General features: G+C 67.1%; 53 protein-coding genes and 1 tRNA gene (2 of these 54 cut by a window edge). 25 read left to right on the top strand and 29 right to left on the bottom strand.

Annotation, left to right across the window (positions count from 1 at the left end; translation table 11 throughout):
* A protein-coding gene (locus DKT77_RS09665; RefSeq protein WP_109811493.1) for a TldD/PmbA family protein crosses the window boundary here: on the bottom strand, positions 1-156 show its beginning. It extends 1,191 nt beyond the left edge of the window; the window shows 156 of its 1,347 coding nt (coding positions 1-156); its start codon is at positions 154-156; the stop codon falls past the left edge of the window.
* A gap of 143 nt (positions 157-299) precedes the next feature.
* On the opposite strand from DKT77_RS09665, the gene DKT77_RS09660 reads away from it, so the two are divergent.
* Positions 300-752, top strand: a complete 453-nt coding sequence (locus DKT77_RS09660; protein WP_238547777.1) for a phosphate-starvation-inducible protein PsiE — start codon at positions 300-302, stop codon at positions 750-752.
* An 85-nt stretch (positions 753-837) separates the two neighbouring features.
* Complete coding sequence (locus tag DKT77_RS09655; RefSeq protein WP_146204989.1) at positions 838-1,797, top strand: transferrin-binding protein-like solute binding protein; 960 nt, start codon at positions 838-840, stop codon at positions 1,795-1,797.
* Positions 1,798-1,829: 32 nt separating this feature from the next.
* Here DKT77_RS09655 and DKT77_RS09650 read toward each other — a convergent pair whose 3' ends face one another.
* Positions 1,830-3,272 (bottom strand): hypothetical protein, encoded by a 1,443-nt coding sequence (locus tag DKT77_RS09650; protein ID WP_238547776.1) that lies wholly within the window; start codon positions 3,270-3,272, stop codon positions 1,830-1,832.
* Between the two features lie 104 nt (positions 3,273-3,376).
* On the opposite strand from DKT77_RS09650, the gene DKT77_RS09645 reads away from it, so the two are divergent.
* A complete protein-coding gene (locus DKT77_RS09645; RefSeq protein WP_238547775.1) occupies positions 3,377-4,135 on the top strand; it encodes an SDR family oxidoreductase in 759 nt (252 codons plus the stop codon).
* Positions 4,132-4,749 (top strand): enoyl-CoA hydratase/isomerase family protein, encoded by a 618-nt coding sequence (locus tag DKT77_RS09640; RefSeq protein ID WP_109811490.1) that lies wholly within the window; start codon positions 4,132-4,134, stop codon positions 4,747-4,749. Before DKT77_RS09645 ends, DKT77_RS09640 begins: the two co-directional genes overlap by 4 nt.
* A gap of 16 nt (positions 4,750-4,765) precedes the next feature.
* Here DKT77_RS09640 and DKT77_RS09635 read toward each other — a convergent pair whose 3' ends face one another.
* A complete protein-coding gene (locus tag DKT77_RS09635) occupies positions 4,766-5,998 on the bottom strand; it encodes a TIGR03862 family flavoprotein (protein WP_109811489.1) in 1,233 nt (410 codons plus the stop codon).
* 20 nt (positions 5,999-6,018) lie between these two features.
* Here DKT77_RS09635 and DKT77_RS09630 point away from each other — a divergent pair, with 20 nt between their 5' ends.
* Positions 6,019-6,333, top strand: coding sequence for an HNH endonuclease family protein (locus DKT77_RS09630; protein ID WP_109811488.1), 315 nt, complete (start codon positions 6,019-6,021; stop codon positions 6,331-6,333).
* Here the strand turns inward: DKT77_RS09630 and DKT77_RS09625 are convergent.
* On the bottom strand, positions 6,330-7,307 hold the full coding sequence (locus DKT77_RS09625) for a phosphotransferase enzyme family protein (protein ID WP_109811487.1): 978 nt from the start codon (positions 7,305-7,307) through the stop codon (positions 6,330-6,332). The two genes, DKT77_RS09630 and DKT77_RS09625, sit on opposite strands and share 4 nt — an antisense overlap.
* A complete protein-coding gene (gene arfB, locus DKT77_RS09620) occupies positions 7,300-7,722 on the bottom strand; it encodes an alternative ribosome rescue aminoacyl-tRNA hydrolase ArfB (protein ID WP_109811486.1) in 423 nt (140 codons plus the stop codon). The genes DKT77_RS09625 and arfB overlap by 8 nt, the downstream gene beginning before the upstream one ends.
* A gap of 141 nt (positions 7,723-7,863) precedes the next feature.
* Between arfB and DKT77_RS09615 the strand changes: the two genes are divergently transcribed.
* The gene (locus DKT77_RS09615; protein WP_109811485.1) at positions 7,864-9,084 is read left to right on the top strand and encodes an extracellular catalytic domain type 2 short-chain-length polyhydroxyalkanoate depolymerase; all 1,221 of its coding nucleotides are present in this window, start codon (positions 7,864-7,866) and stop codon (positions 9,082-9,084) included.
* A 221-nt stretch (positions 9,085-9,305) separates the two neighbouring features.
* Here the strand turns inward: DKT77_RS09615 and DKT77_RS09610 are convergent, their stop codons facing one another.
* From DKT77_RS09610 to DKT77_RS09580, 7 genes are all read right to left on the bottom strand, one after another.
* Positions 9,306-9,683 (bottom strand): hypothetical protein, encoded by a 378-nt coding sequence (locus DKT77_RS09610; protein ID WP_109811484.1) that lies wholly within the window; start codon positions 9,681-9,683, stop codon positions 9,306-9,308.
* Positions 9,684-9,722: 39 nt separating this feature from the next.
* Positions 9,723-10,448 (bottom strand): hypothetical protein, encoded by a 726-nt coding sequence (locus DKT77_RS20690; protein WP_146204988.1) that lies wholly within the window; start codon positions 10,446-10,448, stop codon positions 9,723-9,725.
* 366 nt (positions 10,449-10,814) lie between these two features.
* Positions 10,815-11,423: a queuosine precursor transporter gene (locus tag DKT77_RS09600; RefSeq protein WP_109811482.1), complete on the bottom strand. Its 609-nt coding sequence runs from the start codon at positions 11,421-11,423 to the stop codon at positions 10,815-10,817.
* A gap of 59 nt (positions 11,424-11,482) precedes the next feature.
* The gene (locus DKT77_RS09595; RefSeq protein WP_109811481.1) at positions 11,483-12,427 is read right to left on the bottom strand and encodes an esterase-like activity of phytase family protein; all 945 of its coding nucleotides are present in this window, start codon (positions 12,425-12,427) and stop codon (positions 11,483-11,485) included.
* Complete coding sequence (mepA, locus tag DKT77_RS09590) at positions 12,400-13,299, bottom strand: penicillin-insensitive murein endopeptidase (RefSeq protein ID WP_109811480.1); 900 nt, start codon at positions 13,297-13,299, stop codon at positions 12,400-12,402. Before mepA ends, DKT77_RS09595 begins: the two co-directional genes overlap by 28 nt.
* A complete protein-coding gene (locus tag DKT77_RS09585) occupies positions 13,296-14,645 on the bottom strand; it encodes an MFS transporter (RefSeq protein ID WP_109811479.1) in 1,350 nt (449 codons plus the stop codon). The genes mepA and DKT77_RS09585 overlap by 4 nt, the downstream gene beginning before the upstream one ends.
* 42 nt (positions 14,646-14,687) lie before the next feature.
* Positions 14,688-15,251 carry an acyl-CoA thioesterase gene (locus DKT77_RS09580; RefSeq protein ID WP_109811478.1) on the bottom strand — a complete coding sequence of 188 codons (564 nt, stop codon included), beginning with the start codon at positions 15,249-15,251 and terminating at the stop codon, positions 14,688-14,690.
* 141 nt (positions 15,252-15,392) lie between these two features.
* Between DKT77_RS09580 and DKT77_RS09575 the strand changes: the two genes are divergently transcribed.
* From DKT77_RS09575 to yaaA, 3 genes are all read left to right on the top strand, one after another.
* Positions 15,393-15,680: a YggT family protein gene (locus tag DKT77_RS09575; RefSeq protein ID WP_109811477.1), complete on the top strand. Its 288-nt coding sequence runs from the start codon at positions 15,393-15,395 to the stop codon at positions 15,678-15,680.
* A gap of 91 nt (positions 15,681-15,771) precedes the next feature.
* Positions 15,772-17,832: a DNA helicase RecQ gene (gene recQ, locus DKT77_RS09570; RefSeq protein WP_109811476.1), complete on the top strand. Its 2,061-nt coding sequence runs from the start codon at positions 15,772-15,774 to the stop codon at positions 17,830-17,832.
* A gap of 76 nt (positions 17,833-17,908) precedes the next feature.
* Entirely contained in the window at positions 17,909-18,706 is a 798-nt protein-coding gene (gene yaaA / locus DKT77_RS09565; protein ID WP_109811475.1) for a peroxide stress protein YaaA, read from the top strand.
* A gap of 39 nt (positions 18,707-18,745) precedes the next feature.
* On the opposite strand, the gene DKT77_RS09560 is transcribed toward yaaA, so the two are convergent.
* The 5 genes from DKT77_RS09560 to DKT77_RS09540 all read right to left on the bottom strand — a co-directional run bounded on the left by DKT77_RS09560 (position 18,746) and on the right by DKT77_RS09540 (position 26,156).
* The gene (locus DKT77_RS09560; protein WP_109811474.1) at positions 18,746-21,019 is read right to left on the bottom strand and encodes a response regulator; all 2,274 of its coding nucleotides are present in this window, start codon (positions 21,017-21,019) and stop codon (positions 18,746-18,748) included.
* Positions 21,020-21,095: 76 nt separating this feature from the next.
* Positions 21,096-22,271, bottom strand: coding sequence for a beta-ketothiolase BktB (bktB, locus tag DKT77_RS09555; protein WP_109811473.1), 1,176 nt, complete (start codon positions 22,269-22,271; stop codon positions 21,096-21,098).
* A gap of 95 nt (positions 22,272-22,366) precedes the next feature.
* Positions 22,367-23,962, bottom strand: coding sequence for a phosphoglycerate dehydrogenase (serA, locus tag DKT77_RS09550; protein ID WP_109811472.1), 1,596 nt, complete (start codon positions 23,960-23,962; stop codon positions 22,367-22,369).
* A gap of 144 nt (positions 23,963-24,106) precedes the next feature.
* Positions 24,107-25,261, bottom strand: coding sequence for a phosphoserine transaminase (locus DKT77_RS09545; RefSeq protein ID WP_109811471.1), 1,155 nt, complete (start codon positions 25,259-25,261; stop codon positions 24,107-24,109).
* 424 nt (positions 25,262-25,685) lie between these two features.
* On the bottom strand, positions 25,686-26,156 hold the full coding sequence (locus tag DKT77_RS09540; RefSeq protein WP_109811470.1) for a hypothetical protein: 471 nt from the start codon (positions 26,154-26,156) through the stop codon (positions 25,686-25,688).
* A gap of 180 nt (positions 26,157-26,336) precedes the next feature.
* Between DKT77_RS09540 and DKT77_RS09535 the strand changes: the two genes are divergently transcribed.
* Together DKT77_RS09535 and DKT77_RS09530 are read left to right on the top strand one after the other, a co-directional pair.
* Positions 26,337-26,651, top strand: a complete 315-nt coding sequence (locus DKT77_RS09535; protein WP_109811469.1) for a muconolactone Delta-isomerase family protein — start codon at positions 26,337-26,339, stop codon at positions 26,649-26,651.
* An 84-nt stretch (positions 26,652-26,735) separates the two neighbouring features.
* Positions 26,736-27,332, top strand: coding sequence for a thymidine kinase (locus DKT77_RS09530; protein WP_109811468.1), 597 nt, complete (start codon positions 26,736-26,738; stop codon positions 27,330-27,332).
* Positions 27,333-27,336: 4 nt separating this feature from the next.
* Here the strand turns inward: DKT77_RS09530 and DKT77_RS09525 are convergent, their stop codons facing one another.
* The 8 genes from DKT77_RS09525 to DKT77_RS09490 form a co-directional block, all read right to left on the bottom strand.
* Positions 27,337-27,696 carry a tRNA-binding protein gene (locus DKT77_RS09525; protein ID WP_109811467.1) on the bottom strand — a complete coding sequence of 120 codons (360 nt, stop codon included), beginning with the start codon at positions 27,694-27,696 and terminating at the stop codon, positions 27,337-27,339.
* Complete coding sequence (proC, locus tag DKT77_RS09520) at positions 27,693-28,505, bottom strand: pyrroline-5-carboxylate reductase (RefSeq protein ID WP_109811466.1); 813 nt, start codon at positions 28,503-28,505, stop codon at positions 27,693-27,695. Before proC ends, DKT77_RS09525 begins: the two co-directional genes overlap by 4 nt.
* A gap of 49 nt (positions 28,506-28,554) precedes the next feature.
* A complete protein-coding gene (locus tag DKT77_RS09515) occupies positions 28,555-29,046 on the bottom strand; it encodes a type III secretion system chaperone family protein (RefSeq protein ID WP_109811465.1) in 492 nt (163 codons plus the stop codon).
* A 185-nt stretch (positions 29,047-29,231) separates the two neighbouring features.
* Positions 29,232-30,419 carry a THUMP domain-containing class I SAM-dependent RNA methyltransferase gene (locus DKT77_RS09510; RefSeq protein ID WP_109811464.1) on the bottom strand — a complete coding sequence of 396 codons (1,188 nt, stop codon included), beginning with the start codon at positions 30,417-30,419 and terminating at the stop codon, positions 29,232-29,234.
* An 83-nt stretch (positions 30,420-30,502) separates the two neighbouring features.
* A tRNA-Thr gene (locus tag DKT77_RS09505) sits at positions 30,503-30,578 on the bottom strand.
* Between the two features lie 41 nt (positions 30,579-30,619).
* Positions 30,620-32,104 (bottom strand): heme biosynthesis protein HemY, encoded by a 1,485-nt coding sequence (locus tag DKT77_RS09500; RefSeq protein WP_109811463.1) that lies wholly within the window; start codon positions 32,102-32,104, stop codon positions 30,620-30,622.
* 10 nt (positions 32,105-32,114) lie between these two features.
* Entirely contained in the window at positions 32,115-33,767 is a 1,653-nt protein-coding gene (locus tag DKT77_RS09495) for a COG4223 family protein (protein WP_109811462.1), read from the bottom strand.
* 48 nt (positions 33,768-33,815) lie between these two features.
* On the bottom strand, positions 33,816-34,556 hold the full coding sequence (locus DKT77_RS09490; protein WP_109811461.1) for a uroporphyrinogen-III synthase: 741 nt from the start codon (positions 34,554-34,556) through the stop codon (positions 33,816-33,818).
* A 92-nt stretch (positions 34,557-34,648) separates the two neighbouring features.
* Between DKT77_RS09490 and tsaD the strand changes: the two genes are divergently transcribed.
* The 5 genes from tsaD (at position 34,649) to DKT77_RS09465 (ending at position 37,978) form a co-directional block, all read left to right on the top strand.
* Positions 34,649-35,737 (top strand): tRNA (adenosine(37)-N6)-threonylcarbamoyltransferase complex transferase subunit TsaD, encoded by a 1,089-nt coding sequence (gene tsaD / locus DKT77_RS09485; protein ID WP_109811590.1) that lies wholly within the window; start codon positions 34,649-34,651, stop codon positions 35,735-35,737.
* Positions 35,738-35,815: 78 nt separating this feature from the next.
* Positions 35,816-36,091, top strand: coding sequence for a YciI family protein (locus DKT77_RS09480; protein WP_109811460.1), 276 nt, complete (start codon positions 35,816-35,818; stop codon positions 36,089-36,091).
* Positions 36,088-36,513, top strand: a complete 426-nt coding sequence (locus tag DKT77_RS09475; RefSeq protein WP_109811459.1) for an EVE domain-containing protein — start codon at positions 36,088-36,090, stop codon at positions 36,511-36,513. The genes DKT77_RS09480 and DKT77_RS09475 overlap by 4 nt, the downstream gene beginning before the upstream one ends.
* Positions 36,514-36,915: 402 nt before the next feature.
* Positions 36,916-37,185 (top strand): GlsB/YeaQ/YmgE family stress response membrane protein, encoded by a 270-nt coding sequence (locus DKT77_RS09470; protein WP_109811458.1) that lies wholly within the window; start codon positions 36,916-36,918, stop codon positions 37,183-37,185.
* A 67-nt stretch (positions 37,186-37,252) separates the two neighbouring features.
* The gene (locus tag DKT77_RS09465; RefSeq protein WP_109811457.1) at positions 37,253-37,978 is read left to right on the top strand and encodes a class I SAM-dependent methyltransferase; all 726 of its coding nucleotides are present in this window, start codon (positions 37,253-37,255) and stop codon (positions 37,976-37,978) included.
* A 59-nt stretch (positions 37,979-38,037) separates the two neighbouring features.
* Here DKT77_RS09465 and carB read toward each other — a convergent pair whose 3' ends face one another.
* Positions 38,038-41,280 carry a carbamoyl-phosphate synthase large subunit gene (gene carB / locus DKT77_RS09460; protein WP_109811456.1) on the bottom strand — a complete coding sequence of 1,081 codons (3,243 nt, stop codon included), beginning with the start codon at positions 41,278-41,280 and terminating at the stop codon, positions 38,038-38,040.
* 231 nt (positions 41,281-41,511) lie between these two features.
* On the opposite strand from carB, the gene bchE reads away from it, so the two are divergent.
* The 8 genes from bchE to DKT77_RS09420 all read left to right on the top strand — a co-directional run bounded on the left by bchE (position 41,512) and on the right by DKT77_RS09420 (position 51,350).
* A complete protein-coding gene (bchE, locus tag DKT77_RS09455) occupies positions 41,512-43,191 on the top strand; it encodes a magnesium-protoporphyrin IX monomethyl ester anaerobic oxidative cyclase (RefSeq protein WP_109811455.1) in 1,680 nt (559 codons plus the stop codon).
* 20 nt (positions 43,192-43,211) lie between these two features.
* A complete protein-coding gene (bchJ, locus tag DKT77_RS09450) occupies positions 43,212-43,832 on the top strand; it encodes a bacteriochlorophyll 4-vinyl reductase (protein ID WP_420798312.1) in 621 nt (206 codons plus the stop codon).
* Between the two features lie 57 nt (positions 43,833-43,889).
* Complete coding sequence (aspS, locus tag DKT77_RS09445; RefSeq protein ID WP_109811453.1) at positions 43,890-45,668, top strand: aspartate--tRNA ligase; 1,779 nt, start codon at positions 43,890-43,892, stop codon at positions 45,666-45,668.
* A complete protein-coding gene (locus tag DKT77_RS09440; protein ID WP_238547774.1) occupies positions 45,665-46,360 on the top strand; it encodes a GNAT family N-acetyltransferase in 696 nt (231 codons plus the stop codon). The genes aspS and DKT77_RS09440 overlap by 4 nt, the downstream gene beginning before the upstream one ends.
* Positions 46,361-46,450: 90 nt before the next feature.
* Positions 46,451-47,761, top strand: coding sequence for a flagellar hook protein FlgE (locus DKT77_RS09435; protein WP_238547773.1), 1,311 nt, complete (start codon positions 46,451-46,453; stop codon positions 47,759-47,761).
* A gap of 21 nt (positions 47,762-47,782) precedes the next feature.
* On the top strand, positions 47,783-49,228 hold the full coding sequence (gene flgK / locus DKT77_RS09430) for a flagellar hook-associated protein FlgK (protein ID WP_109811450.1): 1,446 nt from the start codon (positions 47,783-47,785) through the stop codon (positions 49,226-49,228).
* Between the two features lie 2 nt (positions 49,229-49,230).
* Positions 49,231-50,241: a flagellin gene (locus DKT77_RS09425; RefSeq protein ID WP_109811449.1), complete on the top strand. Its 1,011-nt coding sequence runs from the start codon at positions 49,231-49,233 to the stop codon at positions 50,239-50,241.
* Positions 50,238-51,350, top strand: a complete 1,113-nt coding sequence (locus tag DKT77_RS09420; RefSeq protein ID WP_109811448.1) for a flagellar basal body P-ring protein FlgI — start codon at positions 50,238-50,240, stop codon at positions 51,348-51,350. The genes DKT77_RS09425 and DKT77_RS09420 overlap by 4 nt, the downstream gene beginning before the upstream one ends.
* A gap of 137 nt (positions 51,351-51,487) precedes the next feature.
* Here the strand turns inward: DKT77_RS09420 and DKT77_RS09415 are convergent, their stop codons facing one another.
* The 3 genes from DKT77_RS09415 to DKT77_RS09405 are packed head-to-tail and all read right to left on the bottom strand — an operon-like array spanning position 51,488 to position 54,686.
* On the bottom strand, positions 51,488-52,759 hold the full coding sequence (locus DKT77_RS09415; protein ID WP_109811447.1) for a bifunctional folylpolyglutamate synthase/dihydrofolate synthase: 1,272 nt from the start codon (positions 52,757-52,759) through the stop codon (positions 51,488-51,490).
* On the bottom strand, positions 52,756-53,697 hold the full coding sequence (gene accD / locus DKT77_RS09410; protein WP_109811446.1) for an acetyl-CoA carboxylase, carboxyltransferase subunit beta: 942 nt from the start codon (positions 53,695-53,697) through the stop codon (positions 52,756-52,758). The genes DKT77_RS09415 and accD overlap by 4 nt, the downstream gene beginning before the upstream one ends.
* 56 nt (positions 53,698-53,753) lie before the next feature.
* On the bottom strand, positions 53,754-54,686 hold the full coding sequence (locus tag DKT77_RS09405) for a CPBP family intramembrane glutamic endopeptidase (RefSeq protein WP_109811445.1): 933 nt from the start codon (positions 54,684-54,686) through the stop codon (positions 53,754-53,756).
* Positions 54,687-54,814: 128 nt separating this feature from the next.
* On the opposite strand from DKT77_RS09405, the gene ilvD reads away from it, so the two are divergent.
* Positions 54,815-55,804 carry the 5' portion of a dihydroxy-acid dehydratase gene (ilvD, locus tag DKT77_RS09400; RefSeq protein WP_109811589.1) on the top strand. Its footprint extends 744 nt past the window's final position, so the window shows 990 of its 1,734 coding nt (coding positions 1-990); its start codon is at positions 54,815-54,817; its stop codon lies off the right edge, out of view.

Here is a 55,804-nt window from a genome sequence, read left to right as displayed (position 1 = left end):
GATGCCTTCGGCCCGTTCCGCTTCTTCGAGGCGGCCGTCGCGCACGCCGATCCCGACAGACGTGCCGCGCACGACAAGCACATCTGCGGCGTCGGCACCGGCGGATTTCGCGGCGCGAAGGAGGGCCTGGGACAGGTCGGTGAGCGAAGGGGTCATGCAAGGCTCCGGCTTGGTTGCCAACAGGTAGACCGGCAGCGGGAGGCGTGCAAGCGCGCGGGCCGCGCCAGACGGGCGCGCGGCGTGGTTGCCAACGCGGCGGCGCGATCCATGTTGTCTGACAGATTGCGGGGAGGCGCATCATGGCGCTGGGATCGGACAACATGCCGAGCGGTGACGGCGACAGCGGTGCAGGCGCACCGCAGCGCCGCCAACCGCGCAGCACCGAGGAGGCGATGGTCGAGCGCGGCCTGAAGTACCTCGAACGGCTGCTGCTTCTGGTCGTGGTCGGCATGACGCTGGCGGCGACCTTCGTGGAGGTGATGGCCGTCTGGCGCGCCCGCAGCGTCGATCTGGGCGATATCCTTCTGATGTTCCTCTACACCGAAGTGATCGCGATGGTGTCGGTGTTCTACACCGGGCGCGGCCTGCCGATCGTGTTCCCGATCTTCATCGCCATCACCGCGCTGTCGCGGCTGATCGTGCTGCAGGGCAAGGAGATGGACCCGGCCAATATCCTGATCGAGGCTGGTGCGATCCTGCTGCTGGCGGTGTCGGCCGTGGTTCTGCTGCGCTTCGTGCGCAGGCTGAGCTAGGCAGAGCTGCCGCCTAGTAAAGAAAACACGTGCCTGCGGCCGGCACCCCTGCTAGTCGTGAAAGACTGGTTAACGGGAGCCGGGAATGCACGCAGGGTTTCGTATGGCGGGATGGAAGCCCGGCGGCATGGCGGGGCGCGGCGCCGCCGCGGTTCTGGCCGCTGGCCTGCTGGCCGCGTGCAGTGGCGGCGGCGGCAGTTTTGTTGCGGCCGGGGCAGCGCCGGTCGTGCCACCGACGTCCGAAACGCCGGTCGACCCGGTGGTGCCGCAGGCTCCCGTCACGCAAACCTTCACAGTCACGTTGGATTCGCTGTCGTCGGCCTTTGCGCTTGGGTCCAGCGCCGGAAACGGGTCGCTTGGCGCACCGGCGGGGACATCGGGCACGCTGGCCTATGACGTGCAGGACGGCATGATCGTCGCGGCGCGGGGTACCATCGCAGGGGTCGCGCTGGACATCGACACGCGGGACGGCGACACGATCACCGTAGCGAACGGCGTCGTCACGGCCGAGGACGCTGCAACCGGCGCTCTGGTCAGCTTCCAGCAGCCGGGCACCACGGGATTCATGCACCAGACCTTCGGTTTATGGGAACAGGATCCGAACGCCGGGCAGGTGGGAATCGCTATTGGCGGCACGCCGACGCCGTCGGCGGCGATGCCGTCGCCCGGCACGCTCACGGCGACCTACACCGGCAAGGCGCGCGGTTATTCCAGCTTTTCCGGCACGATTTCGACCACTACGGCGGACATGACCCTGACCACGGATTTCGCCACGGCAACCTTCGCCACGACCGGCACAATGCGCGAGGGCATAGACTTCACCACGCCGCAGCGCGCGCCGGAACACGACTTGAACGGCAGGCTGACCGTGACCGGGGCGGGCCTTGCGGGCAGGGTGAGGTCGGGCCAGGGGGAGGTGAGCACGGTCGGCCGGGTCAGCGTGACCGGCAGTTTCTTCGGCCCGAATGCCGAGGAGGTCGGCGGCACGTTCACAAACAACGGCGAGGCCGGCCAGTTCTTCGGCGCGTTCGGGGGTGGGCGGTAGCGGCGTGGCTCGCGCAGGCCGCTACCGAACGCTCAGCGCAACTGGTTGCCGTTGACGAACAGCGCGCCGCCCTCGCGGGCCTCGATCCGGCTGGTGAAGCTGTCGCCTTCGCCTTGCACGGCGAACATGCCCAGCATCATCTGCGCGCCCATCATCTGTTCGGCGGACATGATGCCGCCGGTCATCGCCTGTTGCATCAGGCCCGACAACCCGCTGGCGCGCAGCGATGCTTCGCCCACCGGCTGGGCCAGGTCGGGCACCCCGCCCGGCCCCTCGGGAAAGCGGAACGCGCCCTCGCCGGACAGCGACGCCCCGGCGAGGTCCAGCGAGAAGGTGTCGATCCGCAGCGCGCGCGGGGCGGCCGCGGGTTCCGCATCGGGGCCGGCAAGCGCCGGGTTCGGTGCGACCATGTCGATGTCGGCCTCGGCCACGAGACGCAGTTGCGCCGGGTCGCGCGGAAATGCGCCATTGGGATCGAACATCTGCCACACTGCCTCGTCGGCGGTGGCATCGGTCAGGTCCAGGGCGATGCGCGCGGTCTGCAGTTCCGCGGTGGGGGCGGTTGGCACCGACAGGGTGAGGTCGGCGGCCGCCATGGCCAGCGACACCGGACCCATCGGCATCATGGAACTGGTCACGGTGGTGGCGAAGCCTGTCAGGGCTGCGGAATAGTCGGCCCGCAGGTCGGTCAGCGTCAGCGCGATGCGGCTGGTGTCCTGGCGGCTGTCGGTTTCCAGCATGCCGTCCGGGCCCTGTTGCAGGCTGACTGAAGATCCGTCCCGGCTTTCGAGCCGCCCGACGAGGGACCAGCCGCCGCCCGCGCCGGACAGGTCCGCCCGAAGCGCCACGTCCTGCTGCGACGCGGTGTTGCGCACCTCGGATCCGGTGGCGGGGTCGCGCACCGACACTTCGGTCGCCAGCGCGTCGGCGGTCAGGTCGGCCACCAGCGGTGCGCTGCCGCCGCTCAGGCCGGACAGGGTGCCCGCGAGCCCGGTCAGGTCGGCGCGCATGTCTGCGTCCACCTCGGTGCCGTCCTGGACCAGAGAGACGAGCGTGGCGGACAGCGCCGGGGCGGACAGCGCGTAATCGGGCGCGGCGGCGTCGCCGGTTGCCATCGCGGTAAGCGCGCCGTCGCCCAGCCGGAAGGTCGCGACGTTTGTGCCCTCTGTCTCGGTGGTGGCGGTGAGCGTGACCTGCTGGCCGCCGGGCAGTGTGAGCCGCACGCCGGGCCCGTCCTGTGCGAGGTCCATCCTTTCGAATCGCGCGGTCAGAAGCCCGTCGCCCACCGGGCGGGACAGGGTCAGGCCACGCAGGGTCAGCGCCGCGCCCTGTTCCACCTCGGCGGTCAGGTCGCGGCCTGCATCCGCGGCACGGTCCTGCCAATCCTGCCAAAGCCCTTCCGGCGTGAGGTCGGCGGCGGCGGGCAGCGGCAGGGCGAGGGCTGTGGTCAGCAGCAGGGAACGGGCGATGATCATTTCGGCATCCTTTCGGGCGGGTGCGTTGCATGCGCGGCCATGCTGGGCCACAGTCGCGCCGTTGGCGTGAAACTGGCGTATGCGGCACCCGGAGGGAAGGGCACTTGGACGAGGCATCACGAAAAACTGTTCTGATCACCGGGGCGAGCCGGGGCATCGGCGCGGCGACTGCGCGGGCCTTCGCGGCGCAGGGCGCGCGGGTGGCGCTGGTGGCACGATCGCGCGAGGCGCTTTCCGAACTGGCGGGCGAACTGGGCGAGGCGGCGCTGGCGATCCCCTGCGACGTGTCGCGCTACTGGGAGGTGGCGGCGGCGGTCGATGCGACGGTAAAGACGTTCGGGCGGCTCGATGTGCTGGTGAACAATGCGGGCGTGATAGCCCCCATCGCGCCGTTCGGGCAGACCGACCCGGAGGCCTGGGCCAAGACCCAGGAGATCAACGTGACCGGCGTCTATCACGGGATGCGCGCGGCCTGGGAAGTGATGATCGGTCAGGCGGGGGGCGGCACGATCCTGACCGTGTCGTCGGGGGCTGCGTCGCGGCCGCTGGAGGGCTGGAGCGCCTATTGCGCGTCCAAGGCCGCGGCGGCGATGCTGACCCGGTCCGCCGATCTGGAGGGTCGGGCGCTTGGCATCCGGGCAATCGGGCTGAGCCCCGGCACGGTGGACACCGACATGCAGGGTGACATCCGCGACAGCGGCATCGGCGCGATCTCGCAGATGGCGCGGTCCGAGCATATCCCGCCGGACTGGCCGGCGCGCGCGCTGGTCTGGCTGGCGGGCCCCGGCGGCGACGAGCATCTGGGGCAGGAGGTATCGCTGCGCGACCCGGCGATCCGCGCGGCCGCGGGGCTGGGCGCATGATCCGCACGGAGCGCGAGGGCGCGCTGTGGCGGGCGGTGATCGACCGTCCCGACAAGGCCAATTCGCTGACCGGCGAGATGCTGGCCGAGCTGGCCGATTTTGCCGAGGCCGCACAGGGTCATGCCAACGTTCTGGTCTTGACCGGCACGGGCCGCGTGTTCAGCGCGGGCGCGGACCTCGAGGCGGCCAAGGCCGGGCTTGCGACCGACCCGGTCTGGGAGCGGCTTTCAGGCGCCATCGCGCGATTTGACGGGCTGTCGATCGCCGCCCTGAACGGCACGCTGGCGGGCGGCGCCTTCGGCATGGCACTGGCCTGCGACCTGCGCATTGCGGTGGAGGGCGCGAAGTTCTTTTATCCGGTGATGAAGCTGGGGTTCCTGCCCCAGCCGTCCGATCCGCCGCGGCTGGTGGCGCTGGTCGGTCCGGCGCGGGCGCGGCTGATCCTGATGGGCGCGGCGAAGCTGACGGCGGCCGAGGCGCTGGCCCACGGGCTGGTGGACCGGGTGGTCGCGGCGGACGGGCTCGCGCCCGCCACGGCGGAACTGGCCGAGGCCGCGCTGGGCGCCGCGCCCGCGCATGTGACCGCGATCAAGGCGCTGACCCGGCCCGGCTGAGCCGCGCGCGGGGCGTTCAGATCAGGCGCGGGCTGTCTGGCCCGTCGACGCTGGCGCCGGTCAACCATTCGGCCGCGGCCAGACCCGCCCAGCGGCCGGTGGCGAAGCATCCGGTCAGCAGGTAGCCGCCGGTGGGTGCGTCCCAATCCAGCATCTCGCCCGCGCAGAACACGCCGGGCCGGGCTTTCAGCATCAGCCCGTCGGTCAGCGTGGCGCGTGGCAGCCCGCCCACGGTGCTGATTGCCTCGTCCAGCGGGCGCGGCCCGTCATGGCGCAGCGGCACCGCCTTCAGCAACGCGGCCAGCGCGGCGGGATCGGTCGGCAGCGGGCCGGCCCATTCGCGGGCCAGCGCCAGCGACACCGGCGGCAGGCGCAGTGTGCGGCGCAGGTGGTTGGACAGGCTTTGCCCGCCGCGCGGGCGCGCCAGGCGCTGTATCACCGCTGCCGTGTCGAGGTCGGGCAGCAGGTCCAGCGTCAACGCGGCCCCGTCCCGCACCGCCGCCGACACCGCGTAGATGCCGCCGCCTTCCAGCCCGCGCGCCGAGACGATGAATTCGCCCCGGTGGCGCCGACCCAGCACAACCAGCGCGACGCCCTTCACGGGTGTGCCGAAATGGCGGGTCATGTGGTCCGACCACGCCACGCGCAGCCCGACATTGGACGCGGCGAAAGGCGTGCACGGGGCGCCCGCAGCGCGCAGAGCCGCGGTCCACGCCCCGTCGGAGCCGAGCCGCGCCCAGCTGGCGCCGCCCATCGCCAGCACTGTCGCGTCGGCCAGCACCTGTGCGGGACCGTCCGGCGCGCCGAAGCGGGCCGCCGGGCCGTCCCAGCCGTCGAAGCGCCAGCGCGGGCGGATCTCCACCCGGGCAGCCCGCAGCCGCGCCAGCCACGCGCGCAGCAGCGGCGAGGCCTTCATCGCGCGCGGGAACACCCGCCCGGTGCTGCCGGTGAACACGGGCTGACCCAGCCCTTCGGCCCATGCGGTCACCTGTTCGGGCCCGAAGGCGCGCAGCATTGGCCCCAGCCAGTCCGCCGACGGCCCGTAGACGCGTGCGAAGGTGGCGGGGTCCTCGGATTTCGTAAGGTTCAGCCCGGACCGACCGGCCATCAGGAACTTGCGCCCCACGGAGGGCTTTTGGTCCAGCACCAGCACGCGCCGCCCGGTCGCGGCCAGCACTTCGGCGGCCATCAGCCCGGCAGGGCCCGCGCCGATCACCAGCGCGTCTGTCTGCTCTTGTCGTTCGGTCACGGCGTGCCATCCTTGTGGGCATGCGCCATGCCGACCCTATCCCGGATCCGCCGTCCTGCCCGCTTTGTGACCGGCCGATCCCGCCTGGCACGAAACAGAGCCGCCATCACCTTGTGCCCAAGCTGCGCGGCGGCAAGGGCGGGCCGACCGTTCTGCTGCATCAGATCTGCCACAACGAGATCCACGCGACGCTGACCGAGGCGGAGCTGGCGCGCGACTACTCGACGGTGGCGGCGCTGCGCGCGCATCCGAGGCTTGCGAAGTTCATCGCCTGGGTTGCGCGGCGGCCACCGGATTTCCATTCGCGGACGCCGGGCGCGCGGCGCAAACGCTAGCCCAGCCATGCGCGCGCCAGCCTGACGGCCCTGTCCGCGTAGCGGGCCACGCGCGGATCCCCCGGCGGCAGTCGGCCCAGCACCCAGCCGGCCGAGGCGAGCGCCCGCAGCGCCATGAACATCGGCAGATCGTCGAAGGCCGCGCGCGGAAGCGGCCCGCCCGCCGCAGCGTATCCTTCGGTCAGCGCGGCGCGCAGGTCGGTCAGTGCGGGCGCGTCCGCGTGCTGGATCAGAGCGGTGGCAAGGTCATAGACGCGGTAGCCGGTCCCGCCATCGTCGAAATCGATCAGGTAGAACACCCCGTCCCCGGCCAGAACGTTTTCCTGCAGCACATCTGCATGGATCAGCCCTGTCTGTGCCGCCGGGATCGCGGCAAGCCGGTCGCGCGCGACGTCCCGCGCGGCACACAGAAGCGCGGCATCGGCGGGCGAAAGCGCCGGGTTGTCCCAGAACCGGCCCCAGATCGGTGCGTTCGGGCAGCAGAAGGCGGGCGCGCGCCAGTCCGGGCGCGCCAGGTCTTGTGGGGCCACGGCATCGCTTGTCAGGTGCAGGTCGGCCAGCAGCGCGCCGATCGCGTGCAGCACCTCGGTCGGCGGTCCGAGCCTTGGGTCGGGCAGCGCGTCACCGGCTCCCACGGGCGCGGCCGTCAGCCATTGTAGCGCCGAGGCGGTCACCCCGGCTGCCTCGTCCGTCAGCGCGCCCGACGCGGTGCGCTGCGGCCAGGGGCAGGCGAAGCCGGCGTCGGCCAGCGATTCCATCCAGCGCAGTTCCGATGTCACGCCTGTGCCGCCGTGATACCCGGCGCGGTGCAGTCGCAGCGCGATCCGCCGTCCATCGTCCAGCGTGACGTCGAAGACCGCGTTCTCGCGCCGCTGCACCAGCCGCGGGGCGCGGGTCGGCCGGCCCCAGGCCTGTGCCGCCCGCAGCGCCTGCGCGTCGAGCGCTGCCAGCGCCGCCCCGTCTCCTTCAGTCATCGGGGTCCACCTTGCCGCGCAGCGCCTTGACCTGCCCGCGCTGCGCCTTTCCGGCCAGCCGTCGCTTGATGCTGCCCTTGGTCGGCCGCGTCGCGCGTCGCCGCTTGGGCGCGACGGTGGCGGCGCGGATCATCTCGGCCAGCCGTTCGCGGGCGATCTCGCGGTTGCGGGCCTGGCTGCGGGTTTCCTCCACCCGCAGGATCAGCGCGCCGTCCTCGAGCCAGCGTCGCCCGGCGATGCGTTTCAGCCGGGTCTTGACCGGGCCGGGCAGGTTGGGGCTGCGCGCGGCCTCGAAGCGCAGTTCGACGGCGGTGGAAACCTTGTTCACGTTCTGCCCTCCCGGTCCGGAGGCACGGGTGAAGCTTTCGGTGAATTCCCAGTCCTGAAGGGTGATCTGGTCGGTGATCTTCAGCATGTCGGCCCCGTCTGCACCCGCCATGCATAAATGCCCGCGCCGCGCAGCGCAAAGGGCAAAGGGCGGCGGTTTATGCTGCGGTTGCAGCATGGCCGTGCTATGACGGGTTCAGGTTGTTTTTTGCAAGGGAAGGTGGTCGGCATGGTGCGCAAGGTATTCTCGGTTTCTGGTGTCGCGGGTGTTCTCGCGCTTGGCGCGGGTCTGTCGCTGGTGGGCGAGGTCGCTCCGGCGCAGGACTTGCCGCGGCTTACGCTGACGCCGGACGCTGTCGGCGTTTCCGGCCTGTCGAGCGGCGCGTTCATGGCAGTGCAGATGCATGTCGCTTTTTCCCAGGCGATCGTCGGCGCGGGCGTCGTCGCGGGCGGGCCGTATTACTGCGCGGAGGGCACGGTGCTGGGCGCGCTGTTCTCGTGCATGCAGACGGAGGAGGGCGGCCCGCCCGTGGCCCCGCTGCTGGAGGCGGCGCGCGGTTTTGCCGGGGCGGCGGTGATCGACCCGCTTTCGGGGCTGGTAGGGGACCGGGTCTACCTGTTCTCGGGCACGAAGGACGACACAGTGACCCCGCCCGCCGTGGCTGCGGCGGCGGGGTTCTATGCGCAGGCGGGGATCGCGGAGGCTGACCTGCGCCATGTCACCGATGTGCCAGCGGGCCATGCCTTTCTTGCTGCGGGCGGACCGGTGCCTTGCGGGCAGACCGAGCCGCCCTTCATCAGCGATTGCGGCGTGGACCAGGCGGGCGACATTCTGACCTGGGTGCATGGCACGTTGTCGCCGCCCACCACGCCGGACCGGGAAAGGCTGCTGTCGTTCGCGCAGGGGTCCTACCTGACCGATCCCGGCCAGCAGGAGATGAACACCCAAGGCTTCGTCTATGTGCCTGAAGCCTGCGCGGGCGGGGCGGAATGCCGGCTGCACATCGCGTTTCACGGCTGCCAGCAGGGCCGGGCCGTTCTGGGTGACGAGTACGCTTGGACGACCGGATACAACGCCTGGGCGGAGGCGAACGGGATCGTCGTGCTGTATCCGCAGGCGCAGGCGTCGATCATCGGCGGCAATCCCAAGGGCTGCTGGGACTGGTGGGGCTATGGCAGCGACGTTTACTACACCAAGCAGGCACCGCAGATCGCTTCGGTTGCGCGGATGGCGGAGGCGCTTGGCGTGAAGCTGGACGGCGATCTTCCGATCTGTGTGGAGTACGATGATTTCAATGCGGTGCATTTCCAGCAAGGCCGGGCCGAACCCTGCGGCTTCTCGCTGTGTGCCGTGGGATCGGGCGCGCCGATCGGCGGCTATTATGGTGCCTCCGTTCTGTACGAGACGGCGGTCGGGCAGTTCACCCCGGATGCCTGCCCGCTGCGCTGACCGGTGCGCCGGGACCTTCCGCCCGAATGACACGAAAAGGGCCACCTTTCGGTGGCCCTTCGAGACGTTAAGGAGGCGGGGTCGGTCAGGACTTCCGTCCGATCCGGTCGGCGCATGCGCCGCCAGGGCTGCCTAACGGCGGTCCTCCCGGATCATTCCGACACCTCGCTCCAATACCTCTCTCGACACTGGATCACCTCCTTCCGTTTTGTTTCCGATGATTAAATGTTGGCATGGCCGCGCCGAATGTCAAAGCGGAATTTTTGACAGGGGGCAGATGCGAGCGGGCTGCGCCAAAAAACCGGGCGATGCCGCTGTCGGCGTGCCGGCCCACCGCGCGCGGCCAGACCCGCCCCAAACACCCACGCTGCCGCCGGAACAGGGACCGGCGTCGCGACGTTGTAGAACTTGCCCGCGCGGCTGGTGCCGTAGCCCATGTCGGTCACGGAAAGCTGCGTGACCGTGCGCAGATCACCGCGCGCGACGCTGATCTGTTCCCCGACGCTGGCGATTTCGGTCTGGATGCCATCGCTGCTCATGACGCCCAAAAGGGTGTCGAAGATCGGATCGGTCTGCGCCTCGCGCCCGCGATAGAGCACGCCCGCCGTGCCACTGGTGTTGAAGTTGAGCGCCTCGACTTAGAAACCGAACAGCGCAGCCGGGCGCAGAACCGGTCCGGTGTCGAAGCTCAGGCCCGGTTCGATCGCGGCACCGACAGTCGCAGTGTGAAACGTGAAGGAGACTTGCCCCGCATCGTTCAGATCCAAATTGGACCAGTCGCCGGGATTGGGGTGCCTGAAATCGCGGCGCGTCGTCGTGGTCGTGCCGTCGATCTTGCGCAGGAAGGGCCGCGTCCCGTTGCCGTCAAGCCGGGCAACCTCGTCGTTCTCGTTAAGGTCGGCGTTGCCGATCCGGTTGCCAGGCATCGGCCCGGCCGGTTCCTCGACCGCGCCGTCCTTGATCCGGTCCAGCGCCGCCTGCCAACCGAAGTCGGGAGAGTGCGTGAAGACCCTTGCGAAGACGGCGCCATTGCCATTTGTCATTGGGCCCGTGCCGCCGACTGCCACCGCTGTCCCGCCCGTGGGCAGCACCTGCCCTTCGTCCATCGGCACAGTGCCCCTGCGATCCTTGAGGGCGGCGATACCGGTCCTGAACGACGCCCCACAAGGCAGGAGTTTACAGAACGCTTCCGCCGTCGGTGGCTTGGGGCAGATTGCCCTGGATATGCGCGGGCCCTGGACAACGCCGCCGTTCGGCAGCGGGTCGCCCTGCACGAAAAGCGCCTCGGGCGTGGTGCCGCTGCTGGCGGTCCACGCCCTGACGCGAGACACGCTGGGCGTGTTGAAGCGGGCGCAGAACTCCACGTTGCCATCCTTGGTCAGGCGGAAGTCCTGCGATTGGCTTAGACCGTTCTAGACCGGTTCGTGACCGGAACGCCCCCGGGGGGGGGGGGGCGTGTGCGTCGTTGCGATGGCTTTTGTGCTCAGACGCGGCGCGTAGCGTCTTGTTGTGATGTCGTTTGGTCCTGTGCCGGACTTTAAGCCGGTTTGGCCCGGCGCCTTGAGTCAGGCATTTCCGAAGCAAACGCCCCCCAAGCGATACCCGGCCTTTCGGGACAGGCATGCTCGGAGAAGGCGACGATCTGAAACTCTGCCAACCCCGGTTGTTGGCTGTTTCCGGGGTGTGCCGCGCCGCGCTTTGAAACCAAGCTCGGTTCGGGGCGCTAACGTTCAGACCATGCGCGCCGTAAGCGCCCGGAACGGGATCAATGCGAGCAGGGCGAGGGTCAATTTCACGCCCCAGTCGGCCACGGCGAGCGACACCCAGAGCGGGACCACCGGCCCCGCGCCCAGCAGCGGCAGCGCCTCGTTCGCCCATGACACGTCGTTGGCGGGCTCGATGAAGGCCAGCGGCGCGGCAAAGGCGATGGTGAAGAAGATCGCCGTGTCCACAGTGGAACCGACCAGTGTGGACGCCAGCGGCGCGCGCCACCACGCGCCTTCGCGCAGCCGGTCGAAGATCGCCACGTCCAGCAATTGCGCGGTCAGGAAGGCAAGGCCCGATCCCAGCGCGATCCGGAGCGTCACAAGCGGCCCGAACTCGCCCATGATCTGTGTTCCGATCAGCGAGCAGGCCACGCCGACCGCGAACCCGGCGGCCACGACGCGGCGCGCGGCGGCGGGGCCGTAGACGCGGTTCATCACGTCGGTGACGAGGAAGGCGAGTGGATAGGTGAATGCGCCCCAAGTCAGCCATTGGCCGAACAGGAACTGCACGAGAATGTTGGAGGCGACGACGACGGCCGCCATGGCGAGAACGCCGGGCAGGATGCGGAGCATGAAGATGGGTTCCGTTTTCACAAGGTTGCGGAGACTTGGCCCCTGAGGGACAGCGCCGCTTACCGCCACGCGCGCCCGGTTTCAAGGCCCGCGCCGCCGTGCAGCGCGATGGGTGTGCCGGGAAGGACGTATTCCACGAACTCGGTGCGCTGCACGAACACGAAATTGTCGTCCGAGATCATCGTCAGGCGAATGCGCCCGGCCGCGTCGCGCCACACGCTGATACCTTCGAGGTTGTCGTGCCGCCCCGGCAGGGTCTGGAGTACAAGGCGTTCGTCGCCGATACCGTCCGGCGTGAAGGCGAAGCTGCGCACGCGAGTGGAAAAGGCGATGCCGTTGAAATGCCGCTCCAGAAGATACAGCCGACCGTCGGGGCCGGTATCGGCGCCGACCGGCAGGAACTTTCCGTCGCGCCGCAGCGTGTATGGACGTGTCCAGGTGCCGTCCTCCAGCCGGAACACCGGGAACGGGCGTTCCCAAGCGCCCGATCGTTCGGGCAACGTGATCGGGCGCCCCTGCGGATCCAGCGCGAGCGCCTCGAACGATGAATTGTTCTGCTGGTCTTCGAATTCCGGCCCGCGCGGAACGTGTTGCAGCCGTGCGGAGCCGGGCGGGATTCGTGCGACCCGGTGAACGGCTTCGAAGGACACGTAAAGATCGCCGTTCGGCGCGAGCGCCAGACCTTCCGCGTCCGACATGACAGGATCGAGCGGCGCGCCGGTGTCGGTTGTGAGCGGGTGAAGTTCGGTCCGCGAGACGCCGCTGATCCGGTCCCCGTCGCGCAGAAGCTGCCCGGTGGCGAGGTGGCCGCGGTCGGTCACCGCGAAGAAGCCGCGCCCGTCCTCGGTCAGCTCCAGCCCTGAGAAGCCGCCAAAGGCCGCTGCGCCGCCCCCCGACCACGTGAAGCTGCCAAGATGCTCGGCCTGCTGCGCCGTAGCCGGGGCCGCTGCGGCCAGCAGCGCAGCAAGGCAGGCGATCAGCGCGCGGACAGGACGGTCTGGCATGCTTGCGGCAGGTCCGCCATCACGTAGTCGCGCGCGCCGCGCTTGCGCGGGGCGGGCTCCGCCGGTTTCTGGGGTCTTGTCTTGGGCGGGTCAAGATAGTCGGTCACCCACCACATCAGCGTGTCGTCGCAGCCGTTGCCGCCCTTGGACAGTTCGGCCACGGTAGGGGTCTGGGTCTGGCATCCGCGACTGCCTGCCGGGCATTTCAGCCGGACGTGGAAATGATAGTTGTGCCCATAGATCGGTCGGATCTTCTGCATCCAGTCGCGGTCGGCCGCGCGCGCGGTCTTGCACATCTCGATCTTGGCGGGGGCGGTGACGAAGACCCGGTCCACCGCCGGGTCGCGGGCGGCCTGTTTCAGGATCGCGGCGTGTTGCGGGGTCCATGCGCTGCTGACGCGGCGCTGGTCGCCCGACCTCACCGAAACCGAACTGATGCTCTCGCGCTGCCCACGGCTCAGGCGCAGCGACTTCGGCGGCAGCATCCAGATGTCGATGTCGAGTCCGATCTGGTGACTCTGGTGTCCCGACAGCATGGGTCCGCCGCGCGGCTGGCTGATGTCGCCGATGTAGAGCCCGGCCCAACCGGGTTGACCCGCTGCAAAGGCGCTGAGCCGCTGAATAAATGAAATCGCCTCGGGATGGCCCCAGTTGCGGTTGCGTGACAGGCGCATCGCCTGCCATGTCGGGCCAGACTCGGGCAACTGCACCAGCCCGGCGGCGCACCCCTTGGCATAGGTGCCGATCGCGTGAGGCTTATGGGGTGACGCGGTCGCCTTGGCACCGAAAAGCTGGTTGGCCTTGGGTTCGGCCAGCGCGGCGCCGGTGGTCAGCACAAGGGCGGCGAGGCCGAGAAGCAGGGGTCGTCTCATGACTGCGCGTCTCCGTCCGGTTTGACCCAGACTAGCAAAACCAGCCCGAAAAGAAACAGCCCCAGCAAAGGTGTGATGCCCATCTGCTGGCTGCCGGTCAGATCGGTGGCAAGTGCCACGGAAAAAGGCGCAAGGAAGGCCGTCGCCTTGCCCGTCAGCGCGTACAGCCCAAACCCTTGAGTCATTCGCGTCGGGTCCGCCTGAAACACGAGCATGCAGCGCGACGACGCCTGAAGCGCCCCGCCGGCCGCGCCGATCACGGCCCCGAGAGCGTAGAAGACCATGTCGGGCAGGCGGCTGGCCGTATCCACCGGCACACCGAACACTGCGTCGCGGGACACGAATATCGCTGCGATCGTCACGCCGATCAGCACCGCGATGGACAGGGCGATCACGGGTTTCGGCCCGAATCGCGCATCGCATTTTCCGCCCAACCAGGCGAATATCGCTGCCGAGATCACGGCGAGGATGCCGAACACGCCGACATCGACGACTGTCCATCCCAACACACCGGCGGCGTATATCCCGCCGAAGAAATAGATCCCGTTCAGCGCATCACGGTAGAACATGGATGCCGCTAGGAACGCGGTCAGGCTGGGCCGCGCAGGCAGGCTGCGCAGCGCCGCGCGCAGGTCGGGCCATGCCTTGCGGGCGGCGGCGGATAGACGGACCCCGGCGCGCGGGGGCATTTCCGTTACCCAGGCGAAGAACGGCACCATGAAGAGAGCGAACCAAACTGCGGTGAACGGGCCCACGGCGCGGGTGCCCTCGCGCGCTTCGGGATCCAGCCCCAGGATCGGCGCGCGCCCGATCAGCGTGGTTCCGGTGTCCGGCCGTTCGGCCAGCAGCGTCAGCACGAGCACAAGCGCGACCAGACCGCCAAGGTAGCCGAACGCCCAGCCGGTGCCCGAGATCCGCCCGATGGCGGCGCGCGGCGCGAGATCGGGCATCATCGCGTTGGTGAAGATCGTGGCGAACTCCATGCCGATCAGCCCGATGCCAAAGAATATCAGAGTGGCCAGCAGGTTGGGGTCAGTCGGTTTGGCCCACCACAGACCGGATGCACCGATGATGTAGAGCGCCGAGAACCCCCAGATGAAGCGCAGTCGCATGTGCGGCCCGCAGCGGTCGGCCATGCTGCCCAGCAGCGGGGCCAGCAGGGCAATCAGCACTCCTGCAGTGCCCACGCCGTATCCCCATGCCGCCTGCGCCGCCGTGCCATCGCCCAGAACGTCGTTCAGGTAGGGGGCGAAGATGAAGGTCAGCAGAAGCGTGTTGTAGGGCTGGCTGGCCCAATCGAAGAAATACCAGCCCCAGATGCGCTTTGAAGCGCCTGCCTCGATCATGTCCGTTCACCCTGTGCCCCGCCGCACCCTATGCGTGGGCCGCTAGTGGGGCAATGGGCGATTGTTTTCAGGTGCTTCGTGCATCGGTGGCCACGGGCGCAGCGCTTCGGCCCCGGCCCAGGCGGCGATCCAGTCGGGCAGGTGGGGCGCTGTGCCCTCCACGCCGAACTCGGCCAGCACCTCGGCCGTCGGAACCATCCGTCCGCCCTTGATGACGGCAGACCGGATCAGCACGTGCGACGTGCATTCGCCCCGGTGCCACATCGACTGCTCAAGATACATGAACCGGTCGTCCCAGCCGGCCAACCGCGACCGCATTTCCAGCCGCGCGAAGGCGGTCACGCGGCGCCGGTAGCGCGTGGACGACCCGGCAACGGTCAGCCCCCAGCCGCGTCGGCGCATTGCCGCGAACAGCCCCGACCGCTTTCCCAGAAGCATCCGGCCAAGGTCGTACAAAGTCAGCGTGCGGCCATTGTTCAGTTCCGCCAGGAAGTCGAGATCCCAGGGCCAACAGACGTGATGGCTGACATGGGTGTCGAACAGCCCCAGCGGCGGCGCATTGCGGTGCACGACGAATTCCTTGGCGAGGCGAGCGAATGGATACATGCGGCGACTCCTTCGCGGCGGACCGTGCCAGCCCGTCCGTGCGCGTCAACCGGAACGTCACGGCAGTGCGGCGGTGCTTGTTCTCCGGCGCCGCGCGCCATACGTTCTTCGCAACAGTTTTCCCGAAAAGGTGCCTTGCCGATGACGTCGCTGATACAAATCCTGCTGCTGATCCTTGACGTGGTGTGGTTCATCATGATCGCCCACATCATCATGAGTTGGCTGATCAACTTCAACGTGCTGAACCTCGGTCAGGATATCGTCCGGTCCATCTGGTACGGGCTGAACAACCTGCTGGAGCCGATCTATGGCCCCATCCGTCGATTCCTCCCGCAGATGGGAGGGCTTGACCTCGCGCCGCTGGTGGCGTTGATCGCGGTCTATGCGCTGCGCATCGTACTGATCAACAACGCCGGCGCGTTCGTGTGATCTGACCCCACAAAAGGGGGCGCCTGACACTTGTCCCACAAGGACTGGTATGGGACAAGGTTCCAAACCGGAACACGACAGGCGCTTCCCCATGCCGGACGGCTCTCCCCGCTCCTTCGACACGCTGCTATCGCAAGTCTTCGGCTTCTCGGGCTTCCGGCCCGGGCAGCGGGAAATCGTGCAGGCGGTGGCCGAAGGGCGCGACACGCTGGCCATCATGCCCACCGGCGGCGGCAAGTCGCTGTGCTTCCAACTGCCTGCGCTGTACCGCGAGGGTGTGACCGTCGTCGTCTCGCCGCTGATCGCATTGATGCGCGACCAGGTGCGCGCGCTGCGCGAGGCCGGGGTGGCGGCGGGCGCGCTGACCTCGGGCAATACCGACGAGGAAACCGAAGCGGTGTTCGCCGCGCTCGATGCGGGCGAACTCAAGCTGCTTTACTTGGCGCCCGAACGGCTGGCCTCGGGCGGCACACAGGCGCTGCTGCGGCGCATCGGCGTCAGCCTGATCGCGGTGGACGAGGCGCATTGCGTCAGCCAGTGGGGCCATGACTTCCGTCCCGACTACCTGCGAATTGGCGAATTGCGCGCCGCGCTCGACGTGCCGCTTGCTGCCTTCACCGCGACCGCCGATGCCGAAACCCGGGCCGAGATCGCGGCGCGTCTGTTCGGCGGGCGCGCGCCGCAGGAATTCCTGCGCGGCTTCGACCGGCCCAACATCCATCTCGCCTTCGCGCCGAAGGATGGGCCGCGCAGGCAGGTGCTGGACTTCGCGGCGGCGCGGCGCGGGCAATCCGGCATCGTCTACTGCGCGACCCGCGCCAAGACCGAAACGCTCGCCCGCGCGCTGCGCGAGGACGGACACCCGTCCACTTTCTATCACGGCGGCATGGAAGCGGAGGCGCGCCGCGCCGTGGAAGAGCGGTTCCAGCGCGAGGATGGTCTGATCGTGGTGGCGACCGTCGCCTTCGGCATGGGGATCGACAAGCCAGACATCCGCTGGGTCGCCCATGCCGACCTGCCCAAGTCGATCGAGGCCTATTATCAGGAGATCGGACGCGCGGGCCGCGACGGCGCCCCGGCCGAAACCCTGACCTTGTTCGGCGCCGACGACATCCGGCTGCGCCGCACTCAGATCGACGAAAGCCTCGCGCCGCCCGAACGGCGCGACGCGGATCATGGGCGGCTCAATGCGCTTCTGGGGCTGGCCGAGGCGCTGGACTGCCGCCGCCGCACCCTTCTGGGATACTTCGGCGAAGCGGCCGAACCCTGCGGTGCGTGCGATCTTTGCGACACCCCGCCCGAGGTGATCGACGGGACGGATGCGGTGCGCAAGGCGCTGTCGGCGATCCTGCGCACAGGCGAAAATTTCGGCGCGGGGCATCTGATCGATATCCTGACGGGCACCCTGACGGAAAAGATCAGCCAACGCGGGCACGACCGATTGCCGACCTTCGGCGTCGGGCGCGAATTCACCAAGGCGCAGTGGCAGGGGTTGTTCCGGCAGATGATGGGGCGCGATCTGCTGCGCCCCGACCGTGAACGGCATGGCGCGCTGGTCATGACCGAAGCCGCCCGGCCGATCCTGAAGGGAACCGAGCGCATCGATTTGCGCCGCGACGCGGTGGCGCCCAAGCCGCGGAGCGGGCCGGCGGTGCGCGCGATGGTATCGGACGAGGATGCGCCGCTACTGTCCGCGCTGAAGGCCAAGCGTCGTGCGCTGGCCGAGGCGGCGAACGTGCCGGCCTATGTCATATTTCCGGACCGCACCCTGATCGAGATGGCCGAGCAGCGGCCTGACACGATGGACGCGATGGCGCGGATCGGCGGGGTCGGTGCGAAGAAGCTGGAACGCTACGGCGCGCTATTTCTAGAAGTGATCGCCGGCGCGCCTCCCGCCGGGCAGCACCCGCAACGCCGTGCGCTGGCCGGCCGATCCGAGGGGGTACTGTTCGACCGGCTTCAGGATGCGCAGGCCGCGCTGCTGCGCGGCGTCGGCGGGACGGACCGGCCGCTGAGTTGTTCCAGCACCGAACTGGCGCGGATCGCCCGTGCCCGGCCGCAGACCCCGCAGGACATCGCCGCGCTGATCGGTGACCGGCGCGCCGAACGCTTCGCCGAAGCGTTCCTTGGCGCGTTGACCCAGTCGGAGTGACAGTGCCGATGGGGCCGCGCGGCTGGACGCGGCCTTGCGCCGGGCCTATGTCAGCCGATTGTAGAAGGAGACGAATATGCTGGTCGTGATTTCCCCAGCCAAGAAGCTGGACTGGTCCGAAGAGGCCGCCCACGTGCACGGCTTCGCCCCGACGGCGCCCGCCTTCCAGCAGGACGCGGTATATCTGGCCGGGGTGGCCGCGAAACTGTCGCGGGACGATCTGCGCAAGCTGATGTCGATCAGCGCGCCGCTGGCCGAGTTGAACCAGGCCCGATTTCGCGCCTTCGCCGCTGACCCTGCGCCGGAGGATCTGCGCCCGGCGTTACGGGCGTTTGCCGGGGATACTTACCAGGGGCTGCACGCCCAGAGCCTCGATGCGGATGCCGTGACCCATGCGCAAGACCACCTGCGCATCCTGTCCGGGCTCTACGGCCTGCTGCGCCCGCTGGACGGGATGCAACCCTACCGCCTGGAGATGGGTTCGCGGCTGAAGACGCGCGAGGGCAAGTCGCTTTATGCCTACTGGGGTTCCCGCATCGCCGATGCGCTGTCCGAGCAGGCCGCCGAGACCGGCAGCGAGGTCCTGGTGAACTGCGCATCAAAAGAGTATTTCGGTGCGGTCGATCAGGGTGCGCTGGCGCCGCGAGTCATCACGCCCGCCTTCGTGGAAGAGCGCGGCGGCGATATCAAGGTGATCAGTTTCCATGCCAAGCGGGCGCGCGGCGCGATGGCGCGTTTTATCGTGGAGAACCGGTTGACCGATACCGCCGCGCTGCGCGATTTCGAACATGCGGGCTACCGCTACGATCCGGTGCGCAGCACGCCCGACGCGCCGGTGTTTCGTCGGCCAGAGACGGCGCAGGCAGCGGCATGACGGGGCGCGCTGCGAGGGCCCCGACACATTCCCGGTCTGTCAGTCGGGGTTCGTAGGGCTGTCTGCGGTATCTGGCAAGCGCAGCGCCGCGCCTTCCGGCAGGTACCGTTCGATCATATCGGCGATCGCGGCCTTCCGCAGGGGCTTGGTCAGGTAGTGGTCCATGCCGGCGGCAAGGATGTCTTTGTCGTCGCCAGTCATCGCATGGGCGGTCAGTGCGCAGATCGGCACAGCCACAGCACCGCTTTCCGCCTCCAGCGCGCGGATGGCCCGGGTCGCAGCCTTTCCGTCCATCTCTGGCATGGAAATGTCCATGAAGATCATGTCGGGTCGCGCGCTGCGGAACGCTTCCACCGCTTCGCGGCCATTGTTGGCGAAGGTGACCTCCACGTTCATGCCGCTGACCATCTTCCCGAACACAAGCTGGTTGGTCTTGTTGTCCTCGGCCGCGAGTATCCGCATCGCACGCCCGACTGGCGCCCTGTTCGCAGGGCCGTCAACGGCCGCTGCGCCCGGCGGCGCGTCAGCTTCCGGAGCGGTTTCGGGCATCGGCATGCCCAGTTCAGCCACGCGCTGAAACAGGTCGCGGCGCAGCAGCGGCTTTTGCAGCACGGCGCTGATCCCCGCTTCGACCGCGGCGGGGCCGAAATCGCCCGGCGCTGAACTGAGCAGCAGGATCGGCGCGCTTTCCCCGCGCGAGCGCAGCCGCTTGGCCAGTTCCAGCCCGTCCATGTCGGGCATCCGGTAGTCCGTGATGATCAGGTCATAGGCGGTTTCCGGTCGGCCCAATGCCTCCGCGCCGGAGCGGCAGGACGAGACCTGGAAACCCATGACCGACAATTGCCGTTCCAGGATCATCCGGTTAATCTGCTGATCGTCGATCACCAACGCGGTACGCAGATCGCCCATGTGGACGGGCGGGGTGCGGGCCAGCGCGTCCTCGTCGGTAGGCAGCGTCAGGCTGAAGCCGAAGCTGGATCCTTCGCCCTCGACCGATTCCACCCAGATCTCGCCGCCCATCAGCGCGATCAGCTTGCAGGTGATCGACAGGCCGAGCCCCGTGCCCTCGAAACGGCGGTTGCGTTCATCGTCCACCTGGTTGAATTCGCCGAAAATGTGGTCGACCTTGTCGGCGGGAATGCCGATGCCGGTATCCTCGACCGTGATGCGCAATTCGTGCAGCCCGCCGTCGCTGGGAAAACCGGTCACACGGATCAGCACGTGACCTTCCAGCGTAAATTTCACCGCGTTGCCCATCAGGTTGGTCAGGATCTGACGGATGCGCCCCGGATCGCCCACATAGCGGGTCGGCAGGAACATGTCGAAATCGATCAGAAGGTCGATGCCGCGTTCCTGCGCTGAAGGTTTGAGCAGGAGAAGCACTTCGTGGATGGTGCGTTCAAGGTCGAACGGTGCGGGGTTGAGCGTGAGCTTCTCCGCCTCGATCTTGGAGTAGTCCAGAACGTCGTTGATGATGACCAGCAGCGTTTCGCCCGAACTGCGGATCGTTTCTGCGTAGAGGCGCTGTTCCTCGGACAGGTCCGTGTCGCACAGCAGGTCCGCCATCCCGACCACGCCGTTCATCGGTGTGCGGATCTCGTGGCTCATGTTGGCGAGGAAGGCGGATTTCGCGCGGTTCGCGGCTTCAGCCCGGCTGCGCTGTTCCTTGAGTTGCTCTTCGTAGCGGATGGTTTCGGTGATGTTCAGCGCGAGGCTGACCATGTCGCCGTCCCGCGCCCGCCTGTCGATCAGCTTCACATAACGTTCGTCCCACAGTTTGAGCGTGATCGGTTCGATCCGCTCCTGCTGCCAGCGCGCGCGCATCCGGGCGTGCCATGTCTCGGGCCCCTCGAAGCCGATATCGACAAGCCCCTCTTCGACCAGAAGCTGCAGGATGTCAGGGTAGGTCACGCCGGGTCGGATGCTCTCCAACCCGTCGAAAAGGTTCATGTAGGAATGGTTGGCGATCACGAGCTGGTCGCGGGCGTTGAAAACCGCGAACCCGTCCTGGATCGTTTCCAGCGCTTCCCAAAGACGCCGCTCGGCCTTTACCGCCTGATTGTTGGCGCGTTGCAGGTCGGCACGGACCTGCGTGTTCTCGCCCTTGAGGTTCTCGGCCTCGGACTGGAAGCTGCGGGCTTCCTCGCGCTTGACGATGATCTCGTCCGACAGCAGCCGAGCATGGGCCGAAAGCTTGCGGTTCGCGTTGTGCAACTCGCGGCTCTTTTGGTCCAGCAGCCGTTCGGCCGCCAGCCGGGCGCGCCGTTCCTGCGCCAGCATTTCTGAAAGGTCTGACCCGCCCCCGTTCGGCATGTCCGCTCCGGCCAATTCGTTGCGGGCGACTGTGCCGGGTTTTTCTGAACAGGCCGTGAACGGGGGCGAACCGTCTCTAGATCCTTTCGATCGCCACGGAGATGCCCTGACCGCCGCCGATACACATCGTGGCCAGCGCGCGCTGCCCGTCGATCCGTTCCAGCTCATGCAGCGCCTTGATCAAAATGATGGCGCCGCTGGCACCGACAGGATGCCCCAGATCGATCGCCCCGCCATTCGGGTTCACACGCTCCGGGGCCAGCCCCAGCGCGCGGGACACCGCCAGCGCCTGCGCCGCGAACGCTTCGTTCGCTTCGATCACGTCGAAATCGCCGACGGACAGGCCGGTCCGGTCCAGCAGCGCCTGCACGGCCGGGATCGGGCAAAGGCCCATGACCTCGGAGCGGACCCCTGCATGGGCATAGCCGAGAATGCGCGCGCGAGGTGCCAGCCCGGCATCCGACGCAGCCTGCGCGTTGGCCAGCACCAGCGCCGCCGCCCCGTCGTTGATCCCCCACGCGTTGCCCGCGGTGACGGTGCCGTCCTTGCGGAACACGGGGCGCAGCCCGGCCAGCTGGTCGGCCGTGCTGGCCTTGGGATGCTCGTCCACCGAAAACGCGACCGTGTCGCGCTTCACTGTCACCTCGACCGGCACGATCTGGCTGTCGAAGCGTCCTTCCGCGATCGCCCGTGCAGCCCGTGCCCGGTTTTCGACGGCGAAAGCGTCCTGGTCGGAGCGGCTGATCTGGTGTTCGGATACAACGTTCTCGGCCGTCACGCCCATGTGGCCGGTGCCGAAGGGGCAGCTGAGCGCGCCCACCATCATGTCCACGGCGGTCGCGTCGCCCATCTTCTGACCCCAGCGGGCGGCGGGCAGCGCATAGGGTGAACGGCTCATGCTTTCGGCACCGCCGGCAAGCGCGAAGTCGGCGTCGCCCATCGTCAGTGCCTGCACCGCCGACACCACGGCCTGCAGGCCCGACCCGCACAGGCGGTTGACGTTCATGGCGGGCGTGGTGCCCGGAATGCCCGCGCCCATCGCGGCAACGCGGCTGAGATACATGTCACGCGGTTCGGTGTTGATAACGTGGCCCATGACAAACTGGCCGACTCGGGCGGGGTCCAGCCCGGCGCAGTCGAGCGCGGCCTTGGCGGCGACGGTCGCGTTCTCGGTGGCGGGCGTGCCCGCAAGGCTGCCCCCGAAAGTGCCGATGGCGGTACGTGCGCCGCTCAGTATGACGACGCCTTGCATGAAAAGGTCCTCCCCCAGACGGAGCGGACCCTACAGGCCTGCCGGCCCCCTGCAACTTGGATGTCACGGCGCAGGGGGCGGCGGTGGCCGCGCGGTCAGGCGGCGTCGAAGCGCAGTGGGCGGACCTGCTGGAACAGGCCGGTGTCCGTGAGCGCGGTCAGGCAGGCCTCGTGCGGCTGATCGTCGAGATACAGAAGCGCGATCGCGTCCTCGCCGGACTTGGTCCGGCCCAGCGTGAAGTTGGCGATGTTGACCTTGTGCTCGCCCAGCGTCTTGCCCAGCGTGCCGATGATGCCCGGCACGTCGCGGTTTGTGGTGTAAAGCATGTGCGCCCCCACCTCGGCATCGATGTTGATGCCCTTGATCTGGATGAAGCGCGGCTTGCCGTCGCTGAACACGGTCCCTGCGATGGTGCGGGTACGGGTGTCTGTTTCCACTGTCAGCTTGATGTAGGCATCGAACACGCCGGACTTGTCCTGCGTGGTGCGCGACAGCTTGATACCACGCTCCTGCGCGATCACCGGGGCCGAAACCATGTTCACGTCGGGGTTGGTGGCTTTCATGAACCCCGCCAGCGTCGCGCAGTTCAGCGCATCCAGATTCATCTTCGATACGCGCCCGTCATAAAGCACGTTGATCGCCTTCACCGGTTCGTCCGTCATCTGCCCCACGAAGCTGCCAAGATGTTCGGCCAGTTTGACCCAGGGGCCCATGACGGCGGCCTCCTCGGCGGTGACGGACGGCATGTTGAGCGCGTTCTGCACCGCGCCGGTCAACAAGTAGTCCGACATCTGTTCGGCGACCTGAAGGGCGACGTTTTCCTGCGCCTCGGTGGTGGCGGCGCCGAGATGCGGGGTGCAGACCACGTTGGGCAGGTTGAAAAGAACGTTTTCGGTTGCGGGTTCCACCGCGAACACATCGAAGGCCGCGCCTGCGACATGTCCGGATTTCAGCGCCTCTGCCAGCGCCTCTTCATCCACAAGACCGCCGCGTGCGCAGTTGATGATCCGCACGCCCTTCTTCATCTTGGCGATCGCCTCGCGCGACAGGATGTTCGCCGTCTTCTCGGTTTTCGGGACGTGAAGCGTGATGAAATCAGCGCGCTGAAGCAGCTCGTCGAGATCGACTTTCGTCACGCCGAGTTTCTTGGCGCGGTCTTCGGACAGGAACGGATCGTAGGCGACGACTTTCATGTGCAGGCCGCGGGCGCGGTCGCACACGATGCCGCCGATATTGCCCGCGCCGATCACACCCAACGTCTTGCCGGTCAGCTCCACGCCCATGAAACGGGACTTTTCCCACTTGCCGGCATGGGTGGAGGCGGACGCCTCGGGGATCTGGCGTGCGACGGCGAACATCATGGCGATCGCGTGCTCGGCGGTGGTGATCATGTTGCCGAAGGGCGTGTTCATCACGATCACGCCTTTCCGCGAAGCCGCTGGAATATCAACATTATCCACGCCGATCCCGGCGCGGCCGATGACCTTGAGCCGCGTGCCCGCCTCGATCAGCTTCGCGGTCGCCTTGGTCGCGGAGCGGATCGCGAGTCCGTCATACTGGTCGATAATGGAAAGCAGCTTTTCCTTGTCCTTGCCCAGGTCGGGCATGAAATCCACCTCGATTCCGCGGTCGCGGAAGATCTGTACGGCGGTTTCGGACAGCTTGTCAGAGACGAGTACCTTGGGAGCCATTAGGGCGTTCCTTCAAAAAATGCGGTGTAGGAGTCCTGTCGGAGTCCGTGGGGAACACGGCGAAGCCGTGGAGCCGACGGGCCCGCGACGGGCCCGCGCTGCGATCAGGGAAAAAGAGAGTCAGACAACCGGCCCCGGGCCGGGTCAGGCGGCCTTCGCCTGCTCCTCAAGCTCGGCGTGGAAGGCCCATTCGACCCACGGCATAAGCGCCGCGACATCGGCGGTTTCCACCGTCGAGCCGCACCAGATGCGCAGGCCCGCCGGCGCGTCCCGATAGGCGCCCATGTCAAGCCCGACGCCTTCGGCTTCCAGCCGCTTGGCGACGGCCTTGGCGAAGGCGGCGCCGTCGGTGATCCGGTCGTCGGTGAATTTCAGGCAGACCGAGGTGGTGGAGCGGGTCGCAGGGTCCGCAGCGAGGAAATCGATCCAGTCGTGTTCTTCCACGAAGGCCGCGATCTCGCCGTAGTTCGCATCGGACCGTTCGATCAGCGCGGGCAGGCCGCCCAGGCTTTCGGCCCAGTCCAGCGCGACGAGGTAATCCTCGACACAAAGCATGGAGGGAGTGTTGATCGTCTCGCCGCGGAAGATGCCCTCGTTCAGCTTGCCGCCCTTGGTCAGGCGGAAGATCTTGGGCAGCGGCCAGGCCGGGGTGTAGCTTTCCAGCCGCTCGACCGCGCGGGGGCTGAGGATCAGCATGCCGTGCGCGGCCTCGCCGCCCAGCACCTTCTGCCAGGAGAAGGTGGTCACGTCGAGCTTCTCCCAGGGCAGGTCCATCGCGAAGGCGGCGGAGGTCGCGTCGCACAGCGTCAGCCCGCCGCGATCTGCTGGGATCGCGCTGCCGTCCGGCATCCGCACGCCCGAGGTGGTGCCGTTCCACGTAAAGCACACGTCGCGATCGTAATCGAGCGCGGCCATGTCGACGATCTCGCCATACGCGGCTTCGTGCACGCGGGCGTCGAGCTTGAGCTGTTTCACCGCGTCGGTGACCCAGCCCGCGCCGAAGCTTTCCCAGGCGACCATTTCCACCGGGCGCTGGCCCAGCATGGTCCACATGGCCATTTCATAGGCGCCGGTGTCGGAGGCGGGCACGATGCCGATGCGGTAGTCTTCGGGCACGCCGAGAATGGCGCGGGTGCGGTCGATGGCGGCTTTCAGCTTCGCCTTGCCGACGGCCGCGCGGTGCGACCGGCCAAGCGGTGCATCCTTCAGGGCATCGAGAGTCCAGTTGGGGAGTTTGGCACAGGGGCCAGAGGAGAACCGCGGATTCGCGGGCCGCGTCGCGGGGTGCGTGGTAACCATCGCTGGTATCCTTCCAGATATATGCCCTTCGTTGGGGAAGGGTGTCCCACCACCGCGTTTACGGCAGGAGGCGGGCGGCTGGCAAGGGGGTTGTCACGGTGTTTTGGCCGCGGGTCTACCAATCACGATAAATTCCAAGAGCAACTCTAAAGTCCCTGTCTGTGAAGCTGTTCATGACGTTGTTCATTTCCCGCGAATCAAACAATGCTTCCACGCAGGGATGCTTGCAAATCGCTAGAAGAAATGTCTTGATACAGCCTTTCGCTTTCCCGCCTTGCTAAGGGGTACATTCGTTGCATTAGCAATGAAATATATGCCAGTAAAAGTATTTCGCTCTTGAGATTCCCGCTTGTAATAATGGAGCATTTTCCCCGCTGATTTTTCAAATAATCTTTCCATCGCGAGGTCGCAATTTGATAGGCGGTTAGAAGCTTGTTGAAGTGAATTTCTGTGTCTTCGTCCGAGCCAACTCAATCAGTTCTCTGAATACCCGTAAGGAATCTGGCGAAAAGTGAGGAAACTCATGGTCCGGCCAGAGATTATCGCGGCAAATTTGCTGCGATAGTAGAAGGATTCCCTCTTTTGCCTTCTCATTGCAATCGGCGATGATAATGCTTAGTGACGCTATCCTGGCACGGTAGCGCCGACGATATTCTTCGTCTTTGAGGCTGTTCTGGTTCTCTATGTTTGCGGCAACTCCAACCAAAGCAATCGAGGCCGTAATGAATGCAACTATTGAGCCGAAATTCTGAGTTACAATTTTTTCTATTGTGGGGTTGGTAGTGGCGTCGATCAGCCACGCCATTGCTAGACTGAGTATTGCCCCGCAAAGAACGCCTAGCGGGAAGTTCAATAGAAGGGAAAAGAGGCGTCTCTTCTGAATGGGCTTGTGCATGTCTCGAATCCTTAGGGGTATCCTGCAGTCTGGTCCAGCCTGTGTGTGTGAATCCTGCATGCGTGCTTCTTTGCGGTTTTGGCGTCTGCTAGGCTCACTCGTGGGGACCGCTTGCGTGGAGGACGCAGTGCGCGCCCCGTGTCCCGTCGGCTGCTGGGCGATGCGGGAAAGGGAGGGAACATGCTTTACCGTCTTGATTTCACGGTGGAATACAGCTCGGACATGGGGCAGCAGGGGCTGTTCAAGGTCTGGGCCGAAGAGGCAGAGGCGGCGCTGGGCGCCAAGGGTGCGGGGGTCGTCGTGGACCTGTGGAAGGTCGTGGGCGAGCGCAAGGTGCTGGCAATCGTCAATGTCGATACGCCCGACGATCTGGACCGTATCCTGTTCGACCTGCCGATCATGCAAAAGATGGGCAATCTCGTCCAGGTCGATGTCAAGTCGCTGCGCCGCTACGAGGATTTCGCCGCCGACGTGTCGGAGCGGCTGGGCCGCTGACGGGCTTGCCGAAGCGTCCGGGGGCGGCGTGCCGCGGCCTTCGGACGCTTGCCCCTGTGGTCAGCGGGCGCTAATCCGGCCCGCATGGCCAAGTTGTATTTCCACTATTCCACCATGAACGCTGGCAAGTCGACGTTGCTGCTTCAGGCCGCGCACAACTACCGCGAACGGGGAATGGAGCCGGTGCTGCTGACCGCCGCGCTGGACGGGCGCGCGGGCGCGGGGCGCATCGGCAGCCGGATCGGCATCGGCGCGGAGGCCGAGGTTTTCGAGGACGGGGACGACCTGTTCGCGCGAATCGCCGCCCGGCAGGAGGTTTGCCCGGTGGCCTGCGTGTTCATCGACGAGGCGCAGTTCCTGACCCGCGCGCAGGTCTGGCAACTGGCGCGCGTTGTGGACGATCTGAACGTACCGGTGATGGCTTACGGGTTGCGGGTGGATTTTCGGGGCGGGCTGTTTCCGGGATCGGCCGCGCTTCTGGCGCTGGCGGACGATCTGCGCGAGATCCGCACGATCTGCCATTGCGGTCGCAAGGCCACGATGGTGGTGCGCCGGAACGAGGATGGCGCGGTGGTGACCGACGGCGCGCAAGTGCAGATCGGCGGGAACGAGAGCTATATCTCGCTCTGCCGTCGGCATTGGCGCGAGGCGGTGGGCCCGGACGTGGTGCCCGCGCAGTAACCCGTCAGTAGAGCCGCCCGCCTTCGGGCACGGGTAGGTCCGGTGCGATCAGCACGACCTCTCCTTCCGCGTCGGGCACGCCGAGCACCAGCACTTCGGACAGGAACTTGCCGATCTGGCGGGGCGGGAAGTTGACGACCGCCAGCACCTGTCGACCGACCAGTGCATCGGGGCTGTAGTGGGCGGTGATCTGTGCAGAGCTTTTACGCACACCGATCGGGTCGCCGAAATCGACGCGCAGCTTGATGGCGGGTTTGCGCGCCTCGGGGAATGGGTCGGCCTGCACGATGCGTCCGACGCGGATGTCGAGTTTGAGGAAATCGTCGAAGGTGATGGCGGGCGCGGGCGCGGCGGGTGCGGTCATTGGCCCAACTCGCGCGAGCGCTCGGCGGCGGCCTTCACCGTGGCGCGCATGAGTGGCGGCAGGCCGGTGGCCGGGTCCATCAGGACCGCAAGCCCGGCGGCGGTGGTGCCGTTCGGGCTGGTGACGTTCTCGCGAAGTTGCGACGGGGTTTCGGGGGCGCCTTCGGCCAGTGCGCCCGCGCCCGCGACGGTGGCCTGCGCGAGGTGCAGCGCCAGGTCGGGGGCAAGTCCCTCGGCCTCGGCGGCGGCGGCGAGCGCCTCGATCATGTGAAAGACGTAGGCGGGGCCGCTGCCGGATACGGCGGTCACCGCGTCCATCTGCGATTCGTCCTCCAGCCGCACGGTCTGGCCCACGGCGCGCAGAAGCGCTTCGGCCCGGTCCAGCGCGATCGGGCTGACATGGGCGTTGCCGATCAGCGCGGTGATGCCACGGCCCACGGCGGCCGGGGTGTTCGGCATGGCGCGAATGATCGGGGTGCGGGCGCCAAGAAGGTCGGCGTAGCGCGCGATGGGCACGCCGGCCGCAACCGACAGGAACACCGTGTCGCCATTCCCAAGCGCCTGAAGCGCTGGCAGCGCATCGCCCATCATTTGCGGCTTTACCGCGATCAGCACCATCGCGGGGGCGTCCGGCAGGTCGGTGTTCAGGTTCAGCCCGGCAAGGCTACGCAGCCAGTCCGACGGGTTCGGGTCCCGCACCCATACGGAGGCGGCGGGAAGCCCGCCATCGAGCCAGCCCGCCAGCATCGCGGAGCCCATCTTGCCGCAGCCTAGAAGCACGAGCCCGCGGTCCCTGATCGTGTCGTCCATGTCGTCTCCTGTCCTGCCACGCGGGTGAAGGGCGCGGCAGGACGGCAGGTTAGGCGCGCCCGTAGGCCTGTGCAATGGCCGTCTGGAGCGCGGCCTGCGGGGCGGTGTTGCCCCAGGTGACAAGCTGGAACGCAGGATAGAACCGTTCAGCGGCGTTGACCGCGGCCTCGATCAGCGTGGTGACCTGGTCGGCCGACACGCCCTGTTCTCCGGCCAGAAGCCCGTAGCGGAAGACCATCAGCTTCTGAGCGGCCCAGAAGCTGAACGCGCCAGTCCAGCACAGGTCGTTGGCGGCGTTGATCATCTCGTAGAGTTCGGGGAGCCGATCCTCGGGAGGTTCCATCTCGAAGCTGACGACCATGCGCAGGGTGTCGTCGAAGCCGGACCATGCGAGAGTTATGGAGTAGGTGCGCCACTGCCCTTCGACCGCCATCGCGATCTGGTCGTCGCCAACGCGATCAAAATCCCAATCGTGATGTTCGGCCAGCGTTTCGACGATGTCGATCGGATGGAGTTCATCGATATGTTCGGAAAGTGACATGCCCGGCCTCGCGTGTTGTAGCCTTGGCCGGGCGGCAGCCCCCCAAGGTTTGGTGCCTGCTCAAGAAGCGGCGGGATTATGCCCTACCACTTACAAGATATGGTGTGGGCAAATCACACGCCTGTAAAGCGATATTTCCGTGAAGCCGTGGCGCGGGCCCGCCTGCCGGTAGCAGGAGTGCCCCGTCAGCCTGCCTTGGTGCCCGGATCGCTGTCCTGATCGCCGGCCTGCCCCGTCGCCGGTCCCGGCAGCGCGCCGGTGACGAAAAGCTGTACCCGGAGCCCGCCATTGGGGACCGGCGCGCCGGGTGGGGCGAAGGGCAGGCCGGTCGCCTGCGCCAGCTGCGGCTCGCTTGTCACCAGCGCGACGCGCCATCCGGGGAAGCGGTCGCGCATGGTGCGCCCGAAGGCCGCATAGAGCGACCGCAAACGCTTTCGGTCGCCGATCCGCGCGCCGTAGGGAGGGTTGACGATGACCAGCCCCGGCGGACCCGGCGGCGGCACGGAGCGTCCGGCGGGTTGTTCGAGGAACGCGGCCACTGCGCCGACGCCAGCGCGGATCGCGTTCTCGCGACTCATACGGATCGCGCCCGCGTCCCTGTCCGAGCCGAAGAAACGCGCGGTCAGTTCCTCGGGACGGGCGGCGGCCAGTTCCTGCGCGCGCAGCTCCTGCCAGGCCCGCTCATCGAACCCGGCGAGCCGTTCGAAGGCGAAGCTGCGGTCACGGCCGGGCGGCAGGCCCGCCGCGATCTCGGCTGCCTCGATCACGAAGGTGCCCGACCCGCACATCGGATCCAACACCGGGCCGGTGCCGTCATAGCCCGCCTTCCGCAGGAACAGCGCGGCCAGCGTTTCGCGTATCGGCGCCTTGCCTACCGCCAGCTTGTGCCCGCGCCGGTGCAGCGGTTCGCCCGAGGTGTCGATGCTGAAGGTGCACAGGTCGTCCTCGATCCGGACCTTGAGCGCGAGCCCGTTCTCGGGGTCGATGGTCACCCCGAGGCTGTCGCGCAGCGCGGTTTCAATCCGCTGCTGGGCCGCCCCGGCATGGTAGATGCGCGAACGTCGGCAGGTCACCTCCACCTTCACCGGCACGTCCGCGCGCAACGTATCGCCCCACGGAAACTTGCGTGCCCGCTTGTCGAGTTGCGCGAGGTGCATCGCACGGAATGCGCCGATCCGGGCCAGCACCCGGCCCGTGCCGCGCAGCACCAGGTTCGCGCGCCACACGTCGGGCCAGCCGCCTGCGAAGGCCACCCCGCCGGGCACCGCCGCTGCGCCATCGAAGCCGACGGCGTGGGTTTCGTCCAGCAGCGCGGCTTCGAGCCCCGGCGCGGCGACGAGGAAAATCTCGAACTTCGGGGCTGTGTCGGTCATGGCGGGCGATCCGTGCGCTAGGGGGCCAGGGCAAGAAGAAAGCCCCGCGCGGGGGCTTTCGGATCGGACCTTGTCCGGAAATCTGGTGCCGCTGAAGGGACTCGAACCCCCGACCCCATCATTACGAATGACGTGCTCTACCAGCTGAGCTACAGCGGCGGTGGCGTGCTGTTAGCAGGACTTCCCGCCGGGCGGTAGCCCTAATTTGCCGCCTTTTTCACATCATCCCCGTCAGATGGCGCGTGGTCGATGATGTCGTCATCGTCACCCGCCCCATCGTCATTGGCGGCGGTCCGCGCGGCGTCTGGCAGCGCGCCGACGATCAGCGGCAGCATCGCGACGGACGACGACTGCACGGTGTCACCTTCGGCCTTGTCCTTCCAGCTGAGCGTGTCGAACGCGTTGCAGTTGTCGCAAAGTGCCGTCCATTCTGCATGGACATGGCCGCAATTGTCACAGGTCCATTGTGGGCCGCGCGACACGGTCAGTGCCTTGGCCAGCCACGCCTTGACGGTGCTGTCGTCGGACCCTTCGCCGCGTTCGATGGCCGCCATCAGCGTCAGGGTGCGGGCGTTCGGCATGGTTTCCGCCAGATCGCCAAGGGCCTTGCGCGCCGCCGGGAAATTCTCGGCCGCGATTTCCAGTTCGGCCAGAAGCATCTTGCTTTCGGGATGCGCGGGCTTCTGCGAGATCAGAGCGGCGAAGCGCTTCACGCGCTCGTCCGGGGATTCGCCCGGTTCGATTTCCGCGAAGGCGGCGGCGAGGTCGGGGTGCGGTTCGCGCGCCCAAGCGGTCTTGAGAGTCTTGGCGGCATTGCGCGGCTTGCCGAGCGCGACATAGGACCGGGCGGCCATCGCCGCAGCGGGTACCAGAGCGGGCGCGAGGCGCGCGGCTTCGATGGCCTCGTCATGAGCGCTGTCCACGTCCCCTGCGGAGATGCGCGCCTGCGCATCGGCCAGCGCGAGGATCGCATCGCGCCGCTTGTGCAGATCGCGCGGGATGTTGCCGTATTTCAGCTTGGCTCCCAACGTCTTGCGCGCTGCTTTCCAGTTCTCGTTGCGCGCCTGGAGTTGCAGCAGCGTATCCGACATCTCGGCGTTGCGGGGTTTCAGCACAAAGGCCTTTTCAGCCAGTTTCAGCGCAGTTTCGCTGTCACCTTCGGACAGCTTCTGCTTGAGCAGGCCGCGCACCCCGACGAAGCGGGTGCGTTCGTCGGTCAGCAGCCGCTTGTAGGCCTGCGCGGCGCTGTCGCGGTCGCCGGACTGTTCTGCGGCCTGGGCGCGGATCAGGTTGGTCAGGTCAGGGCGGCGCAGCAACTTTTCCGCCTTGCTGGCCTTGACCAGAGCCAGATCGCCTTCGCCCGCGGCGAGAGCGATGTTGGCGTCGGACAGCGCCTTGAATCCCTTCCGTTCGCGGTTGCGCGCGAAGAACCGGGTGATTGCGGTTTCGTCTCCGGCCAGGAAACGGAGCACGGCGACGATCAGGCCCAGCAGCTTGAGCACCAGCCAGACGACCAGCAGCAGCAACGCTCCGGCGATGACGGTCTGCACCGGGCCAAGGGTGAATTCGTAGCTGGCGACCGCGATGCGCAAGTCGCCCCCGGTATTCAGCAGGAATTCCGTGCCGTAGATCAGCCCGGCGACGGCGAGAACGAAGAGAAGGATCTTGAATAGGGACAGCAGCATGGAAACCTCCTCAGTTCGCCAGCAGGGTGTTGGCCAGCGCGTCGGCGGCTTCGGTCACGGCCACGCGTTGTTCGGCGCGGGCCGCCCAGTCCGCCAGGACCTGCTGGCCCGAGGGCGGAAGCTGTCCCAGTTCGGACAGGGTGGTTGCAAGGTCGCCATCCGCCAGCGCGGCTTCGGCGCGAGACAGGACGGCATCCGGATCGTCGCCGTCGCGGGGTGCGAGCGACCGCACGCCGGTCTGTGCGCGGAAGAAGGCCACGGCGCGGTCTGCCATGCCGTCATCGACGGTTTCACGGATCGACGCGTCGAGAGCGGCGCGGGCCAGCGGCGGGAAGCTGTCGCGCAGGTCGGGCAGCGAGGCGACGCCGCCGGATGCCGCATCGGCCAGGGGCTGCGGTATTTCGGCGCCTTCTGACAGCACCTGCAGCGGCGCGGAGTAGGGCGCGCCGGTTTCCAGCGCGGCATCAAGCGCGACAAGCGCCTCGCGGGTGGCGGCGGCGCGGGTGCGAGCCTCGGCCTGTTCGGCGGCGACGCGGGCCTGTTCTTCGGCCTGGGCTTGCAGTTCGGCGGCGCGCTGTGCGGCGGCGTCCACCTCGGCCTGCGCGGCGGCGGCGCGTTGTTCGAGTTCTGCGGCAAGCTGGTCGTTGGTCGCCTGTTGGTCGTTCAGGGCGGCGCGCAGTTCCTCAAGGTCGCGTTCATAGGCGGCGAAGGCCTGCTGTGCGGTTTCGGAGCTTTCGGTCAGCGGGCGTTTCTCGACGGCGGTGAGCCGTTCGTTCACGGCTGCCAGCCGGTCGTCCAGCGCGCCGAGCCGATTCTCGAGTTCGGCGATGCCGCCCTGCATGGTGTCGATCGTGCCGGACAGTCCGTCGATCCGGGTGGCGACGCTGCCGACCTGTTCGGCCAGCCGGTCGCCCAGCGCATCGAGTTGCGGCCCGAGATCCGTCTCGGGTGCGTTGCCGAGGGCTTCGGTCAGCGCGTTGAGCTGTGTGTCGAGGTTACCTTCGAGGCCCGACAGCCGGTCGGCCTGTTCGGAGATCGCGGCGCGCAGCGCGTCGTCGTCGCCGGTAAGATCGCCGCCCAGATAAAGCGCGGTGCCGAAACCGACACCGGCCGCCACCAGGCCGCCCAGCAGCGCGGGCACGAAGCCGCCGCCGGACTTCTGCGGCGCGGGTGTCGCAGCGGGAGGCGGCGTCGGGGCGCGCGGTTCGGGATCGGGCGCGGGCCCTGCCGATGCAGTGTCGGCCGGGCCGTCGGTGTCTGCGTCCGTTTGACCGTCCTCGCTGCCGGGCGTGTGACCGGCGGCGGTATCGTTGGCGGCCGCGTCGGCAAGCGCTTCGGGGGCAGTGTCCGCCGGGTCAGCCGGATCTCCGCCTAGGGCCGAGTCGGCGGCCGGTGTCACGTCCTCGCCAACGAACTCCACGCTGCCGTCCGTCGGGCCATCGGGCGCAGCGTCATCGGCCCCGTGGTCTGACTCGTCCACGAATTCGGCATCCTCGATCTCTGAGAAGTCTTTGTTTCCAGAGGTTTCCGGTGTGTTCTGTGGTGCCTCGGCCACGTCGTCCCCGTCTGGGGTATCGGGCCGTGCGGGGTCTGGCTGGGTGTGGTCTTCTGTATCGACCTCGGGTTTCTCGTCGTCCTGGCCGGTCTTGTCTTTTGAACTCACACCAACATTCCTTCCCTGATCCTCCGGGCAAGCTTAGCCTGCACCGGTCTAGCGCTCAAGAAAACTTCCGTTTTCCCAAAGTCGTGCCACGGCTTCCAGCATCGCCTCGGCATCGGGGCTTGCGGCGACCTGCACCTGCGGTTTGGCGGCACTGTGCACATTTAGCGCCGTTGCCACAGCAGGGCTGATTGCCGCAATTCGCAACGGCGCGCGGGCGCGGACCAGTTCTGGTGCGACAAGCCGTGCGCTGCGCGGCGAAAAAAGCGGCACCACCACCGCCCTCCGCCCCGCCAGCAGCGCGAGCGCGTCCTGCCCGAGCGGGGTCGCCCGCTGGTCGTAGACAACCGTTCCGCGCGCCGCGATGCCCGCCGCCGCCAGTGCGCCTGCCAGGTCGCCTGTCACGTGGGCGCCGTGCAGGTGTACCAGCGGCGGCGCGCCGGTCGGCCAGCCCGCTTCGGCGATGGTGGCGGCCAGCCCCGCGGCGTCGCCTGGTCCGCTGCGTACCGCGAAGCCGCGCGCCGCCGCGGCTTCGGCCGTGCGGGGACCGACGCAGAAGGCCGGAAGGCCGTGCGGCACCGCTGCTTCCGAGCAGGCCGCAACGCCGTTCTCGGAGGTGAAGATCGCCCCGCCCGCGCCGCGCAGCGCCCGCGCGGCGGCGTCCGGATCGGTCACGATGCGCATCACGGGCGCGATCAGCACCGGCACCGCGGCGCCAAGACGTTCGTGCAGCGCGTCGGCAAAACGCGCGGACTGGTCGGCGGGCCGTGTCAGCAGCACCGTGGCGGTCATCGGCGGGTCTTCCCTGTTGCCGTGGCGTTGCCCCGGTGGTAGCCCCGTGCGACCCAGCAAACAATGCCCGTGAGCCGCAGACGATGGACCCGATGGCGCAAACCCTGACCGTGCTCGGGCTGGAAAGCAGCTGCGACGACACCGGCGCCGCGGTGGTGCGCCAAAGCGGGCAGTCCGCGCCCGAGATCCTGTCGAACGTCGTGATCGGCCAGGCCGAACTGCACGCCGCGTTTGGCGGAGTGGTGCCAGAGCTTGCGGCCCGAGCCCATGCCGAGAAAATCGACATCGCCGTGCAACAGGCGCTGGACGGGGCGGGGTTGCCGCTGAGCGGGGTCGACCTGATCGCGGTGACGGCTGGGCCGGGTTTGATCGGCGGTGTGCTGTCCGGCGTGATGTGTGCCAAGGGGCTGGCGGCGGGCTCGGGCCTGCCGCTGGTCGGCGTGAACCACCTGGCAGGCCATGCGCTCACGCCGCGGCTGACGGACGGGCTGGGCTTTCCCTACCTGATGCTGCTGGTATCCGGCGGGCATTGCCAGTTCCTGTCCGTCGAGGGAGTGGACCGATTCACCCGGCTGGGCGGGACCATTGACGACGCCCCGGGCGAAGCGTTCGACAAGGTGGCGCGGCTGCTGGGGCTCGCGCAACCGGGCGGCCCGTCGGTCGAGGCGGCGGCGCGGGGCGGCGACCCGGCGCGCTTTGCATTTCCGCGCCCGCTGCTCGACCGTCCCGGGTGCGACCTGTCTTTCTCGGGCCTCAAGACGGCGGTGCTGCGCGCGCGCGACGGGCTGGTCAGCGCGCAGGGCGGTTTGCGCACCGCCGATGTCGCGGACCTGTGCGCCGGGTTTCAGGACGCGGTCTCGGACGTGCTGGCTGAGAAGACCCGCCGCGCGCTGTCGGCCTGCTCGTCGCGGCCCGCCGCGCTGGCGGTGGCCGGCGGGGTCGCGGCGAACGGCGTCTTGCGCGCACGGCTGGCCCAGGTGGCGCAGGCGGTGGGCACCGGGTTCTGCGCGCCGCCTCTGAAGCTATGCACCGACAATGCTGCGATGATCGCCTTCGCCGGTCTGGAAGCCTACCGTGCTGGTCACCGCGACGGAATGGACCTTTCCGCGCGCCCGCGCTGGCCGCTGGACGATCGTGCGCCCGCGCTGCTGGGGTCGGGTCGCAAGGGGCCCAAGGCCTGAGGTGCGGGTCCAGCGGCCGGGTCTTGCGGTGCGGCCCGGTTTGGCCGAGGTTGCAGGCCAACCTTGGAGGAGCCCCTGATGTTCTACGCCCTGATCTGCCACGACAAGCTGAACGCGCTCGAGATCCGCAAGGCAAACCGTGCCGACCATCTTGCCTATATCGAAAGCACCGGCGTGGTCGCGCAGGCCGGTCCGCTGCTGGATGCAGAAGGCGGCATGGTTGGGTCCCTCGTCATTCTCGATGTGGCGAACCGGGACGCGGCGCAGTCCTGGGCCGATGGTGACCCTTATGCCAAGGCCGGGTTGTTCGCACAGGTGCAGATCTATCCGTGGAACCGGGTGATCGGGGGATGACGCGGCGCTGGCTGTTCAAGTCCGAACCGTCGGAATGGTCGTGGGACGACCAGCTTAGGCGGGGCGATGCGGGCGAGGAATGGACCGGCGTCCGAAACTACCAGGCGCGCAACTTCATGCGCGACATGGTGCCGGGTGACCTGGGGTTCTTCTATCATTCGCAGAAGGAAAAGGCGGTCGTCGGCATCGTGGAGGTCTGCGCGGCGGCCCATCGCGACAGCAGCACCGATGACGAGCGTTGGGACTGCGTGGACATCCGCGCTGTAAGGTCCCTTCCGGTGCCGGTCACGCTGGCAATGTGCAAGGCGGCCGAAGGTTTGGAAGAGATGGCCCTGATCCGCAGTCCGCGCCTGTCCGTGCAGCCGGTGACTGAGGCCGAGTGGCGGATCGTATGTGCCATGGGCGGTCTGGACGACGCCTGAAACGGCGCCGCGACTGCCGGTTCGCGGGCTGCTGCGGAACGGTGGACGCTGTCGGCGCGGTGGCAAGGGTCTGGCCTCTGGCCAGACCCCGCAACCCGCACACTCGTCACCTGCCAGAACGCTGGCAAGTTTCGTTTTACGGCTAGAGTGTAACGGAGGCCTTAAGGCACCGCACCTTCCGGTTGTGGTCAGATCCCTGGAACGAGGGGCACGCCGCAGGAGGCAAGGGTGGCCAGAAGGCTCAGGATCAGGACTGCTCGCATGGGTTTTCCTTTCTTGTTGAAGCCGAACCTAGCGGCAATGGCATCTGTTGGGAAGCCGCTGGACGCCGGGCGCTGCGATTGGCATGGTCAGGGCCAGCGTCCTGCGGGGCGATCGAGCAACAGACCGGGGGACGAACGAATGCACGGGGACGGCGCGGGGCTTTGGGGATTGATCATCGCGGTGCTGGTCGGCGCTGCTGGCGGCTGGCTGGCCGGGCTGATCGTGGCCGGGGGCGGATTCGGGTTTCTGGGCAACGCGGTGCTGGGGATCATCGGCGCGGTGGTGGCCAGTTACGTGCTGCCTGCGCTGGGTCTGAGCATTGGCGGCGGGCTGATCGGGTCGATCGTGTCCGCCATGATCGGCGCGATCATCGTGCTTGTTGTGATCCGGCTGATCAAGCGGGCCTGATCGGCGCCCAGACATTTGGTCACCGATTGCCTGCCGAAACCGCTGGACCCATCCAAAGGAGAACCATTTGACAAGCGCCGACGGCAGCATCGCGGGAGTGATCGAGGAAATCTCTCCAAACGACCAAATGTTCACAAATCGGGGGGATTATTACCTTGCCGGGCAAAGGGCGTCGGACATTTGCAAACTGGCGTTGTCAGGGAACGCACCAGGCAGGGTGCTCGATTTTCCGTCAGGACACGGGCGGGTCCTGCGCTGGCTGAAACGTGACTATCCGGACGCGGAGTTGCATGCGGCCGAGATCGACCCCGATGCGCTGGAGTTCGTTGAGCGTGTGCTGGGTGCGCACCCTATCCAGTCCACACCGAACTTCGACACGCCGCTGCCGGGGGATCTCGATCTGATTTTCTCGGGATCGCTGTTGACTCACTTGGATGTCTGGCAGTGGGATGCGTTCCTCGGGCGCTGCCTCGAGGCTCTGCGGCCCGGCGGAGTCCTAGTCGCGACCTTTCACGGGAGGATCGCCGGGCTAATGGCTCGCGACGGGCATGAGGTCTTTGGCACGCTTGTGGATACCAAGGCGCTTTACGCCGACTACGCAAGATCGGGGTTTGCTTACCGCAACTACGACGACAGCTGCCCGACCTACGGGTTAACCCTGTCATCCCCGGCGTGGGTTCTCGGTCGGTTGGAAAGGTATCCGCTGGCGCGGGTGGAACTATTGCGGGAAGGGGGCTGGGGCGGCTACCAGGACGTTCTGGCGATTTCGAAGAACGACTGGCCGATGGTCTAAGGCGCGCGCCCCCGTAAGCTCGGCTCGCGGGCGCACGCCCCCGAAAGAAAGCCTCCCGACTAGATTGCCTGCAACGCCTTGACCCCGATCTCTTTCTCGACCCGAGCCTTCATGGCCAGAGCAGCGGCGTGGGACGCGGCGAGCGTGGTGAAATAGGGGATGCGGTCCATCAGCGCGACGTTGCGCATTGAGCGGCTGTCCTCGACCGCCTGCGCTCCTTCGGTGGTGTTCATCACCAGCGCGACGCCCTTGTCCTTCATCACGTCAACGATGTTCGGGCGCCCCTCGTAGACCTTGTTCACGCGGGTGCTGTCCACCCCGTGCTCGGCCAGGTACGCCCGCGTTCCTTCGGTGGCGAGGATGTCGAAGCCGACCTCTCGCAGGGTGCGGGCGGTTTCCACCAGTTGCGCCGTCTTGTCCTCGGGCTTGATCGACAGGAACACGGTGCCCGAAGTCGGCAGGTCAGTCCCGGCCCCCATTTGCGCCTTCAGGAAGGCGAGGTGGAAATCGGCATCCGATCCCATCACCTCGCCGGTGGAGCGCATTTCCGGCCCGAGCAACGTGTCCACGCCCTGGAAACGGGCGAAGGGCAAAACCGCTTCCTTAACCGCGAACCGGTCGGTCGGCATTGCGGGAATATCGAAGCCAGGCAGCTTTTCGCCTGCCATGAGGCGCGCGGCGATGGCGGCGATGGGCGCGCCCACTGCCTTTGCGACGAACGGCACGGTGCGCGAGGCGCGGGGGTTTACCTCGATCAGGTAGATCGCGCCGTCCTTGACCGCGAACTGCACGTTCATCAAGCCGACGACGCCCAGCTTCAGGGCCAGCGCGCGGGTCTGTTCCTCAATCCCCTCGACGATGGCGGGGGGAAGCGAATAGGGTGGCAGCGAACAGGCGCTGTCTCCGGAATGAACACCGGCCTCTTCGATATGCTGCATGATCCCGGCAACATGCACGTCGACGCCGTCGCACAGCGCGTCCACGTCCACTTCGACCGCGCCGGACAGGTAGCTGTCCAGCAGCACGGGCGAGCTGCCCGAGACCACGACCGCCTCGGCGATGTAGCGTTCGAGATGCGCGGTGTCGCGCACGATTTCCATCGCGCGGCCGCCCAGAACATAGGACGGGCGGATCACAAGCGGGTAGCCGATTGCCTCGGCCGCGGCCATCGCCTGCGCGTCCGTGGACGCGATGGCATTGTTGGGCTGCTTCAAGCCAAGGTCATTGACGAGCGTCTGGAACCTCTCGCGGTCCTCGGCAAGGTCGATGGCGTCGGGTGTCGTTCCGAGGATCGGGATGCCCGCCGCTTCCAGACCGCGTGCCAGCTTCAGCGGGGTCTGGCCGCCGAACTGCACGATCACGCCGTGGAGCGTTCCGCGCGATTGTTCCACGCGCAGGATTTCCATGACGTGTTCGAAGGTCAGCGGTTCGAAGTAAAGCCGGTCGGACGTGTCGTAGTCGGTGCTGACCGTCTCGGGGTTGCAGTTGACCATGATGGTTTCATAGCCCGCGTCGGTCAGCGCATAGCAGGCGTGGCAGCAGCAATAGTCGAACTCGATCCCCTGGCCGATCCGGTTGGGTCCGCCGCCGAGGATCACGACCTTCTTGCGGTCGGTCGGTCGGGCCTCGCATTCCACCTCCCCCATGACAGGGCTTTCATAGGTGGAATACATGTAGGGCGTTTGGGCTTCGAATTCGGCCGCGCAGGTATCGATGCGCTTGAACACGGCGGTGACGCCAAGGTTGTGCCGGGCGCGGCGAACCTGGTCCTCGTCGCGGCCCGTGAGCGTGCCGAGCCGGGCATCGGTGAAGCCCAGCATTTTCAGGCGACGCAGCCCTGCCGCATCTAGCGGCAGCCCGGCCTTGCGGATTTCGGCCTCGGTATCGACGATCTCGCGGATCCGGTCGAGGAACCACGGGTCGAAGGCGGTTGCGGCCTGAATGTCGTCATTGCTAAGACCGTGCCGCATCGCCTGTGCGATCAGGCGCATCCGGTCGGGCGTCTGCGCGCTGATCGCCTTGATCACGGCGGCGTGGCGGGTCGCCTCGTCCTCGGCGCCGGGGATCGCGATCTCGTCGAAGCCGGTCAGCCCGGTCTCCATCGATGCGAGCGCCTTCTGCACGCTTTCATGGAAGCTCCGGCCCACCGCCATTGCCTCCCCCACCGATTTCATCGCTGTGGACAGTTCCGCCTTGGCGCCGGGGAACTTCTCGAACGCGAAGCGGGGGATCTTGGTGACGACATAGTCGATCGTCGGCTCGAAGCTGGCGGGCGTGACGCCGGTGATGTCGTTGTCCAACTCGTCGAGCGTGTAGCCCACCGCCAGTTTCGCGGCGATCTTCGCAATGGGAAAGCCGGTCGCCTTCGAGGCCAGCGCCGACGAGCGCGAAACCCGCGGGTTCATCTCGATCACGACCATGCGGCCGTTTTCAGGGTTTATCGCCCATTGCACGTTGGACCCGCCGGTTTCGACGCCGATCTCTCGCAGCACGGCGATGGAGCCGTTGCGCATGATCTGGTATTCCTTGTCGGTCAGCGTCAGCGCCGGGGCGACGGTGATGCTGTCGCCGGTATGTACGCCCATGGGGTCCACGTTCTCGATCGAACAGACGATGATGCAGTTGTCCGCCTTGTCGCGGACGACCTCCATCTCGAATTCCTTCCAGCCAAGCAGCGACTCGTCGATCAGGATCTGCCCGACCGGGGAGGCATCCAGCCCTGTGCGGCAATAATATTCGTAATCCTCGCGGTTGTAGGCCACGCCGCCGCCGGTGCCGCCCAGCGTGAAGGCCGGCCGGATGATCGCGGGCAGACCAATGCTCTCGAGGGCGGCCATGCAGTCGTCCATGTTGTTGGCGATGGTCGCGGCGGGGTTTTCCAACCCGATCCGGTCCATCGCCTCGCGGAACAGCTTGCGGTCCTCGGCCATTTCGATGGCCGTGCGGTTCGCCCCGATCAGCTCCACGTCGAACCGGTCGAGCACGCCCATGTCGGCCAGTTTCAGCGCGGTGTTCAGCCCGGTCTGACCGCCCATCGTGGGCAGAAGCGCGTCGGGCCGTTCCTTTTCGATGATCTTGGCGACCACTTCGGGCGTGATCGGTTCGATATAGGTCGCATCGGCCAGCCCCGGATCGGTCATGATCGTCGCCGGGTTAGAATTGACGAGGATGACGCGATAGCCTTCCTCGCGCAGCGCCTTGCAGGCTTGGGCGCCGGAGTAGTCGAATTCGCAGGCCTGCCCGATGATGATGGGCCCCGCGCCGATGATCATGATGGAGGAGATGTCGGTGCGTTTGGGCATGGCGTCACTTTCTGACCTGAGTGCGGGCAAATCGTCGTGGCTTATAGACAAGAGGCCGCGCGACGCAAGGGATGAAGGCGTGTGAGCGTCCGGCGCGGGCCTGGCGCGAAGCCGGAGCGCGGGCGGGGGTTGCGGCAGCGACTGTCACAAGAATCTGTCACATCCTTGATATGTGTCAATTCAGACTGACACATTGGGGCGTAGCCTTCGGTGAAACCGAGGGAGCCCACCATGCGAATCGTCTTTGTCCATCCGAACTACCGCTCTGGCGGGGCCGAGATCGCCGGGACGTGGCCGCCCGCTTGGGTCGCCTATCTTGCCGGCAGCCTGCGCCGTGCGGGTTTCGACGACATTCATTTCATCGATGCGATGACGGACAACCTGCCCGACGCGGAGGTCGCTAATCGGCTGGCTGCGCTGAACCCAGACGTGGTAGGCACGACCGCGATCACGCCGTCGATCTACAAGGCCGAGGCAGTCCTCGAAATGGCGCGCGATCGCTGCCCGAACGCACTGCGGATGCTGGGCGGGGTGCATGCGACCTTCATGTACAAGCAGGTCCTGTCCGAAGCGCCGTGGATCGACGTGATCGTTCGCGGCGAGGGCGAGGAGATCCTGACCGAGTTGATGCTGGCCGTCCGCGACGGGCGCTGGCCCGCCGACCGCCGCAGCATCAAGGGGCTGGCGTTTCTGGACGGCGACGAGATCGTTGCGACGCAGGCGGCCTCCACGGTCAAGGATCTCGACGGGATCGACCCGGACTGGGAGATCCTCGAGTGGGACAAGTACCAGTACATCCCGCTGGGCACGCGCGTCGCCATCCCGAACATGGCCCGCGGCTGCCCGTTCACCTGTTCGTTCTGCTCGCAATGGAAGTTCTGGCGTGACTACCGCGTGCGCGACCCCAAGAAGGTCGTCGACGAGATCGAAAAGCTGGTGAACGACCACAAGGTTGGTTTCTTCATCCTTGCCGACGAGGAACCCACCATCAACCGCAAGAAGTTCATCGAGTTCTGCGAGGAACTGATCGCGCGCGGTCTGCCAGACAAGGTCAAGTGGGGCATCAACACCCGCGTCACCGACATCTACCGCGACCGCGAGTTGCTCAAGTTCTACCGTAAGGCGGGGCTGGTGCATGTCAGCCTTGGCACCGAAGCCGCAGCGCAGATGAAGCTTGACCAGTTCAACAAGGAAACCCGGGTCGAGGAGAACAAGACCGCGATCCGTCTGCTGCGCGAGGCCGACATCCTGGTCGAGGCTCAGTTCATCGTGGGCCTCGACAACGAGACGAAAGAAACGCTGGACGAAACCTATCGCATGGCTTGGGACTGGCAGCCGGATCTTGCGAACTGGGCAATGTACACGCCCTGGCCCTTCACGCCGCTGTTCCAGGAGCTGAAGGACAAGGTCGAGGTGTTCGACTTCTCGCGCTACAATTTCGTGACGCCCATCATGAAGCCAAAGGCGATGGAGCGGGGCGAGTTGCTGGATGGCGTGATGAACAACTACCGGCGCTTCTACATGCGCAAGGCGCTGTTCCACTATCCCTGGCGTGGCACCGGGTTCCGGCGGCGGTATCTTCTGGGGTGCCTGAAGGCGTTCATGAAGGCCGGTTTCGCGCGGACATTCTACGACCTCGGGAAAGTCGGCTACACCGGGCCGCAATCGAAGAACCGGCTGGACTTCCATTTCGACGAGACGCGCACCATCGCCGAGGCGCAGATGGAGGATTGGGAGGCCAGCGCCGACAAGGCCGCCCGTGCCGCCGAACGCCGCGAAGCGCTGCGCGCGCAGGGCAAGGCCCGTGCCGCCGAACGGACCGCGAATTTTCGGATGCCGAACGGCGCCGAGATCAAGGCCTGCGGCGGAGGGGATCAGCAGATGACCGAGGCGGAACAGGAAGCGGTCTGATGGACGGGACCGCCCGCGACCTGCTGGACCACGACAGTGGGGCTGGCAGCGGCGGCGGCGCGAAGATCGGCCCGAACGCGCTGCTGCAACTGGTGCCCGTGCTGGACCGCGTCGGCGGAACAGAGTTGCGCGGCCATCTCTTCGCCAGCGGCGGTGTGTTCGAGTTGCCCGATGGCAGCGCGATGATAGACGAGATGCCGGTCGCGCGGGTGCATCAGGCGATGCGGCGTGAACTGGCCGACCTTGCGCCGGCGCTGGCTTGGGCCGCGGGAAAGCGCACCGGCGACTACATCCTCGTGAACCGCATCCCGCGCGCGGCGCAATACCTGCTGCACCTTCTCCCCGCGCGGCTGGCGGTGCCTATGCTGACACGGGCGATCGCGCGCCACGCCTGGACCTTCGCGGGCTCTGGACGATTCTCGGTAAAGGGCGGCGCGATGCCGGTGTTCGAGATCGCGGACAACCCCATGGTCCGTGGCGAGTTCGGCGCGCATCCGGTTTGCCACTGGCACGCGGCCGTGTTCGAGCGGTTGTTCACGCGCCTGATCGACCCCGCCTTCCGTTGCGAAGAAACCGCCTGCTGCGCCGCCGGCGCCCCCGCCTGCCGGTTCGAGATGCGCCTGATCGCCCCCGCGCCTTGACTTCCCTGCCCATGCGCGGTGTATCGGCGCGAACCTTTCGCAGCCGGGACAAACGCCATGCACGCCTATCGCAGCCAGACCTGCGCCGAGTTGAACAAGGCCCATGTGGGCCAGCAGGTCCGCCTGTCGGGCTGGGTGCACCGGGTGCGCGACCATGGCGGGGTCCTGTTCATCGACCTGCGCGACCACTACGGTATCACGCAGGTTCTTGCCGACAGCGACAGCCCGGTGTTTGCCGAGGTGGAAAAGGTCCGCTCCGAATGGTGCATCCGGATCGACGGCACGGTTAAGGCGCGCGACGAAAGCCTGGTGAACCCGAAGCTGCCCACCGGCGAGATCGAGGTCTATATCCGCGACATGGAGGTGCTTGGCGCGGCCGAAGAACTGCCGCTGCCGGTGTTCGGGGACCAAGAATATCCGGAAGAAACCCGCCTGAAGTATCGCTATCTCGATCTGCGCCGCGACAGCCTGCACGCCAATATCATGCTGCGCAGCAACGTGGTGCGGTCGATCCGCAACCGGATGTGGGACAGCGGCTTCACCGAGTTCCAGACCCCGATCATCACCGCCTCCAGCCCCGAGGGCGCGCGCGACTTTCTCGTGCCGTCGCGGCTGCATCCCGGCAAGTTCTACGCGCTGCCGCAAGCGCCGCAGCAGTTCAAACAGTTGATCATGGTGTCGGGGTTCGACCGGTATTTCCAGATCGCGCCCTGTTTCCGCGACGAGGACCCGCGCGCCGACCGCTCGCCCACCGACTTCTACCAGCTGGATCTGGAAATGAGCTTCGTGACCCAGCAGGACGTGTTCGATGCGATCCAGCCGGTGATCGCGGGCGTGTTCGAGGAGTTCGGCAAGGGCCGAAAGGTCGATGCCGAGTGGCCGCAGATCTCGTATCGCGATGCGGCCCTGTGGTATGGCACCGACAAGCCCGACTTGCGCAATCCGATCAGGATGCAGATCGTGTCGGACCACTTCCGCGGCTCGGGCTTCGCGATCTTCGCCAAGCTGCTGGAACAGGACGGGACCGAGATCCGCGCGATTCCGGCGCCGGGTGGCGGCAGCCGCAAGTTCTGCGACCGGATGAACAAGTTCGCACAGGAACAGGGCCTGCCGGGCATGGGCTACATTTTCTGGCGGGACGGGGCGGACGGCATGGAAGCCGCTGGCCCGCTGGCCAAGAACATCGGACCTGAACGGACCGAAGCGATCAGGTCGCAGCTTGGCCTTGGTGTCGGTGACGCGGCCTTCTTCCTTGGCGGCAAGCCCAAGGCATTCGAGGCCGTCGCGGGCCGCGCGCGCACCGTGATCGGCGACGAGTTGGGCCTGACCGACAAGGACCGGTTCGCCTTTACGTGGATCGTCGATTTCCCGATCTACGAGAAGGACGAGGAAACCGGCCGGATCGATTTCGAACACAACCCGTTTTCCATGCCGCAGGGCGGGATGGAGGCGCTGGAAGGCGATCCGCTGGAGGTGCTGGGCTTCCAGTACGATCTGGCGTGCAACGGGTACGAACTGGTGTCCGGCGCGATCCGGAACCATCGCCCCGAGATCATGTTCAAGGCGTTCGAGATCGCGGGCTACGGTCGCGAAGAGGTGGAAAAACGCTTCGGCGGCATGGTCAACGCGTTCAAGTACGGCGCGCCGCCGCACGGGGGCTGTGCCGCCGGGATCGACCGGATGGTGATGCTGCTCGCGGATGAGGCGAACATCCGCGAGGTCATCATGTTCCCGATGAACCAGCGTGCCGAAGACCTGATGATGGGCGCCCCTTCTGAGCCCACGAACGAGCAGTTGCGCGAATTGAGCCTGCGGGTGATCGAGGCCGGGAAGTGACGCAGCTGGCGGGTGGCTGGACAGGCTGCCCGCCCCTTCCAGCGACCCCGCTGGACGGACGGTCGGTGCGCTGCGTGCCGCTCGATTCCGCCCATGCGGGCGGGCTGTCCAAGGCCTTTTCCGGCGCCGTGCGCAACTGGGACTGGTTGCCCTACGGCCCGCTGGACCTGTCCGGATGGCAGGGCTGGATCGACTGGGCAAAGGCGCAGCCGGACACGATTTTCTTCACTGTCTGTCCGCTGGGAACCGGCGCGCCGTCGGGCATCGCGTCGTTTCTCAGGATCACCCCGGCCCACGGCGTCGCCGAGATCGGGCATCTGAATCTTGCCCCTTGTCTGCAGGGCAGCCGCGCGGCGACAGAGGCGCTGACGCTGATGATGGGGCGGGTGTTCGAGGCGGGCTACCGGCGCTGCGAATGGAAATGCAACGCGGCCAATCTTGCCTCGCGCCGGGCGGCCCAGCGGCTGGGCTTCGGCTTCGAAGGAGTGTTCCGCCAGCACCAGGTGGTGAAGGGCGCGAATCGCGACACCGCGTGGTTTTCTGTGTTGGACGGCGAATGGCCCGCGCTGTCGGATGCCTTCGCGCGCTGGCTGGACGACAGGAATTTCGGGCCGGACGGGGCGCAGCAGACGGCCCTTTCGGCCATGACGCGGCCGCTTCTGGCGGGGCGTGACCCGGCGCTGGCAGGGTAAATTCCTCAAATTTTATCTGTTAAGCCTGAATTAGTCCGGGCGCCTTAGTCCTGACACCAATCAAGGATACTGGTGCAGAAAGGCGCAGGCATGTCGATTTCCTCTTCGTTGAATGCGGGGGTCATGGGGCTCAAGGCGAATGCCAGCAAGCTCAGCGTGATTTCAGACAACATCGCGAACTCCGCGACCTACGGCTACAAGCGGTCGGAAGCGGATTTTCATTCGATGGTGATCGGCGGCCAGGGCGGCTCCTATTCCGCCGGCGGGGTTCGCACCACGACGCAGAAGCTGATCAGCGACCGCGGATCGCTGGTCGGGACAAGCAACTCCACCGATATCGCCGTGCGGGGGCGCGGGATGATCCCGGTAACCTCCGAGAGCGCGGTGCGCGTGGGCAACGGCGATGTGCCGATGATGCTGCAGACCACCGGCTCCTTCCGCACGGACCAGGACGGGTATCTGAAAAGCGCGACCGGGCTGATCCTGATGGGCTGGCCCGCGGCCGATGACGGCACCATCCCTAACTATCCCCGCGATACCCCTGCCGGGCTGGAACCCATCCAGTTGAACGTCAACGAATTCGTTGGTGAGCCGACCACCAGGATGGAAGTGATCGCCAACCTGCCGGCAACAAGTACGAAGCCGGGCGCGCCGGGCGACGTGGAAAACCTTTCGATCGAGTATTTCAACAATGTCGGCACCTCCGAGAATGTGGGTGTCAGCTTCACGCCGACCGTTCCGGCCAATCCGGGCGACCCTGCATCGAACGAATGGACGATGCAGGTCACCGACAGCGCGCAGGGCGGGGCGGTGATCGGGGAATACCGGATCATCTTCAACGATTCGCGCGCCGCGGGCGGCACGATTGCATCGGTGACGGCCCTGTCAGGTGGACCCTACGACCCCGCGACCGGCAGCTTTTCGGTCAACGTCGCCAGCGGCCCGATGGACATTGCCATTGGCGTGCCCGGCAGCAGCCAGGGGCTGACGCAATTGTCCGATTCCTTCTCGCCGGTGGTGATCAACAAGGACGGGTCTCCTGTGGGCAACATGGTTTCGGTGGATATCGATCCGAACGGCATGGTGATCGCCATGTACGACAATGGCGCCGTGCGCACCGTCTATCAGGTGCCGCTGGTGGATATGCCCAATCCCGACGGGCTGATCGCCCTCGACAGCCAGACCTACCAGATCTCGAACGAAAGCGGTGCCTATTTCATGTGGGACGCAGGGGACGGTCCGACCGGTGATTTGATCAACTACGCCCGCGAGGAATCGACCACCGATGTCGCGACCGAACTGACCGACCTGATCCAGACCCAGCGCGCATATTCGTCGAACGCCAAGGTGATCCAGACCGTCGACGAGATGCTGCAGGAAACCACCAACATCAAGCGGTGAACCGTCGAAAGGGGCTGAGCCATGTCTATAACCGGCGCAATGAATACGGCTCTGTCCGGGCTTGCCGCGGCCAGCCGCGGCGCCGCGACCGTGTCGAGCAATCTCGCCAACGCGACAACCGACGGATACGCCCGGCGCGAACTGGAACTGACCGCGCGTGCCGACACGGGCGGCGTGCTGGTCACCGGCGAAGTGCGGATCGTCGACCGGACGTTGCTGACCGACCGGCGCGGCGCTGACGCTGAGGTCGCGCTCGGTCGGGCCCAGGTCGAGTTCCTCGCTTCGGTGCAGGCTGTCATCGGGGAGCCGGGAAGTCCGTCGTCGCTGTCTGGCCTCGTGGCCGACCTTGAAACCGCGCTTGTCGCAGCGGCAGCCGAGCCGGCGTCGGGTGCGATCCTGGAACAGGCGGTCGGCCGTCTCGACCATCTCGTTGCGCGCATCGGCGAGACAGCGGGCGCGATCCAGCTGGAACGCGGGCGCGCCGACGCCGCCATCGGCGAGGCCGTCGCGCAACTGAACGCGGATCTCGCGCAACTCGAAACGTTCAACGACGATATTCGCCGTGCCACCGTGCGCGGCGGCGACGTCGGCGGGCTGGCGGACCAGCGCCAGCTTCTGATCGACCGAATCTCGGAAATGGTGCCGGTTCGCGAGGTGGATCGCGGACGCGGCGTGGTTGCCCTTCTGACGGAAGGCGGGGTGCTGATGGACGGGCCCGCGCCGGTGATCGGCTTCCAGACCACTGGCACAGTGACCGAGTTTCACAGCCTCGCTGGCGGCACGCTGTCCGGGCTTACCGTCAATGGTGCGCAGATCGACCTTGGCCGTGATCGTCATCTGCTGTCCGGCGGGCGGCTCGAGGGGCTTTTCAACGTGCGCGATGCGCAAGCGCCCATGGCGCAGGAGCGGCTTGACGGATTCGCGCGTGACCTGCTGGAAAGGTTCGAGGCGTCAGGTGTCGATCCGACGCTTGCGCCAGGCGCACCCGGGCTCCTCACCGATGCCGGAGCGGCCTTCCAGCCCGTGGACGAGGTCGGGCTGTCGCGGCGGCTTGCGCTCAATGTCGCTGCCGATCCGGAACAGGGGGGCGCCGCATGGCGTCTGCGGGACGGGCTTGGGGCGACCGTGCCCGGCGAGGCGGGGCAAGCCGCGGGACTGCACCGGCTGACCGATGCCCTGTCGTCGTTTCGCGACCCCGCATCCGGCGGGTTCGCGCCCGGCTTGCGGACTGCCGCTGGATTGGCCGCTGACGTGCTGAGCGCGATCGGCATTGCGCGGGATGCGCTCGACCAGGAAACTGCCCATGCCTCGGCCCGCGCCTCCGCCCTGTCGGACGGGCTCATGCGCGATGGCGTGGACAGCGACGCCGAAATGCAGCGGCTGCTGCTGATCGAGCAGGCCTACGCTGCCAACGCCAAGGTCATTTCCGCATCACAGGCGATGCTCGACATGCTGATGGAGATCTGAACGTGAAACTGGCCAATATCGGGGACATGGCACAGGCGACGACGCTGCGCCGCGACACGGTCGCCGTCAAGAACGACCTGAACCGCCTGACGCAGGAGCTGAACTCCGGGCAGAAAGCGGACTTGCAGTCCGCCTTTTCCGGGCGCTTTGCACCGCTGGCAGGGCTGGACCGCAGCCTGCAGCTCAATGCGGGTTACCTGACAAGCAACGCTGCCGCCACGCGCATCGCGGACGGTCAGCAGACGGCGCTCGCCAGCCTGCAGGACACGCTCATGGCGGCGGGTCCGGAATTTCTGAAGGTCGCCTCCGGCGGCGAGGCAACGCAACTCGCGGTCACCACAGCCAATGCCGGGCGCCAGTTCGAGCAGATTGTCGGTGCCCTGAACTCCCGGATCGGGCAGCAGAGCCTGTTCGCCGGCGAGGCCACCGACGGTCCGGCGCTTGCTCCGGCCAGGGTTATCCTCGCGGCGCTGGACGCGGCGCTGGTCGGCGCTGTCGGTCCCGGTGCCATCGACGCCGCCGCGCGGGCCTGGTTTGACACGCCGGGCGGCGGCTTCGAAACAGTCGCCTATGTCGGCTCCGCCCGCGCGCGGGCCGGGCTGGATATCGCAGAGGGAGAGCGCGAGACTCTCGCGATCTCGGCACTTGAACCAGGACTGCGCGATGCGCTGCGCGGGCTCGCGGTCACCGCGTTGATGGATCGCGGTCTTCTGGCGGGCGACACGCCTGGCCAGAAGGAGCTTCTGAGCCGGATGGGCGAGACGCTGGTCGGCGCCACCGACAAGGTCACCGCTTTGCGCGCCGGTCTTGGCTTCTCGCAGGAACGGATCGACACCGCCCGCGCAAGATCCGAGGCCGAGGCGACCGGGCTGCGTCAAGCGCGAGCCGCATTGGTCGAGGCGGATCCCTACGAGACCGCGATGCTTCTGCAGCAGGTGCAGGCGCAGCTGGAGACGATCTATACCGTCACCGCGCGCGTATCTGGCCTGTCGCTCGCCGCGTTCCTGCGATGACCCGTCTTGTCTTCGCTCTGCTCGCGGGTCTTGCCGCGATGGTCGGACCCTGTGCCGCCGTAGCGAACGAGATCCGGCTGAAGGATCTCGTCGAATTCGACGGTGTGCGTGGCAACGATCTTGTCGGTTATGGGCTCGTCGTGGGGCTGAACGGCACTGGCGACGGGCTGCGCAATTCGCCATTCACCGAAGAGATCATGGCTAACATCCTGGAACGACTCGGGGTTAACGTCAGCGGCGAGCAGTTTCGCCCCAAGAACGTCGCCGCGGTGTTCGTGACGGCGAGCCTGCCGGCGTTTTCGCGCGTCGGGGGGCAGATCGATGTAACTGTTTCGGCCATCGGGGATGCCAAAAGCCTTTTAGGCGGCACGCTGATCATGACACCGCTGAACGCCGCCGACGGGCAGATCTATGCTGTCGCGCAGGGCACGGTGATCGCCGGTGGCGCGACCGCGGAAGGCGAGGGGGCAACCGTGACCGAAGGCGTGCCCACCTCGGGAGTGATCCCGTCCGGCGCGCGGGTCGAGCGCGAGGTCGATTTCGACTTCACCAGCCTCACGTCGTTGCGGCTTGGCCTGCGCAATCCGGATTTCACCACCGCGCTGCTGATCGAACAGGTCATCAACGCACGCTTCGGGCGTGGCGTTGCAGAAGCTCTGGATTCGGGAACGGTCCGCTTTGATCTGTCGGCAACACGGGTGGGCAGCCCCGCGCGGGCCATCGCCGAGGTGGAAAACCTCAGGGTCGAACCGCAGCGCAAGGCACGTGTCGTCGTCGACCAGCGCTCGGGAACAATCGTAATGGGCGACGAGGTGAGGATCAGCCGGGTCGCCGTTTCGCAGGGCAACCTGACCCTTCGCGTGCAGGAGGACCCGCTCGTCGTGCAGCCCAACCCGTTTGCCAATGGTCAGACCGTGGTCGTTCCGCGCACCAATGTGGGCATCAACGAGGAGGACGGGACCGGCCTTGCCGAGGTTCCAGCGGGCACGACGCTGGCCGAGGTGATCGAGGGGCTGAACGCACTCGGCGTGTCACCGCGCAACATGATCGATATCCTCAAAAGCATAAAGGCGGCCGGAGCGCTGCACGCGGAGTTCATCGTTCGCTAGCGGCGGCGGTGCTGGAACACGACAGCGCGCACGAAGCAAGCAGGCCTCCAAGCTCGTCGCCCGCCGTCCCTGCGAGGATGGGGCGCCGAGGCAACTCGGGCGGCCGACCCTGTCGGTCGGCGCCGGCAAAAGCGTCCCTACCCCTCAGCCAGTACCGATCCGGCCAGATAGAGCGAGCCGCAGATCAGTACGCGCGCATGGGGCGTCTCTCGTGCGACCGACTCCAGCGCGGCGGCGACGCTGTCGGCTTCGATGGCGTCCAGCCCGGGTGCACGTGCCGCGGCCGCGGTGTCGCCCGCCGCAAGAGTTGCAGGAGCATCCGGGATCGGAACAGCGATCAGCCTTTCTGCCACCCCGGCCAACGGTCGCAGGTAACCGCCGATGTCCTTGGTGTTCAGCATCCCGCACACAAGCACAGTCGGTCGGGGCGGCAGGCCCGCCAGAACTGCCGCGATGGCGCGCCCCGCGTCGGGATTGTGTCCACCGTCCAGCCAAAGTTCCAGTCCCGGGTGCCTCCGCGCGAACGCGTGGGTGCTGAGCCGTTGCATCCTTGCTGGCCAATCCGCGCGCGATACTGCCCCGTCCAGCGCGGTATCGGGTTGTCCCAGGTGGCGCAGGATCGCGATCGCCATCCCAGCATTGCCCAGCTGATGCGCACCCGGCAGCACTGGAAGCGGCAGATCCCGCAACCCGGTTTCATCCTGGTAGACCAGGCGGTCGCGTTCGCGCGTCACGTGCCAGTGCTGGCCGTGCACGAGAAGCGGCGCGCCGACGCGCGCGGCCTGCGCTTCGATAACCTCGAGCGCTTCGTCCTGCTGCGGCCCGATCACCGCCGTCACTCCGCGCTTGAGGATCCCGGCCTTCTCGAAGGCGATGGCGGCCAGCGTGTCGCCAAGGAACTGTTCGTGGTCCATCGATACGGGGGTGATGACGCAGGCCGCCGGCCTGTCCACCACATTGGTCGCATCGAGCCGCCCGCCCAGGCCGACCTCCAGCAGCGTCCAGTCCGCGGGGCGGCGCGAGAAGGCCAACAAGGCGGCGACCGTGGTGATCTCGAAATAGGTGATCGGGTCCGGCCCGTTCGCGGCGAGGCATTCGTCCAGCAGCGCCGTCAGGTCCGCTTCGCCGATAAGATCGCCGGCAAGGCGGATGCGTTCGTGGAACCGCACGAGATGGGGCGAAGTGTAGACATGGCAGCTCTGGCCCGCCGCCTCCAGCCCGGCGCGCAGCATCGCCACCGTCGATCCCTTGCCGTTTGTGCCTGCCACATGGATCACCGGCGGCAGGGCGCGTTCGGGATGATCCAGTCGGCCCAGCAGCCGCCAGACCCGATCGAGGACAAGGTCGATCACCTTGGGATGCAGCGACATCATCCGGTCAAGAAGGATGTCAGACCCAGCCTGCGTCACGGCTGCCCGCCGTTGCTGGGCTCTGCGGGGGTCGGCGGGTCGGGTTGGGGTGCGGGCCCCGGCGGCGGCAATTCCCCCTTGATCGCGGGGGGCTGGCGCATCAGCAGGCGGATGATCGTGATCAACTCGTCGCGCAAATCCCTACGGGCGGTCACGCGGTCCAGCATCCCGTGCTCCAGCAGGTATTCGGCGCTCTGGAATCCTTCGGGCAGCTTCTCGCGGATCGTCTGTTCGATCACGCGCGGGCCCGCGAAGCAGATCAGTGCGCCCGGCTCGGCGATCTGGATGTCGCCCAGCATCGCGTAGCTTGCCGTCACACCACCGGTCGTCGGATGCGTCAGAACCACGATATAGGGAAGCCCGGCCTCGCGAAGCATCTGAACGGCCACAGTGGACCGCGGCATCTGCATGAGCGACAGGATGCCTTCCTGCATACGGGCGCCGCCGGCCGCCGCGAAGACGATGAACGGGGTGCGCCGCTTCAGCGCGCGTTCCGCTCCGGCGACAAGAGCGTTGCCCACATGCATGCCCATCGACCCGCCCATGAAGGCGAAGTCCTGGCAGGCGGACACGACGGGGGATCGGCCGATCTCGCCTTCTACCACAAGCATCGCCTCGGTCTCGCCGGTCTTCTTCTGCGCCGCGCGCATCCGTTCGGGATAGCGTTTCTGGTCACGGAACTGCAGCGGGTCCGCCAGCGGCGCGGGAACCGCGACCTCGCTGTAGATCCCGTTGTCAAACAGCCGGTCGAAGCGATCGCGCGGCGAGATGTTCATGTGATGCCCGCAGTTCATGCAGACATTCAGGCTGTCGGCCAGTTCGCGGTGGAACAGCATGGTTCCGCAGCTGTCGCATTTTGTCCACAGATTTTCCGGCACTTCCCGCCGCGAGAACAACGAGTTGATCGTGGGGCGAACGTAGTTGGAAATCCAGTTCATCGGGCCTGCCTTGCGACGGTTTGCGCCGAGATAAGCCCGGCAGGCCGGAATTGCAATCAGTCCGGCAGGCGGCTGCGCAGGATCAGCCATGCCAGAACCAGCGGCAAGGTGCTGACCAGCAGCAACATTGGAGCGGTGGCCAGATCTTCCAGACCTGTCGTGCTGACCCGCAGTGACAGACCGGTGATGCTGCCCGGCGTGCCAAGCAACAGAAGCCCGACCGCATTGTTGGCGAAATGCATCCCCCAGGCCAGCCCCAGTCCGCCTGAGCGCGCGGTCAGGTCGGCGGCCACAAGCCCGAACAGCACCGCGCCCACGACCATCAGCGGCGCGGCAGCCCCCAGCCGCCCCGGATCGAGGTGCAGCAGTCCGAACAGCAGCGCGGGCAGCCCGGCCCAAACCAGCGGGCTCCGCACCCGAGCGGCGAGTTGCTGCATAAGGTAGCCGCGGAACAGCGTCTCTTCGGCGAGGGTCTGCACGGCCACTCCGGCAAGCCCCGGCAGCAGCGCAAGCGCCCAGACTTGGGGCGGCAGGTTCGGCCGCGTGGCGCCCAGCAGCACGGTCGCGGCCAGTAGCGGCGCGAAGACCGCGAAGGTCACGCCCGCCCCGCGCGCCGCCTGCCGCAGCGGGCGCGCGCCCATCAGACTGCCGGGGCCACGTCTGTGCAGCAGCCGCGCGGCGAGAGCGACACCTGCCAGCAGCGGCAGGAAGCTTGCCAGCAGCCACAGCGCGCTGGCCGGTGTGCTGGCCACGGCCAGCTTGCCTGTCCAAAGCCCCGCCGCATCCGGCCCAGCCAGCGCCGATACTGCCGTGAAGGTGGCTGCCAGTGCGGCGGCTTGCACGCAGATCACAAGTACCAGCCCAAGCGCCAACCGCCAGACGGCCGGGCGGGCGCGGGCGGGCGCCACAAACCGCGCCAACTGCCGGGCATGGCGCGGCGGGCGCAGGCCGCGCGGGCGGCTGGCAGAAGGGGGGCGGCGTGCTGTCATAGACGCGCAACATGGCACGTTTGCGCCGCGCCGCAAGACCGCCGGTGAAACTGCCGTGGCCTGTTTCGCTTGCGCCGGTGCGCCTGCTTGCCTATTCCCGGTCTGACAAAAATCTCGCGGAGGATCCGATGCTCAAGCGCCCGTTCGACAAGTCGAAACTGCCCAGCCGTCATGTGACCGAGGGCCCGCAGCGCGCGCCGCACCGGTCCTATTACTACGCGATGGGACTGAGCGAGGACGAGATCAATCAGCCCTTCGTAGGCGTCGCCACTTGCTGGAACGAGGCCGCGCCCTGCAACATCGCGCTGAACCGTCAGGCGCAGGCGGTGAAGATGGGCGTCAAGACGGCCAGCGGCACCCCGCGCGAGTTCACAACCATCACGGTGACCGATGGCATCGCCATGGGCCACGAAGGCATGCGCTCGTCGCTTGCCTCGCGCGAGGCCATCGCCGACACCGTCGAGCTGACGATGCGGGGCCATTCCTACGATGCGCTCGTGGGTCTTGCGGGCTGCGACAAGTCGCTGCCGGGGATGATGATGGCCATGGTGCGGCTGAATGTGCCGTCTGTCTTCGTCTATGGCGGCTCGATCCTGCCGGGACGGCTCGACGGCAAGGACGTGACCGTCCAGGACGTCTTCGAGGCCGTGGGCCAGCACCAGGCCGGCAATTACAGCGACGAACAGCTTGCCGTTCTGGAGCGGGTCGCCTGCCCCTCGGCAGGTGCCTGCGGCGGCCAGTTCACGGCGAACACCATGGCCTGCGTTTCCGAGGCGATCGGGCTCGCGCTGATGAATTCCTCCGGTGCGCCGGCGCCTTACGAGAGCCGCGACCAGTATGGCGAGGCCTCCGGCGTGGCTGTGATGAACCTCGTGGAAAAGAACATCCGCGCTCGGGATGTGGTGACCCGCAAGGCGCTCGAGAACGCCGCGCGCGTGGTGGCCTGCACCGGCGGGTCCACGAATGCCGGGCTGCACCTACCCGCGATCGCGCACGAGGCCGGGATCGACTTCTTCCTCGATGACGTGTGCGAGATCTTCCGCGACACCCCCTATTTCGTGGACCTCAAGCCCGGCGGCCAGTTCGTCGCGAAGGACCTCTACGAAGCGGGTGGTGTG

This window comes from Meridianimarinicoccus roseus, assembly GCF_003172915.1.
Lineage (GTDB): Bacteria > Pseudomonadota > Alphaproteobacteria > Rhodobacterales > Rhodobacteraceae > Meridianimarinicoccus > Meridianimarinicoccus roseus.
This window is presented reverse-complemented; position numbering and strand designations above follow the sequence as displayed.

What these genes read in the sequence shown, in the direction of transcription:
- DKT77_RS09420 (WP_109811448.1), top strand. Translation starts at nt 50,238, where the DNA reads ATGACCCGTCTTGTCTTCGCTCTGCTCGCGGGTCTTGCCGCGATGGTC.
- accD (WP_109811446.1), bottom strand. Translation starts at nt 53,697, where the DNA reads ATGAACTGGATTTCCAACTACGTTCGCCCCACGATCAACTCGTTGTTC.
- carB (WP_109811456.1), bottom strand. Translation starts at nt 41,280, where the DNA reads ATGCCCAAACGCACCGACATCTCCTCCATCATGATCATCGGCGCGGGG.
- DKT77_RS09475 (WP_109811459.1), top strand. Translation starts at nt 36,088, where the DNA reads ATGACGCGGCGCTGGCTGTTCAAGTCCGAACCGTCGGAATGGTCGTGG.
- DKT77_RS09470 (WP_109811458.1), top strand. Translation starts at nt 36,916, where the DNA reads ATGCACGGGGACGGCGCGGGGCTTTGGGGATTGATCATCGCGGTGCTG.
- DKT77_RS09480 (WP_109811460.1), top strand. Translation starts at nt 35,816, where the DNA reads ATGTTCTACGCCCTGATCTGCCACGACAAGCTGAACGCGCTCGAGATC.
- flgK (WP_109811450.1), top strand. Translation starts at nt 47,783, where the DNA reads ATGTCTATAACCGGCGCAATGAATACGGCTCTGTCCGGGCTTGCCGCG.
- arfB (WP_109811486.1), bottom strand. Translation starts at nt 7,722, where the DNA reads ATGCTGAAGATCACCGACCAGATCACCCTTCAGGACTGGGAATTCACC.
- DKT77_RS09640 (WP_109811490.1), top strand. Translation starts at nt 4,132, where the DNA reads ATGATCCGCACGGAGCGCGAGGGCGCGCTGTGGCGGGCGGTGATCGAC.
- DKT77_RS09545 (WP_109811471.1), bottom strand. Translation starts at nt 25,261, where the DNA reads ATGGTTACCACGCACCCCGCGACGCGGCCCGCGAATCCGCGGTTCTCC.
- DKT77_RS09510 (WP_109811464.1), bottom strand. Translation starts at nt 30,419, where the DNA reads ATGACCGACACAGCCCCGAAGTTCGAGATTTTCCTCGTCGCCGCGCCG.
- DKT77_RS09600 (WP_109811482.1), bottom strand. Translation starts at nt 11,423, where the DNA reads ATGCTCCGCATCCTGCCCGGCGTTCTCGCCATGGCGGCCGTCGTCGTC.
- DKT77_RS09585 (WP_109811479.1), bottom strand. Translation starts at nt 14,645, where the DNA reads ATGATCGAGGCAGGCGCTTCAAAGCGCATCTGGGGCTGGTATTTCTTC.
- DKT77_RS09530 (WP_109811468.1), top strand. Translation starts at nt 26,736, where the DNA reads ATGGCCAAGTTGTATTTCCACTATTCCACCATGAACGCTGGCAAGTCG.
- DKT77_RS09655 (WP_146204989.1), top strand. Translation starts at nt 838, where the DNA reads ATGCACGCAGGGTTTCGTATGGCGGGATGGAAGCCCGGCGGCATGGCG.
- bktB (WP_109811473.1), bottom strand. Translation starts at nt 22,271, where the DNA reads ATGCAAGGCGTCGTCATACTGAGCGGCGCACGTACCGCCATCGGCACT.
- DKT77_RS09535 (WP_109811469.1), top strand. Translation starts at nt 26,337, where the DNA reads ATGCTTTACCGTCTTGATTTCACGGTGGAATACAGCTCGGACATGGGG.
- DKT77_RS09630 (WP_109811488.1), top strand. Translation starts at nt 6,019, where the DNA reads ATGCGCCATGCCGACCCTATCCCGGATCCGCCGTCCTGCCCGCTTTGT.
- DKT77_RS09625 (WP_109811487.1), bottom strand. Translation starts at nt 7,307, where the DNA reads ATGACTGAAGGAGACGGGGCGGCGCTGGCAGCGCTCGACGCGCAGGCG.
- DKT77_RS09540 (WP_109811470.1), bottom strand. Translation starts at nt 26,156, where the DNA reads ATGCACAAGCCCATTCAGAAGAGACGCCTCTTTTCCCTTCTATTGAAC.
- DKT77_RS09525 (WP_109811467.1), bottom strand. Translation starts at nt 27,696, where the DNA reads ATGACCGCACCCGCCGCGCCCGCGCCCGCCATCACCTTCGACGATTTC.
- DKT77_RS09405 (WP_109811445.1), bottom strand. Translation starts at nt 54,686, where the DNA reads ATGACAGCACGCCGCCCCCCTTCTGCCAGCCGCCCGCGCGGCCTGCGC.
- DKT77_RS09515 (WP_109811465.1), bottom strand. Translation starts at nt 29,046, where the DNA reads ATGTCACTTTCCGAACATATCGATGAACTCCATCCGATCGACATCGTC.
- aspS (WP_109811453.1), top strand. Translation starts at nt 43,890, where the DNA reads ATGCACGCCTATCGCAGCCAGACCTGCGCCGAGTTGAACAAGGCCCAT.
- yaaA (WP_109811475.1), top strand. Translation starts at nt 17,909, where the DNA reads ATGCTGGTCGTGATTTCCCCAGCCAAGAAGCTGGACTGGTCCGAAGAG.
- bchE (WP_109811455.1), top strand. Translation starts at nt 41,512, where the DNA reads ATGCGAATCGTCTTTGTCCATCCGAACTACCGCTCTGGCGGGGCCGAG.
- tsaD (WP_109811590.1), top strand. Translation starts at nt 34,649, where the DNA reads ATGGCGCAAACCCTGACCGTGCTCGGGCTGGAAAGCAGCTGCGACGAC.
- DKT77_RS09580 (WP_109811478.1), bottom strand. Translation starts at nt 15,251, where the DNA reads ATGTATCCATTCGCTCGCCTCGCCAAGGAATTCGTCGTGCACCGCAAT.
- proC (WP_109811466.1), bottom strand. Translation starts at nt 28,505, where the DNA reads ATGGACGACACGATCAGGGACCGCGGGCTCGTGCTTCTAGGCTGCGGC.
- DKT77_RS09490 (WP_109811461.1), bottom strand. Translation starts at nt 34,556, where the DNA reads ATGACCGCCACGGTGCTGCTGACACGGCCCGCCGACCAGTCCGCGCGT.
- DKT77_RS09560 (WP_109811474.1), bottom strand. Translation starts at nt 21,019, where the DNA reads ATGCCGAACGGGGGCGGGTCAGACCTTTCAGAAATGCTGGCGCAGGAA.
- DKT77_RS09595 (WP_109811481.1), bottom strand. Translation starts at nt 12,427, where the DNA reads ATGCCAGACCGTCCTGTCCGCGCGCTGATCGCCTGCCTTGCTGCGCTG.
- DKT77_RS09660 (WP_238547777.1), top strand. Translation starts at nt 300, where the DNA reads ATGGCGCTGGGATCGGACAACATGCCGAGCGGTGACGGCGACAGCGGT.
- DKT77_RS09500 (WP_109811463.1), bottom strand. Translation starts at nt 32,104, where the DNA reads ATGCTGCTGTCCCTATTCAAGATCCTTCTCTTCGTTCTCGCCGTCGCC.
- recQ (WP_109811476.1), top strand. Translation starts at nt 15,772, where the DNA reads ATGCCGGACGGCTCTCCCCGCTCCTTCGACACGCTGCTATCGCAAGTC.
- DKT77_RS09650 (WP_238547776.1), bottom strand. Translation starts at nt 3,272, where the DNA reads ATGATCATCGCCCGTTCCCTGCTGCTGACCACAGCCCTCGCCCTGCCG.
- mepA (WP_109811480.1), bottom strand. Translation starts at nt 13,299, where the DNA reads ATGAGACGACCCCTGCTTCTCGGCCTCGCCGCCCTTGTGCTGACCACC.
- DKT77_RS09435 (WP_238547773.1), top strand. Translation starts at nt 46,451, where the DNA reads ATGTCGATTTCCTCTTCGTTGAATGCGGGGGTCATGGGGCTCAAGGCG.
- DKT77_RS09615 (WP_109811485.1), top strand. Translation starts at nt 7,864, where the DNA reads ATGGTGCGCAAGGTATTCTCGGTTTCTGGTGTCGCGGGTGTTCTCGCG.
- serA (WP_109811472.1), bottom strand. Translation starts at nt 23,962, where the DNA reads ATGGCTCCCAAGGTACTCGTCTCTGACAAGCTGTCCGAAACCGCCGTA.
- DKT77_RS09575 (WP_109811477.1), top strand. Translation starts at nt 15,393, where the DNA reads ATGACGTCGCTGATACAAATCCTGCTGCTGATCCTTGACGTGGTGTGG.